At 72.2% G+C, this 55,463-nt stretch carries 54 protein-coding genes and 1 tRNA gene (2 of these 55 cut by a window edge); 28 read left to right on the forward strand and 27 right to left on the reverse strand.

Annotation, left to right across the window (positions count from 1 at the left end):
• The 5 genes from BKD26_RS27540 to BKD26_RS27560 all read left to right on the forward strand — a co-directional run.
• A protein-coding gene (locus tag BKD26_RS27540) for a beta-ketoacyl-[acyl-carrier-protein] synthase family protein (RefSeq protein ID WP_084903485.1) crosses the window boundary here: on the forward strand, positions 1 to 96 show its 3' end. 1,173 nt of this gene lie to the left of the window's left edge; 96 of the gene's 1,269 nt are visible here — the last part of the coding sequence; its start codon lies off the left edge, out of view; the stop codon is at positions 94 to 96.
• Positions 93 to 1,310: a ketosynthase chain-length factor gene (locus BKD26_RS27545; RefSeq protein ID WP_084903488.1), complete on the forward strand. Its 1,218-nt coding sequence runs from the start codon at positions 93 to 95 to the stop codon at positions 1,308 to 1,310. The genes BKD26_RS27540 and BKD26_RS27545 overlap by 4 nt, the downstream gene beginning before the upstream one ends.
• Before the next feature lie 43 nt (positions 1,311 to 1,353).
• Positions 1,354 to 1,617 (forward strand): acyl carrier protein, encoded by a 264-nt coding sequence (locus tag BKD26_RS27550; RefSeq protein WP_084903490.1) that lies wholly within the window; start codon positions 1,354 to 1,356, stop codon positions 1,615 to 1,617.
• A gap of 117 nt (positions 1,618 to 1,734) precedes the next feature.
• Positions 1,735 to 3,525, forward strand: a complete 1,791-nt coding sequence (locus BKD26_RS41635) for an acyltransferase domain-containing protein (RefSeq protein WP_241518876.1) — start codon at positions 1,735 to 1,737, stop codon at positions 3,523 to 3,525.
• Positions 3,522 to 3,779, forward strand: a complete 258-nt coding sequence (locus tag BKD26_RS27560; protein WP_084903491.1) for a DUF6059 family protein — start codon at positions 3,522 to 3,524, stop codon at positions 3,777 to 3,779. The genes BKD26_RS41635 and BKD26_RS27560 overlap by 4 nt, the downstream gene beginning before the upstream one ends.
• A gap of 102 nt (positions 3,780 to 3,881) precedes the next feature.
• Here the strand turns inward: BKD26_RS27560 and BKD26_RS27565 are convergent, their stop codons facing one another.
• Complete coding sequence (locus BKD26_RS27565) at positions 3,882 to 4,721, reverse strand: NAD(P)H-binding protein (protein ID WP_084903493.1); 840 nt, start codon at positions 4,719 to 4,721, stop codon at positions 3,882 to 3,884.
• Between the two features lie 121 nt (positions 4,722 to 4,842).
• On the opposite strand from BKD26_RS27565, the gene BKD26_RS27570 reads away from it, so the two are divergent.
• The 6 genes from BKD26_RS27570 to BKD26_RS27595 all read left to right on the forward strand — a co-directional run bounded on the left by BKD26_RS27570 (position 4,843) and on the right by BKD26_RS27595 (position 9,841).
• Positions 4,843 to 5,799, forward strand: coding sequence for a YafY family protein (locus tag BKD26_RS27570; protein ID WP_084903496.1), 957 nt, complete (start codon positions 4,843 to 4,845; stop codon positions 5,797 to 5,799).
• Between the two features lie 261 nt (positions 5,800 to 6,060).
• On the forward strand, positions 6,061 to 7,848 hold the full coding sequence (locus tag BKD26_RS27575; protein WP_084903498.1) for an ATP-binding protein: 1,788 nt from the start codon (positions 6,061 to 6,063) through the stop codon (positions 7,846 to 7,848).
• A 7-nt stretch (positions 7,849 to 7,855) separates the two neighbouring features.
• Positions 7,856 to 8,290: a roadblock/LC7 domain-containing protein gene (locus BKD26_RS27580; protein WP_084903501.1), complete on the forward strand. Its 435-nt coding sequence runs from the start codon at positions 7,856 to 7,858 to the stop codon at positions 8,288 to 8,290.
• A 3-nt stretch (positions 8,291 to 8,293) separates the two neighbouring features.
• Positions 8,294 to 8,665 carry a DUF742 domain-containing protein gene (locus BKD26_RS27585; protein WP_084903503.1) on the forward strand — a complete coding sequence of 124 codons (372 nt, stop codon included), beginning with the start codon at positions 8,294 to 8,296 and terminating at the stop codon, positions 8,663 to 8,665.
• Positions 8,643 to 9,269 carry an ATP/GTP-binding protein gene (locus BKD26_RS27590; protein WP_084903505.1) on the forward strand — a complete coding sequence of 209 codons (627 nt, stop codon included), beginning with the start codon at positions 8,643 to 8,645 and terminating at the stop codon, positions 9,267 to 9,269. The genes BKD26_RS27585 and BKD26_RS27590 overlap by 23 nt, the downstream gene beginning before the upstream one ends.
• Positions 9,266 to 9,841, forward strand: a complete 576-nt coding sequence (locus BKD26_RS27595; protein WP_084903507.1) for a GAF domain-containing protein — start codon at positions 9,266 to 9,268, stop codon at positions 9,839 to 9,841. The genes BKD26_RS27590 and BKD26_RS27595 overlap by 4 nt, the downstream gene beginning before the upstream one ends.
• Before the next feature lie 59 nt (positions 9,842 to 9,900).
• On the opposite strand, the gene BKD26_RS27600 is transcribed toward BKD26_RS27595, so the two are convergent.
• Positions 9,901 to 11,097: an acyl-CoA dehydrogenase family protein gene (locus BKD26_RS27600; protein WP_084903509.1), complete on the reverse strand. Its 1,197-nt coding sequence runs from the start codon at positions 11,095 to 11,097 to the stop codon at positions 9,901 to 9,903.
• Positions 11,098 to 11,692: 595 nt separating this feature from the next.
• Entirely contained in the window at positions 11,693 to 12,445 is a 753-nt protein-coding gene (locus BKD26_RS27605) for a class I SAM-dependent methyltransferase (RefSeq protein WP_084903511.1), read from the reverse strand.
• A 114-nt stretch (positions 12,446 to 12,559) separates the two neighbouring features.
• Between BKD26_RS27605 and BKD26_RS27610 the strand changes: the two genes are divergently transcribed.
• On the forward strand, positions 12,560 to 13,018 hold the full coding sequence (locus tag BKD26_RS27610) for a carboxymuconolactone decarboxylase family protein (protein WP_084903513.1): 459 nt from the start codon (positions 12,560 to 12,562) through the stop codon (positions 13,016 to 13,018).
• 69 nt (positions 13,019 to 13,087) lie between these two features.
• On the opposite strand, the gene BKD26_RS27615 is transcribed toward BKD26_RS27610, so the two are convergent.
• Together BKD26_RS27615 and BKD26_RS27620 are read right to left on the reverse strand one after the other, a co-directional pair.
• Entirely contained in the window at positions 13,088 to 14,014 is a 927-nt protein-coding gene (locus BKD26_RS27615; RefSeq protein WP_084903516.1) for a transketolase C-terminal domain-containing protein, read from the reverse strand.
• A 15-nt stretch (positions 14,015 to 14,029) separates the two neighbouring features.
• Positions 14,030 to 14,737 carry a hypothetical protein gene (locus BKD26_RS27620; protein WP_084903519.1) on the reverse strand — a complete coding sequence of 236 codons (708 nt, stop codon included), beginning with the start codon at positions 14,735 to 14,737 and terminating at the stop codon, positions 14,030 to 14,032.
• Positions 14,738 to 14,864: 127 nt separating this feature from the next.
• Between BKD26_RS27620 and BKD26_RS27625 the strand changes: the two genes are divergently transcribed.
• A tRNA-Pro gene (locus BKD26_RS27625) sits at positions 14,865 to 14,938 on the forward strand.
• Between the two features lie 75 nt (positions 14,939 to 15,013).
• On the opposite strand, the gene BKD26_RS27630 is transcribed toward BKD26_RS27625, so the two are convergent.
• Positions 15,014 to 15,472, reverse strand: a complete 459-nt coding sequence (locus BKD26_RS27630; protein ID WP_084903521.1) for an Lrp/AsnC family transcriptional regulator — start codon at positions 15,470 to 15,472, stop codon at positions 15,014 to 15,016.
• 63 nt (positions 15,473 to 15,535) lie between these two features.
• Here BKD26_RS27630 and BKD26_RS27635 point away from each other — a divergent pair, with 63 nt between their 5' ends.
• Together BKD26_RS27635 and BKD26_RS27640 are read left to right on the forward strand one after the other, a co-directional pair.
• Complete coding sequence (locus BKD26_RS27635; protein ID WP_084903524.1) at positions 15,536 to 16,285, forward strand: AzlC family ABC transporter permease; 750 nt, start codon at positions 15,536 to 15,538, stop codon at positions 16,283 to 16,285.
• Entirely contained in the window at positions 16,278 to 16,607 is a 330-nt protein-coding gene (locus tag BKD26_RS27640; protein WP_084903526.1) for an AzlD domain-containing protein, read from the forward strand. The genes BKD26_RS27635 and BKD26_RS27640 overlap by 8 nt, the downstream gene beginning before the upstream one ends.
• Before the next feature lie 683 nt (positions 16,608 to 17,290).
• On the opposite strand, the gene BKD26_RS40550 is transcribed toward BKD26_RS27640, so the two are convergent.
• Positions 17,291 to 17,440, reverse strand: a complete 150-nt coding sequence (locus tag BKD26_RS40550; RefSeq protein ID WP_179166724.1) for a hypothetical protein — start codon at positions 17,438 to 17,440, stop codon at positions 17,291 to 17,293.
• Positions 17,441 to 17,892: 452 nt separating this feature from the next.
• On the opposite strand from BKD26_RS40550, the gene BKD26_RS27645 reads away from it, so the two are divergent.
• Complete coding sequence (locus BKD26_RS27645) at positions 17,893 to 18,945, forward strand: BTAD domain-containing putative transcriptional regulator (protein WP_179166725.1); 1,053 nt, start codon at positions 17,893 to 17,895, stop codon at positions 18,943 to 18,945.
• Between the two features lie 251 nt (positions 18,946 to 19,196).
• Here the strand turns inward: BKD26_RS27645 and ilvD are convergent, their stop codons facing one another.
• The 6 genes from ilvD to BKD26_RS27675 form a co-directional block, all read right to left on the reverse strand.
• On the reverse strand, positions 19,197 to 21,053 hold the full coding sequence (ilvD, locus tag BKD26_RS27650) for a dihydroxy-acid dehydratase (protein WP_084903531.1): 1,857 nt from the start codon (positions 21,051 to 21,053) through the stop codon (positions 19,197 to 19,199).
• 68 nt (positions 21,054 to 21,121) lie between these two features.
• A complete protein-coding gene (locus BKD26_RS27655) occupies positions 21,122 to 22,498 on the reverse strand; it encodes a cystathionine beta-synthase (RefSeq protein WP_084903708.1) in 1,377 nt (458 codons plus the stop codon).
• Positions 22,499 to 22,524: 26 nt separating this feature from the next.
• The gene (locus tag BKD26_RS27660) at positions 22,525 to 24,243 is read right to left on the reverse strand and encodes a thiamine pyrophosphate-dependent enzyme (protein WP_084903535.1); all 1,719 of its coding nucleotides are present in this window, start codon (positions 24,241 to 24,243) and stop codon (positions 22,525 to 22,527) included.
• A gap of 41 nt (positions 24,244 to 24,284) precedes the next feature.
• The gene (locus BKD26_RS27665) at positions 24,285 to 25,367 is read right to left on the reverse strand and encodes a Glu/Leu/Phe/Val dehydrogenase dimerization domain-containing protein (RefSeq protein WP_241518877.1); all 1,083 of its coding nucleotides are present in this window, start codon (positions 25,365 to 25,367) and stop codon (positions 24,285 to 24,287) included.
• A gap of 109 nt (positions 25,368 to 25,476) precedes the next feature.
• A complete protein-coding gene (locus tag BKD26_RS27670) occupies positions 25,477 to 26,433 on the reverse strand; it encodes a fatty acid desaturase (protein ID WP_084903541.1) in 957 nt (318 codons plus the stop codon).
• Positions 26,434 to 26,472: 39 nt separating this feature from the next.
• Complete coding sequence (locus tag BKD26_RS27675; protein WP_084903543.1) at positions 26,473 to 27,582, reverse strand: amidinotransferase; 1,110 nt, start codon at positions 27,580 to 27,582, stop codon at positions 26,473 to 26,475.
• A gap of 472 nt (positions 27,583 to 28,054) precedes the next feature.
• On the opposite strand from BKD26_RS27675, the gene BKD26_RS27680 reads away from it, so the two are divergent.
• Both BKD26_RS27680 and BKD26_RS27685 read left to right on the forward strand, forming a co-directional pair.
• Positions 28,055 to 29,203 carry an FAD-binding oxidoreductase gene (locus BKD26_RS27680; protein ID WP_241518878.1) on the forward strand — a complete coding sequence of 383 codons (1,149 nt, stop codon included), beginning with the start codon at positions 28,055 to 28,057 and terminating at the stop codon, positions 29,201 to 29,203.
• A gap of 93 nt (positions 29,204 to 29,296) precedes the next feature.
• Complete coding sequence (locus BKD26_RS27685) at positions 29,297 to 30,226, forward strand: DMT family transporter (RefSeq protein ID WP_084903548.1); 930 nt, start codon at positions 29,297 to 29,299, stop codon at positions 30,224 to 30,226.
• Between the two features lie 109 nt (positions 30,227 to 30,335).
• Here the strand turns inward: BKD26_RS27685 and BKD26_RS27690 are convergent, their stop codons facing one another.
• Entirely contained in the window at positions 30,336 to 31,325 is a 990-nt protein-coding gene (locus BKD26_RS27690; RefSeq protein ID WP_084903711.1) for an aldo/keto reductase, read from the reverse strand.
• Between the two features lie 31 nt (positions 31,326 to 31,356).
• Positions 31,357 to 32,100 carry a 2OG-Fe dioxygenase family protein gene (locus BKD26_RS27695; protein ID WP_084903551.1) on the reverse strand — a complete coding sequence of 248 codons (744 nt, stop codon included), beginning with the start codon at positions 32,098 to 32,100 and terminating at the stop codon, positions 31,357 to 31,359.
• Between the two features lie 397 nt (positions 32,101 to 32,497).
• Between BKD26_RS27695 and BKD26_RS27700 the strand changes: the two genes are divergently transcribed.
• The 5 genes from BKD26_RS27700 to BKD26_RS27720 all read left to right on the forward strand — a co-directional run bounded on the left by BKD26_RS27700 (position 32,498) and on the right by BKD26_RS27720 (position 37,758).
• Positions 32,498 to 33,358 carry a hypothetical protein gene (locus tag BKD26_RS27700; protein WP_206603725.1) on the forward strand — a complete coding sequence of 287 codons (861 nt, stop codon included), beginning with the start codon at positions 32,498 to 32,500 and terminating at the stop codon, positions 33,356 to 33,358.
• 4 nt (positions 33,359 to 33,362) lie between these two features.
• Positions 33,363 to 33,938, forward strand: coding sequence for a nitroreductase family protein (locus tag BKD26_RS27705; protein WP_084903555.1), 576 nt, complete (start codon positions 33,363 to 33,365; stop codon positions 33,936 to 33,938).
• Between the two features lie 142 nt (positions 33,939 to 34,080).
• Complete coding sequence (locus tag BKD26_RS27710; protein WP_084903557.1) at positions 34,081 to 35,352, forward strand: aminotransferase class I/II-fold pyridoxal phosphate-dependent enzyme; 1,272 nt, start codon at positions 34,081 to 34,083, stop codon at positions 35,350 to 35,352.
• 382 nt (positions 35,353 to 35,734) lie between these two features.
• Positions 35,735 to 36,196, forward strand: a complete 462-nt coding sequence (locus BKD26_RS27715) for a nuclear transport factor 2 family protein (protein WP_084903559.1) — start codon at positions 35,735 to 35,737, stop codon at positions 36,194 to 36,196.
• A gap of 200 nt (positions 36,197 to 36,396) precedes the next feature.
• The gene (locus tag BKD26_RS27720) at positions 36,397 to 37,758 is read left to right on the forward strand and encodes a carbohydrate-binding protein (RefSeq protein ID WP_084903561.1); all 1,362 of its coding nucleotides are present in this window, start codon (positions 36,397 to 36,399) and stop codon (positions 37,756 to 37,758) included.
• Positions 37,759 to 37,835: 77 nt separating this feature from the next.
• Here the strand turns inward: BKD26_RS27720 and BKD26_RS27725 are convergent, their stop codons facing one another.
• The 9 genes from BKD26_RS27725 to BKD26_RS27765 all read right to left on the reverse strand — a co-directional run bounded on the left by BKD26_RS27725 (position 37,836) and on the right by BKD26_RS27765 (position 49,847).
• Positions 37,836 to 39,383 (reverse strand): GMC family oxidoreductase N-terminal domain-containing protein, encoded by a 1,548-nt coding sequence (locus BKD26_RS27725; protein ID WP_084903564.1) that lies wholly within the window; start codon positions 39,381 to 39,383, stop codon positions 37,836 to 37,838.
• Entirely contained in the window at positions 39,380 to 40,936 is a 1,557-nt protein-coding gene (locus BKD26_RS27730) for an amino acid permease (RefSeq protein ID WP_084903566.1), read from the reverse strand. The genes BKD26_RS27725 and BKD26_RS27730 overlap by 4 nt, the downstream gene beginning before the upstream one ends.
• Before the next feature lie 32 nt (positions 40,937 to 40,968).
• A complete protein-coding gene (locus BKD26_RS27735) occupies positions 40,969 to 42,441 on the reverse strand; it encodes an aldehyde dehydrogenase family protein (protein WP_084903569.1) in 1,473 nt (490 codons plus the stop codon).
• The gene (locus BKD26_RS27740) at positions 42,434 to 43,567 is read right to left on the reverse strand and encodes an aromatic ring-hydroxylating dioxygenase subunit alpha (RefSeq protein WP_084903572.1); all 1,134 of its coding nucleotides are present in this window, start codon (positions 43,565 to 43,567) and stop codon (positions 42,434 to 42,436) included. Before BKD26_RS27740 ends, BKD26_RS27735 begins: the two co-directional genes overlap by 8 nt.
• Before the next feature lie 10 nt (positions 43,568 to 43,577).
• Entirely contained in the window at positions 43,578 to 44,732 is a 1,155-nt protein-coding gene (gene solA / locus BKD26_RS27745) for an N-methyl-L-tryptophan oxidase (RefSeq protein ID WP_084903574.1), read from the reverse strand.
• 15 nt (positions 44,733 to 44,747) lie between these two features.
• A complete protein-coding gene (locus BKD26_RS27750; RefSeq protein ID WP_084903576.1) occupies positions 44,748 to 47,183 on the reverse strand; it encodes an FAD-dependent oxidoreductase in 2,436 nt (811 codons plus the stop codon).
• Between the two features lie 17 nt (positions 47,184 to 47,200).
• The gene (locus BKD26_RS27755; protein WP_084903579.1) at positions 47,201 to 47,821 is read right to left on the reverse strand and encodes an MBL fold metallo-hydrolase; all 621 of its coding nucleotides are present in this window, start codon (positions 47,819 to 47,821) and stop codon (positions 47,201 to 47,203) included.
• On the reverse strand, positions 47,818 to 48,903 hold the full coding sequence (locus tag BKD26_RS27760) for an S-(hydroxymethyl)mycothiol dehydrogenase (RefSeq protein ID WP_084903582.1): 1,086 nt from the start codon (positions 48,901 to 48,903) through the stop codon (positions 47,818 to 47,820). The genes BKD26_RS27755 and BKD26_RS27760 overlap by 4 nt, the downstream gene beginning before the upstream one ends.
• A 200-nt stretch (positions 48,904 to 49,103) precedes the next feature.
• The gene (locus tag BKD26_RS27765; protein ID WP_084903715.1) at positions 49,104 to 49,847 is read right to left on the reverse strand and encodes an IclR family transcriptional regulator; all 744 of its coding nucleotides are present in this window, start codon (positions 49,845 to 49,847) and stop codon (positions 49,104 to 49,106) included.
• A 253-nt stretch (positions 49,848 to 50,100) separates the two neighbouring features.
• Between BKD26_RS27765 and BKD26_RS27770 the strand changes: the two genes are divergently transcribed.
• From BKD26_RS27770 to BKD26_RS27780, 3 genes are all read left to right on the forward strand, one after another.
• A complete protein-coding gene (locus tag BKD26_RS27770) occupies positions 50,101 to 50,421 on the forward strand; it encodes a bifunctional 3-phenylpropionate/cinnamic acid dioxygenase ferredoxin subunit (RefSeq protein WP_084903717.1) in 321 nt (106 codons plus the stop codon).
• Positions 50,418 to 51,590: an FAD-dependent oxidoreductase gene (locus tag BKD26_RS27775; protein WP_179166727.1), complete on the forward strand. Its 1,173-nt coding sequence runs from the start codon at positions 50,418 to 50,420 to the stop codon at positions 51,588 to 51,590. The genes BKD26_RS27770 and BKD26_RS27775 overlap by 4 nt, the downstream gene beginning before the upstream one ends.
• A gap of 75 nt (positions 51,591 to 51,665) precedes the next feature.
• Positions 51,666 to 52,577 (forward strand): hypothetical protein, encoded by a 912-nt coding sequence (locus tag BKD26_RS27780; protein ID WP_084903585.1) that lies wholly within the window; start codon positions 51,666 to 51,668, stop codon positions 52,575 to 52,577.
• On the opposite strand, the gene BKD26_RS27785 is transcribed toward BKD26_RS27780, so the two are convergent.
• Positions 52,567 to 53,031, reverse strand: coding sequence for a DUF4259 domain-containing protein (locus BKD26_RS27785; protein WP_084903588.1), 465 nt, complete (start codon positions 53,029 to 53,031; stop codon positions 52,567 to 52,569). The genes BKD26_RS27780 and BKD26_RS27785 overlap by 11 nt on opposite strands.
• Positions 53,032 to 53,122: 91 nt before the next feature.
• On the opposite strand from BKD26_RS27785, the gene BKD26_RS27790 reads away from it, so the two are divergent.
• On the forward strand, positions 53,123 to 53,485 hold the full coding sequence (locus tag BKD26_RS27790) for a DUF488 family protein (RefSeq protein ID WP_084903590.1): 363 nt from the start codon (positions 53,123 to 53,125) through the stop codon (positions 53,483 to 53,485).
• Here BKD26_RS27790 and BKD26_RS27795 read toward each other — a convergent pair.
• A complete protein-coding gene (locus BKD26_RS27795; protein ID WP_084903593.1) occupies positions 53,475 to 54,344 on the reverse strand; it encodes a DMT family transporter in 870 nt (289 codons plus the stop codon). The two genes, BKD26_RS27790 and BKD26_RS27795, sit on opposite strands and share 11 nt — an antisense overlap.
• Positions 54,341 to 55,087 (reverse strand): phosphatase PAP2 family protein, encoded by a 747-nt coding sequence (locus tag BKD26_RS27800; protein WP_107418022.1) that lies wholly within the window; start codon positions 55,085 to 55,087, stop codon positions 54,341 to 54,343. The genes BKD26_RS27795 and BKD26_RS27800 overlap by 4 nt, the downstream gene beginning before the upstream one ends.
• A gap of 155 nt (positions 55,088 to 55,242) precedes the next feature.
• Here BKD26_RS27800 and BKD26_RS27805 point away from each other — a divergent pair, with 155 nt between their 5' ends.
• A protein-coding gene (locus BKD26_RS27805) for a TetR/AcrR family transcriptional regulator (RefSeq protein ID WP_084903598.1) crosses the window boundary here: on the forward strand, positions 55,243 to 55,463 show its beginning. The gene runs 391 nt beyond the window's last position; only the first 221 of its 612 coding nucleotides appear in the window; it begins with the start codon at positions 55,243 to 55,245; its stop codon lies off the right edge, out of view.

Below are 55,463 nucleotides of genomic sequence, written 5' to 3' on the forward strand. Positions count from 1 at the left end.
GAGCAGAGGACCGACACCGTACTCAGCGTCGGCAGCGGGTTCGGCGGGTTCCAGACGGCCATGCTGCTGGCCCGCCCGGAGAGGAGCGACGCGTGAGCGCGCGAACGGTCGTGACCGGCCTGGGCGTCGTGGCGCCCAACGGCCTGGGCACCGAGGAGTACTGGAAGGCCACCCTGGCCGGCGAGTCCGGTCTCGGCCGGATCACCCGCTTCGATCCGTCCCAGTACCCTTCCACGGTCGCCGGCGAGGTGCCCGGGTACGTCGCCGAGGAGAACATCCCGAGCCGGCTGCTGCCGCAGACCGACCACATGACGAGGCTCGCCCTCACCGCCGCCGAATGGGCGATCGAGGACGCGGGCGTGGACCTCGGGGCGATCCCCGAGTACGACATGGGCGTCGTCACCGCGGCCTCCGGCGGCGCGGTCGAGTTCGGTCAGCGTGAGCTGCAGAACCTGTGGGACAGGGGCAAGGAGTACGTGAGCGCGTACCACTCCTTCGCCTGGTTCTACGCCGTCAACACCGGCCAGATATCCATCCGGCACAAGATGCGCGGACCGGGCGGCGTCCTCGTCACCGAGCAGGCCGGTGGCATCGACACCATCGGCCACGGCCGCCGGTACGTCCGCAAGGGAACCCCCCTGGTCCTCACCGGCGGAGTCGACGCGGCCCTGTGCCCCTGGGGCTGGGTGCCGCAGATCGCCACCGGCCTGCTGAGCACCGTCACCGACCCGGAACGGGCGTTCCTGCCCTTCTCCGCCGACGCGAGCGGGTACGTCCCCGGAGAGGGCGGCGCGATCCTCATCCTCGAGGACGCCGAAGCCGCCGCCCGGCGCGGGGCCCGCACCGTCTACGGCGAGGTCGCCGGTTACGCGGCCACGCTCGACCCGCCGCCCGGCTCCGGCCGGCCGGGGCTGCTGCGCCGGGCCGCCGAGCAGGCCGTCGCCGACGCCGGGCTCGACCCCACCGACATCGACGTGGTGTTCGCCGACGGCTCCGGCGTGCCCGAGCTGGACCGGGCCGAATCCGAGACGCTGGCCGAACTGTTCGGCCCGCACGCGGTCCCCGTGACCGCGCCGAAGTCGATGACCGGACGGCTCCTGGGCGGCGGGGGAGCGCTGGACGTGGCCTCCGCACTGCTCTCCCTGCGCGACGGAGTGATCCCGCCCACCGCGAAGGTGACCGCGGCCGCTCCCGAACACCCGATCGACCTGGTCACGGAGGCCCGCGAGGCGGATCTGCGCAACGCCCTGGTCCTGGCCCGCGGCTACGGCGGCTTCAACGCCGCCCTCGTCGTCACCCGTGCCGGCTGAACGCCCCCCGCACTCCTCACCATCCCATCTGGAGGACACCACCATGAGCACCACGACCACCACCGTGACCCTCACCGACCTCACCCGCATGCTGCGCGAGAGCGCCGGTGAGGAGGAGGGCATCGACCTGGACGGCGATGTCATCGACACCCCCTTCATCGACCTCGGGTACGACTCGCTGGCGCTGCTCCAGGTCATCGGCCAGATCCAGCGCGAGTACGGGATCGTGATCCCCGACGACGCGGTCGTCGACGCCGAGACCCCGGGTGCGCTGCTCGCGCTCATCAACGCCGGCCAGGCCGCCTGACGCCTGCGCCGCACCAGCCGCGGCCGCTCCGTCCTCCATCCCCCGTCGGCGGGGCGGCCGCACCCCGTCATCCGTGCGCACCCACGCGTACGAACCCCTGACATCAGGAGGGGAACCATGTCACTCACCGCGCACAGCACGGTCATCCGCAGGCTGGTCGTCAGCCCGGGCCCGGCGACGGTCGAGCGTGAGCCCGTCGTGGCGTCGGCAGCCGGGATCTCGGCGGTGCTGCGCGCCTTCGGCCGCCCGCCGGCGCAGCTGCCGGTCCGCACCGTCGTCTACATCGGAGGCACCGCACCCGAACCGGGACTGCCCACCGAACACGAGGGCTTCACCGTCCGCACCGCCGGCTCCCCGGGCCGCGCCCTGAGCCTGGCCCACCAGGAACTCCACGACGGCACCGCCGACTTCGCGCTCGTCGCCGGATTCGGCGAGCCGCACCCGGACACGATCACCGTCTACGCGATACGACGGGCCGCCGAGGCCGTCGCCGACGACGACCACATCGTCGGCGTCCTGGACTTCACCGGAACGACCGACCCCGACGCCACCCCGCCGGTGCGCCCGCTGCGCTACGGCGGCCGGCACACCGACCCGGACACGCACCGGCTGGTGATGTGGTCGGGGAAGGGGGAGCAGGACGAGGCCCGGGTGCGCGGCGAACTCCTTCCGCAGCTCAGCGGGTTGCACGTGGAGGGGTTCCCCGCGCTGCCCGCCGCCCTCCCCAGCGGAGCCGCACCCGGACGGGTGCGGGCGGCCGTGGTCACGGTCGCCCGGCTGTCCGCCATGGCCGTGCACAAGGCCGGCACGGTCACCGTCCGCAGCCCCCGCCCCGTCACCCTGCTCTTCCCCGGACAGGGCTCCCAGCACTCCGCGATGGCGCTCGGCCTGTACCGGCGCGAGCCGGTGTTCACCGCCGCCATGGACGCGGTCCTCTCCCACATGGGCGACGAGGGCCGGCTGATCCGGGAGGACTGGCTCACCACGGGCCGCCCGCTGGTCCCGGTCGACGAGGCGGCACGCGCCCAGCCGCTGCTGTTCGCCGTGGACTACGCGCTCGGCCGGACGGTGCTGAGCTGGGGGGTGCGGCCCGCCGCCCTGCTCGGCCACAGCGCCGGAGAGCTGGTCGCCGCGACCCTGGCGGGTGTGGTCTCGCTCCCCGACGCGGCGGCGATGATGCTGGCCCGGGTACGCGCGGCGGAGCGGATCCCGGCCGGCGGCATGCTGGCCGTCGCCGCCACCGAGGCGCAGCTGCGCCCCTACCTCGGCGCGGACGTGGCGATCGCCGCGGTCAACGCCGAGCAGCAGGTGATGCTGGCCGGTCCGGCCGGACCGCTGGCCGAGACGGAGCGGCGGCTGCGCGCCGACGGCTACACGGCCGTGGCGGTGCCCGCCACCGTCCCCTTCCACTCCCCGGCGATGGCCCCGGCCGCCGACGAGCTGGAGGAGCGGTACAGGAGCATCCGGTTCCGTGAGCCGTTGCTTCCGCTGTACTCCGGCTACACCGGCGAGCTGATGCGGCCGGAGGAGGCGCTGAGCCCCCGCTTCTGGGCCCGCCAGGTCACCGACCCGGTGTACTTCAAGCAGGCCCTGGAGTCCCTGCTCGCCGTCGAGGACACGCTCCTGGTCGAGGCGGGCCCCCGGCAGATCCTGACCGCGTTCGCCCGGCGCCACCGCGCCGTGCGGCTGGGCGCGAGCGCCGCGGTCGCGCTGCTGCCGGCCCGGCCCGGCACCCGGGAGGCGGACCGCCAGTCGGTGCTCAAGGCCGCCGCCCGGCTGTGGACCGAGGGGCACGACCTGGACCCGGTCGCCCTGTCCCGGCTGTGGACCTGGAGCGACGAGGCGGACCAGGCGGGCGGCTCGTACGGCCCCAAGCCGCGGTTGCTGACCCCGGCACTGAGCTCATGAGCGTCGTGCACGGCTTCCTGCGGCAGGTGTACGCGGGTCTGATCGCCGTCGGCTGGTACTGGACCGGCGTGCCCCCGGTGTGGACGCAGCCGCGGTACGCGGTCCCGTACGGCCCGGGGAACGTCTCCGCCGAGCCGGGGCGAGCGCCCCTGCCCGACGGCGAGGGGCCGCCGCCCGATCACCCCGAGCGGCTCCGGCCGGACGTACCGCTGAGCGAGGCGGAGCGCGCCCTGCGCCGTCAGCTGTACGTCTGAGGCCGGCATACGCGTGGTCCCCGGTCCGTGGCGGAACCGGGGGCCACGCGGGCCGTTCCGGGCGGATCAGGCGGATCAGGTGGATCAGGCGGATCAGGCGGATCAGGCGGCGAAATCGGCGGCGTGATCCCTGGCCCACTGCGCGAAGGTCCGGGCCGGACGGCCGGTGATCTCCTCGACCACCGCCGTCACGGCGGCGGCCTTGCCGACCGAGTCGGCCCAGCCCCGCAGGAGGGCGTCGAGCAGGAACGCCGGGACGTACGCGGCCATCTGCTCCCGGGCGACCTCGGGCGGCAGCTCCTCGTAGCGCAGCGGCCGCCCCAGCGCCTCGCCGATCAGAGCCACCTGCTCGGCGGCGGTGAGCGACTGGGGGCCGGTGATCCGGTACGCGCGCCCGGCGTGGTTGTCGCCGGTCAGGGCGCGCACCGCGACGGCGGCGAGGTCGGCCTCGTGGACCGGCGCGGCGGCCGCCCCGGCGTACGGGCCGCGGACCACGTCCCCCGTCCTGATCTGCCTCGCCCAGGACAGCGCGTTGGTCGCCATGTGGGACGAACGCAGCAGCGTCCACTGGAGGTTCGACCCCGTGAGGGCCTGCTCGATCTCGGCATGGTAGGCGGCGATCGGGTTGGGCTGCTCGGCCACCGAGTCCTCGACCGCGTCGGAGGACAGCATCACCACCCGCAGGACGCCCGCCCTCCTGGCCGCCTCGACGAACGAGGGACCGCTGCCTGGGACGGCGAAGAGGAACACCGCCGTGACCCCGTCCAGGGCCGCCGGCAGGGTCCACGGCCGGGTGAGATCACCCTCGACCACGTCCACGGCCTCCAAGTTCCGTGCGCGCCCGGCATCCCGGACCAGCAAGCGGGCTTTCTCCCCCCGCGCGGCCAGCTCCGCCACCACGTGACGGCCGACGTTCCCGGTCGCCCCGGTCACCAGAATCATGGACTGCTCCTTACAGGTCTTCCGGCGAAGGGATCTGTGGGGTTTCCCTTCGCTCCCACGGGCCGACGATCTCAGGTGATGCGGCAAACCAGTTGCCGCGATCGACGGCGAGGAACGATCCGTGCTGGAAACCTCCGCGAGACTGTTGAGGCTGCTGTCCCTGCTGCACAGCCGTACCGAGCTCAGCGGCGCCGAACTCGCCGAGCGGTTACGGGTCAGCGCCCGCACCGTCCGCTACGACATCGGCAAACTGCGCACGCTGGGCTACCCGGTGCACGCCACGCCCGGCCCCCTCGGCGGCTACCGGCTGGGCGCGGGCGCGAAGCTGCCGCCGCTGCTGCTGGACGAGGAGGAGGCCGTCGCGGTCGCGCTGAGCCTGCGTACCGCCGCGGGCGGCACCGTGGCGGGCATCGCGGAGAGCTCGGCCCGCGCGCTGACCAAGCTGGAGCAGGTGCTGCCCGACCGGCTGCGCCGCAGGGTCGCGGCCCTGCACGGCTACACCGTGGTCGTCTCACCGGGCGGCCCGGCGGCTCCCGTCGTCCCGGCCGGGACGCTGTCCACCGTCGCCGGCGCCTGCCGGGACCACCAGCGGCTGCGCTTCGACTACCGCACCCACGGCGGCGCCGCCACCGTGCGGGAGGTGGAGCCGTACCGGCTGGTCAGCACCGGCCGCCGTTGGTACCTGGTGGCCTTCGACCTGGCGCGAGACGACTGGCGCACGTTCCGGCTGGACCGGATCGAGCCGCGCGTCCCGCTCGGACCCCGGTTCTCCCCCCGGCAGGCGCCGCCCGACGACCTGGTGCCGCGCGGGGTGGACGCCGCGCTCCAGCAGTGGCGGGCCGAGGTCACCGTGCATGCCCCGGCCCCGGTGATCATCGCGCGCGTGCCGGCGGCGATCCGGGTCGAGCCGCTGGACGAGGCGCGCTGCGTGGTCCAGGCCGGCGCCGACAGCCCCCACCAGCTGGCTCTCCACATCCTCGCCCTGGACGCCGACTTCGAGGTGGACGGTCCGCCCGAACTCCTCAGTGAGCTGGCGACCATCAGCGCGCGCGCCGCCGGACGCCGTCCGGAGCGGTGAGCCGCGCCGGGGTGGGCCGGCACGGCGTGTCGGCAGGCCGGGTTTTCGGGCGGCCGTGCGAGGCGTCATACCAGAGCGGGACGCTTGGCGGGCAAGTTTGTCAACTGCGCATCGCACATGACGGGTTGACGACTACCGTGTGTTGCCGGTGATCAACGGCGGGCTCATGCGACGCATGGCACGCCCGTCACCGTACCGACTCCGAACATCCGTTTAGTACGCCGAATCCTGTTCCTGGGGCCCCACGTACCAAGGACGCTGATGTCTCAACTTCGCGCACCCGCCGCGCGGCCGGACCGCCGTGAAGGCGGGCGGCACGGCCGGCCAGGCGCCCGTCACCTGTCGTACACGGGGAGGTCGCGCTCCTCGTCCCCCTCACCGGAAGTCCGCATACGCCCCCAACTCCTGCGTGCCGCCGTGCTGCCGGCCGTCGTGGTCGCGCTCGCCGGGGCGGCCGCCGTGCTCTTCACGATCCGCTCCACCGGTGCCCACCCGGCGCCCGCCCTGTGGGCCGCCCTCACCGCCTCGGCGGCGCTCGCCGCGGCCGCCGTCGCCGCGGCCGCGCTGGGCGCGAACCGCGCGGCCACGGCCGTACTGGACCGCTGCGACGCCCTGCGGCGGCGCAGCGCACGCGGCCAGAACGAGCTGCGCGCCCTGGTCGAGCAGCTCCGCCGCGGGGAACGCCCGCCCGTCCGTCAGGTTCCGCCGCCTTCCGTGGGCGGGGACGAGTTCGACCAGCTGACGGACGAGCTGAGCCGGGCCCACGACGTGGCGGTGGCCACCGTCGTCCAGGCGTCCCGGCTGTCCAGCAGCGTCGGCAACGAACAGAAGGTCGAGGTCTTCGTCAACCTCGCCCGTCGCCTGCAGTCCCTGGTCCACCGCGAGATCCAGCTCCTGGACGAGCTGGAGAACGAGGTCGAGGACCCCGAGCTGCTCAAGGGCCTGTTCCACATCGACCACCTGGCCACCCGCATCCGCCGGCACGCCGAGAACCTCGCCGTCCTCGGCGGGGCCATCTCGCGCCGCCAGTGGTCCAACCCGGTCACCATGACCGAGGTGCTGCGTTCCTCCATCGCGGAGGTGGAGCACTACCCGCGGGTCAAGCTGGTGCCGCCCATCGACGGCACCCTGCGCGGCCACGCGGTCGCCGACGTCATCCACCTCCTCGCCGAACTCGTCGAGAACGCCACGCTGTTCTCCGCGCCGCACACCCCGGTGATGCTGCGGGCGCAGTACGTCACGGCCGGCCTCGCCGTCGAGGTCGAGGACCGGGGCCTGGGCATGTCCGTCGCCGAGCAGAACAAGATGAACGCCCTGCTCACCGACCCCGATCAGGTGAATGTGGCGCACCTGCTCCAGGACGGCCGGATCGGGCTGTTCGTCGTCTCGGCGCTCGCCCGCAGGCACGGCATCGCCGTACGCCTCCAGGCCAACATCTACGGCGGCGTCCAAGCCGTGCTGGTCCTGCCCCAGGGCCTGCTCGGCGCCGACCCCGACGGGCTGACCCCGGCCGAACGGCAGGCCGGGCTCCAGGCCGGCCGGCCGACGACCGGACACGAGGCCGTCCACGACGCGGGACACCAGGAGGCACACCCGGAGGAACTCCAGGACGGACACCGGGCAGGCCGCGCGCCGCGCATCCCCGCAGAGGTCACGGTCCCCGAGCCCGTGCACCGCAAGCCGGTCCACGCGGCCACCGACCCGCCGGCGATCCCGCACCAGCACAGCGGCAACGCGCCCCTGCCCGTACGCGGCGAGCGGTCCGACCGGCCGAACCCCGCAGCGGCGGCGCCCGGCACCCCGGGCCGCCCCCAACTGCCCAAACGGCGCGCGCAGGAGCACCTCGTCCCGCAGTTGCGGGACGCGCCCGCCCCGCGCAAGAACGACGACAACGCCCTGCACGACCCGGGCCTGATGGCGGCCTTCCGGCGCGGCATCGGCCTGGCCGAGTCCATGCCCCCGGCCACCCGGGACGTGCACCACCCCGAACACCCGGGACACCCGGAACCCCCGGAACCGCAACGACACGACGAAGCGCACAAGGAGTAGATGCACCATGGCGAGCGATGTGCCGACCGGCCATTCCTCGGATCTCGACTGGCTGCTCAGCGGCCTGGTCCAGCGAGTGCCGTACACCCGCAGCGCGGTTCTGCTCTCCTCGGACGGCCTGGTGAAGGCGGTGCACGGCCTCGACGCCGACAGCGCCGACCACATGGCGGCCCTGGCGTCCGGCCTGTACTCCCTCGGCCGCAGCGCCGGCAGCCGCTTCGGCGACGACGGCGAGGTCCGCCAGGTGGTCGTCGAACTGGACTCCACCCTGCTGTTCGTCTCCACCGCCGGGTCCGGCACCTGTCTGGCCGTACTCGCCGGGCGGGAGACGGACGCGGCGGTCCTCGGGTACGAGATGACGATGCTGGTGAAGAGCGTACGGCCCTACCTGGTCACACCGGCCAGACAAGCGGCGGCCGCGCCAGGCGGCCGGGGACGCTGACCCGTGCCGCGCCGACAGGACGGGCCCTGGCTCGACGACGCGGCCGGCCGGCTCATCCGCCCGTACACGGTGAGCGGGGGCCGCACCCGGCCGACGGCTCCACTGGACCTGCTCTCCTTGGTGATGGCCACCGGGACGGCGCCCCAGGCGCACCTCGGCCCCGAGCACACCATGGCCCTCGGGCTGTGCGACGGGCCGACCTCGGTGGCCGAGATCGCGGCGCACTTACGGCTGCCCGCCGTGGTCACCAAAGTGCTGCTCTCGGACCTCGTGGACTGCGGGGCGCTGACCGCGCGGGCGCCCCGCTTCCACGACACCCCCACCGACCGTTCCTTGCTGGAGGCAGTGCTCGATGGCCTACGACGACGGCTCTGAGGACCGACACCGGAACGACGACGCTTTCCCCACCGCCCTGAAGATCCTCATCGCGGGCGGCTTCGGGGTCGGCAAGACGACCTTCGTCGGGGCGGTCAGCGAGATCGAACCGCTGAGTACGGAGGAACTGCTCACCACGGTGAGCGCCGCGACCGACAGCCTGGAGGGCGTGGAGTCCAAGACGACCACCACGGTCGCCATGGACTTCGGCCGCATCAGCCTCGACGACCGGCATGTGCTCTACCTCTTCGGCACGCCCGGTCAGGAACGCTTCTGGTTCATGTGGGACGAGCTGTCCGAGGGCGCCCTGGGCGCGGTCGTCCTCGCCGACACCCGGCGCCTCCAGGCGTCGTTCTCGGCGGTGGACTTCTTCGAGCGGCGCGGCATCCGGTTCCTGGTCGCCGTGAACGAGTTCGACGGCTCGTACCACTACGAACCTGACGAGGTACGGGCGGCGATCGACCTCAAGCCGGAGGTGCCGGTCGTCCTGTGCGACGCCCGGATCGCCAGCTCCGGGATCCAGACCCTGGTCACCCTTGTCCAGCACCTGCTGGACACCAACCCGGCCCCGGCACCGGCGCCGAGCTACGGAGCACCGACATGACGTATGACTCGACCGGCCATCTGCTGCTCACCCCCGTCGACCGGGAGGCCCCGCTGCGCGTGCGGCGGCTGCGCCAGCTCGGTATCGGGGACCGGCCGGACCCCGACTTCGACGCGTTCGCGGAGCGGCTCGCGAAGGTGACCGGCGCACCGTACTCGATGGTCAACTTCATCGACGAGAACCAGCAGTTCTTCGCCGGCCTGCACACCCCGAACGGCACGCACACGACGGAGCAGCTGAGCGCCACGGCGGCCGCCGGCGGAGGCGGCGTCAGCCGGTACATGGCCCGCGACCACGGCTACTGCCCGCACGTGGTGGTACGGCGCAAGGCGCTGGTGCTGGAGGACGTCTGCGACTACCCCCGGTTCGCCGGGAACCCGGTCGTCGACGAGATCGGCATCCGCTCCTACCTCGGCGCGCCCCTCATCGACCGTACGGGCACGGCCCTCGGAACCATCTGCGTGGTCGACACCGAGCCGCGGCCGTGGGGACGGCCGGGGCTGGAGACCATCAAGTCGCTCGCCGCCGAGCTGGTGGAGCAGATCCACCGCCGTGAGGACGGCCGCCTGTGAGGCGCCGAAGGTGACGTCCCCGGGACCCGTACGTGCCCTCGGGGACGTCACGCGCCTCCCTACAGGGCCGGTTCCATCCGGACGACGTCGGCGAGCCGCTCGGACCACTGCCCCTTGGACGTCCCCAGCGCGACCTCGGCGAGCCGCAGCAACTGGATGTCGGAGGTGCCGGCCGGGGCGAAGATGTGGTGGGCGTCGCGCAGGTAGCGCTCGATGGGCCGGTCGGTGAAGAGCCCGGCCGCGGCGTGGATCTCCATGGCGTCGCGCGCCGAGTCGAGCGCCGATTCGACGTTGACGAGCTTGGCGTTCATCAGCTCCGCGTCACAGGGCAGCCCCGCGTCGAGCAGGTGCACGGCGTGGTACGCGGCGAGCCGGGCGGTCATCAGCCGGGACTGGATCTGGCCCAGCTTGAGCTTCACCGACGGCAGCTCGTGCAGCGGCTTGCCGTACCGGTGCCGTTCCTCGCAGAACCGGGTGGTCTCCTCCAGGACCGCCCGGTGGATGCCGAGGGACACGGCGGTGAGGTTGGCCCGTCCGTAGAGCACGCTGGAGGAGTACGCGACCGCCAGCCCGTCGCCCTCGTCGCCGAGGCGGTTGGCCGCCGGGACGCGGCAGTCGTGGAGGAGGAGCTCGCCGAAGCCGAAGCCGTGCAGGCCCATGGTGGGTTTCTGGTCACCGACCCGGAGGCCCGGCCGGTCGGCCTCCACGAGGAAGGCGGTCAGCCCCTTGGAGCCGGGGCCGGTCCGTACGACGATCCCGTGCAGGTCACCGATGTGGCTGTTGCCGACGTACACCTTTCGGCCGTTCAGGAGGTAGTCGTCCCCGTCACGTACCGCGGTGGCGCTCATGCCCAGCACATGGCCGCCCGACTCGGGTTCGGTGACCGCGATGGTCGGCAGGCACTCGCCCGCCGCGATGGCCGGCAACCACGTCTTCTTCTGCTCGTCGCTGCCGAAGTGGACGATCTTGGCGGCTCCGAGCTGTGACGCCTGCACCATGGCCCCCATGGCGGCGCTGACCCGGGACAGCTCCTCGATGATGATCGTCTTTCCGAGGTGGCCCACGTCCATCCCGCCGTGGTCCCTGCTGATGGTCGCGCCCAGCCAGCCCTGCCGGGCGATGTGCCGGGACAGGTCGCGGTGGACCGACCGGGCCGCCTCCATGGCCGGTATCAGCGGCCGGACCTCACTCTCCGCGAAGTGCCGAACCTGCCCCCGTAGCTGGTGATGCAGTCGACTGGCGAAGTACCCGTCCATGCGAGCCCTCCTCTGCGAAACGCCTGCTCGCGCGGTTGTTCGAGCAGATGGTGCATCGGCAGTGGTCCCGTCCCGAACAGGCCGACCACCTCATGGTGTTGATCATTCCGGAACGGTTCAACTCGGTCCTCAACTCTGGCCGAAATCCAGGAGATTGACGTTTGGTTAGGAGTGTGTGTCACGTGGTAGGGGCCTGTCCGGTCCTATCCGAAGGGCATTCCCCCAGCGCTTCTTCCTGCCACATGCCAAGGGCAAAGGTTTCGTGGGCATATGGCACCGAGGGCCAGGCCCCGACCTCATGGATGCACAGGCGCCCCACCGGTACCCATCTGACGGATCGATTCGGCATGAATGTCGACCGAAACGGTTCCGTACGTGAGCGGGAACTGCGCCCTCCTGCGGACCTTCGCGCGCCGGAGCCCGCCGGTGGCACCGGGCCGGGGCGGCGCGTCGGTGCGCCGACGGGTGCGAGCCGCGCACCGCGGTGCCCCACGGCGCACGCCGGGGAGCGCGCCGCCGCTACGGGCGCCGCGGCGGTCTCCGGTTCCGGGCGGCGCGTCGAAGGTCGCGCCGGGGGCCCGTGCTCCGCGCGCGCTCAGCGGATCGCGACGCTCAGGCCCACCACGTAACGCTCCTCCACCGTGCCGCCGGGGAAGAGCCCGGTCAGCCGCTCCCGTTCCTCGGAGAGGAACGCGCGGCTGCCGTCCTCCCCGAGGACGAGAAAGGCGGAGTGGCTGCCCAGGTTGGCCAGGTGCGTGCCGAGGGACACCCGCCGGCTCCACGGCACCCGGCGCTCGGCGAGGCCGAGACCAGTCGGCAGGCCACGGACGTCGGCCGGGTGGGCGGGGATGGCGTCGGCGCCGAAGAAGCGGCGTATCCGGTCGTCCTGCTCGGCGATCCACGGCACCGACGTGTCGACGTCGTTCCACCACAGGGCGAGGGCACCGCCGGGGCACAGCACGCGGAGGGCCTCGGGAACCGACCGGGCCGGATCCGTCCAGTGCCAGGCCTGGGCGTACAGGAGGAAGTCGAACGCCCCGGAGGCGAGCGGCAGTTCGTTGCCGTCACCGCGCACCAGTGGGACGTCCGGCAGGGCGCGGCGGAACTCGGCGGCCATGCCCTCGCCGGGCTCGACGGCCACCACCCGGGCACCACGGGCCTTCAGCCGCGCTGTCGCCAGGCCCGTACCCGCGCCGACGTCCGCGACCCGCGCGCCGGTCAACGGGCGGCCGGCCAGCTCCTCGACGGCGTCGAACAGGGCAGGGGGGTAGGACGGCCGGCTCGCCGCGTACCGAGCGGCGGCGGTGTCGAAGGAGAGCGCACGCGAGCTGGGGTCCGGAATCTCCATGCCTGACAGTGAAGCGCATCACACCGACAATCCCGCCCCGGCCTCATGTCACATCCGCGCACCCCCGTTCCGTCGATGTGGTGACCGGCGAACACGGAACGAAGGAGAACACCCATGAAGGCCCGGATGACCAACCCCGCCACCGTCCTCCCCGAGACCATGCCCGCCATCCAGGACCTGATCAAGGCGGTGAAGAAGGGCGGTGTGCCGGAGAGCATCCTCGAGCTGGTGCACCTGCGGGCGAGCCAGATCAACGGCTGCGGCTTCTGCGTGGACCTCGGCGCGCGTGAGGCGAAGAAAGGCGGCATGAGCGACGAGCGGCTGCACTCGGTGGCCGCCTGGCGCGAGGCGCCGTACTTCAGCGACGCCGAGCGCGCCGCGCTGGCCCTCGCCGAGGCGGCCACCCGGCTCGCCGACCGGTCCGACCCGGTGCCGGACGACGTCTGGGACGAGGCCGCCGACCACTTCGACGAGCAGCAGCTCGCCTCGATCATCCTCTGGATCGCGACGACGAACTTCTTCAACCGGATCAATGTCACGGTGAAGCAGCCGGCCGGTGTGACGGGCTGGTGACCGACCCGAGCCCCGGCTCCGGAGCGAGCTCTCGGCTCCGGGGCCGGGACCGGGACCCGGCGTTGTCAGTCAGCGCCGGGTCGTACGGCGCCCCGCGCCCTGGTGGTCCAGGAACGCGGTGATGCGGGCGCGCAGTCCGCGCCCGTCCAGGCCATGGGCGGCGAGGTGGTCCTCCATGTGGCCGTAGCGGCGCAGTTCGCGCTTCGCGACCCCCAGGCCGAGCACGCGGTGCGGGATGTCCGCGAGGGCGTCGTTGGCGGCGCTCGTGGACGTACCGGCGAGGTACGGCTCGACGATCACCACGTCCGCCGTGCCGCCACCTGCCGCGCGCCGGATCGTCTCGTCGTCGAAGGGCCGCACCGTCGTGGCGTACAGCACCGTCACATCCAGGCCCTCCGTCGCGGCCAGGACGTCGTCCAGCATCGGCCCGACGGCCACGACCACGCCACCGCGCCCCTCCCGGACGGTGAGGAACCCCTCACCCGTGACGGCCCGCGCCCGCCCGTTCGACTGCAGCGACAGCCGTACGTACACCTTGTCGTCCCCGGCGACCGCGTGCCGCAGCAGCGCCTCCGCCTCGTCCGGGTGCCCCGGCACATGGACCGTCCAGCCGTCGAGCGTGTCCATCAGGGCCACGTCCCCCGGCGACATATGGGTGAAGCCCCCGGCCGGCCAGTCGTAGGACGCCCCGGCGCTCACCAGCACCCCGCCCACGCCCTGGTGCCCGAAGTCCAGCTTGACCTGCTCGAACGGCCGCTCGACGAGGAAGCTCGCGAAGGTGTGCAGCACCGGCCGCATCCCCGTGAGCGCGAGCCCGCCCCCCACGCCGATCAGCAGCTGCTCCCGGATCCCGACGTTGATCACCCGGTCCGGGTGCCGGTCCTCCGCCTGACGGAAGCCGTCGCGGCTGATCTCCGCGAGGACCAGCGCAAGGCGTGGGTCCTCGTCCAGCAGCCGGCTCGTGGTCGAGATGAAACGGTCCCGCATCGTGTCCATGAGTGTTCTCCCCCGCTACGCGTTCTTGGACTCGACCCGGGCGACGACGACCCGCGGCCGCCCCGGGTGGGGCCGGGTGAAGGCGGCGTACAGCGCCTCGTGGTCCCGCCCGTCCACCGTCTCCGCCGACCACCCGGCCACCTCGAACCGGGAGGCGATACCGCCGGGCCGGCCGAAGGTGGCGGACGCGTTGTCGATCACCAGCGTGTGCAGCTGCTCCAGACCGGCCGGCCCGGCGTAGGCGATGGCCTCGTGGTTGCTGCCCTCGTCCAGCTCCGCGTCCCCGATCAGCACCCACACCCGGGGATCGGTCAGCCCCTGCGCCCGCAGCCCGAGCACGCTCCCCACCACCAGCGGCAGCCCGTGCCCCAGGGACCCGCTGCCGATCTCGGCGCCCGGCACCAGCAGCCGGTCCGGGTGGTGACCGAGCGGCGAGTCGTACGACCCGAAGCCCGGCAGCAGCTCCTCGGCGAAGAACCCCTTGGCGGCGAGGACGGCGTAGTACGCCATCGGCCCGTGCCCCTTCGAGAGCAGGAACCTGTCCCGCCCCGGTGCGTCGACGCTCCCGGGCGACACGCGCAGCACCCGGTCGTACAGCACCCACAGCGCGTCCAGCGTCGAGGTGGCGGCGGGCCCGTGCTTCTCGTCGCCGGTCATCAGGGCCATCAGCCGGTTCAGCTCACCGACGTCTGCCCGGGCGGATGTCACAGCCGTGTTCGTCATGCCACTCACGGTGCAACGTCAACCGCGCTTGAGGTCAAGCGCGCACAGTGGTTCGTGATCTCCCGCGGGTGTGCGGTATTGTTCTCGTGCACGCCGGGCCGGGGGAAACCCCAGCTCAGACGGGCAACGGGACGTGGCGCAGCTTGGTAGCGCACTTGACTGGGGGTCAAGGGGTCGCAGGTTCAAATCCTGTCGTCCCGACTTGCTTTCCGCAGGTCACAGGCGGTATCGGAGGAATCCGGTACCGCCTTTCCGTGTTCCTCGGGCGCCGCCGCTTCAGCCATCGGCCTTGATCTTCTTCATGGTGAGGTGGGATTCGAGGCGCAGGACGCAGGGCAGCCCGCTGAGCTTGCCGACCAGGAAGGCTTCGTACGCCGCGTGGTCGGCGACCATGACGCGCACGAAGTAGTCGGGGCGGCCGAACATGCGACGGAACTCCATGACCTCCTCGAAGGACGCCACGGTGTCCTCGAACTCCTCGAAGGTCCTGCGGTCGGTGGCACTGACCTCGACATCGATGAGGACCTCCAGTCCGCGGCCGAGGACCTGGGGATCGATGACGGCCCGGTAGCCGGTGATGACGCCGGCTGCTTCCAGGCGCTTGACGCGGCGGAGGCAGGGCGGCGGGGTCAGTCCGACCCGCTTGGCCAGCTCGACGTTGGACAAGCGCCCGTCCTGGCCCAGGTGAAACAAAATTTCACGGTCCACCCGGTCGATGCTGATTCCGTTGCTCATATGGAGAGGGTAAGGCCAATAATTGGCAACCATATGAGGCGGGATTCTTCCTAGGATGTCGGCATGCGAATACGCCCCGCCGTTGTCGGCGACCGGACTCGGCCCGCCTCCACCCCTCCGCCCAGGGCGGCGTCCGAGATACGGGCCGCCTTCGCGGACTCCGCGTACGTGGGCCTGGGATTCCTCCCGCTCGGTCTCGCCTTCGGGGCACTCGTCACCCAGTCCGGCCTCCACTGGTGGTGGGCAAGCCTGTCCGCCGCGCTCATCTACGGCGGATCGTTCGAGTTCCTGCTCATCGGCCTGGTCACCGCCGCGGCCCCACTGGCCGCAATTGCCATGACGGCCTTCATGGTGAACGTCCGGCATGTCTTCTATGCGCTGTCCTTCCCCCTGCACCGTGTGGCGGGCCGCCTCGGCAAGGCGTACGGCACCTTCGCGCTCAGCGACGAGGCGTACGCCCTGACCGCCGGGGAGCGGGCCCGCTCCTGGTCCAGTCGGCGCATCCTCTGGCTGCAGTTCTTCATGCACCTGTACTGGGCCGGGAGCGCGACCGCCGGAGCCCTGCTCGGCACCCTCATCCCGGACGGCGTCACCGGTCTGGACTTCGCCCTGACCGCCCTGTTCACCGTTCTCGCCATCGACGCCGTACGGGACCGGCGCGGCGACCTGCCCACCCCCGTGCTCGCCGTCCTCAGTGCCCTGGTCGCCCGGCTCCTCTTCCCGAGCCAGCTGCTCCTGGCCGCCTTCGCCCTGTTCACCACCGGGCTCCTGGCCCGCCACTTCATCACCGGCAGGAAGTCCGGCCATGTCTGATGCCCGCTACGCCATCGCCGCGGTCGTCGTCACCGCCGCCGTCACATGGGCCCTGCGCGCCCTGCCCTTCGCCGTCCTCGCACCGTTGCGCGCGAGCCGCACCGTCCACTACCTCAGCACGCGCATGCCCGCCGGCGTCATGGTGATCCTCGTCGTCTACTGCCTCCGGGAGCTCCCGCTCACCGAAGCGCGCGTCCTGGCTCCGTCGGCCGCCCTGGCCGTCACCATCGGACTGCATCTGTGGCGCCGCAACGCGCTCCTGAGCATCCTCGGCGGCACGGCCGTCCATGTGGTGCTGGCCAGTACGGTCTTCGCCCACTGAGGCCGGCCCGGCCGGGTGGCGCAATTCGGATATCCGGAACCGATCGTTGAAATGTCTCGGATGGCGAGACTGCCCATTGCGGCGATGATCGCGGTTAACTAACGTTTCTGTTGCGGGTCCCCCTGGGACGGGTGGGCTCAAAAATCTCATCCGGAATGGTGGGGGAGTGAGTCGATGAGACCTGGACGGTCGCCCGACCGCCTTCCCTTTGCTGCGGTCGATGAATCGGTATCTCCACAGCCAGCGTCCGAGTGGTGCGGGGTATGGGTAGGTGAAGGCTCATATGCGTACCGCCCCCGTCTCTGATTGACTCCGCCCGTCTTCTCCGACTTCTGCCGCCTTTCTTTGCCGACTTTCTGCCGGACTCGATCACGCGCTCACTGCGTCCGCCCGAGGGTGATGGGAAACCCTTTGGGGGGACATTCACCATGCCCCAGGGGCTGGAGCTTCGTCTTCTGAGGAATTGATTCATGGGTCCGGTCGGCGCTGCCCCGGACTTCCCGCCCCGGTCGGCCCGGCCGCTCCTTGCGGATCCGTGCCGCGCGCCGGTGCCGCACGCCGTAGAAGAGGGGGAACCGGTTGTGACATTCGATACGTTCGACGTCTGCGGCGGTGGCACGCCGGTCGTCAGGATGGCCGGGTCCAAGGCCGGGGCGACCGTCTCGCTCGTGGCGGACAGAATGTTACGGGCGGTTCCGGCGGCCGTGCGGGTCCAGTGGCCGGTGCTGCTGTTGGTCCTCCACACGGGGCTGCGCGAACCCGTCGTGCAGCGGGTGACCCTCGGCCTGATGGGCCGGGTCCTCGGCGATCGTCGCCTCCCGCGTGCTCGTCACGCTGATCCGCGCCCCACGCCCCGGGGCTGGAGCCGGATCGACGCGAGGCACGTGCCACCGCGTCCTCCGAGCCGTCGGCCGGGTCCGGTCGCGACTCTCGCGCCACAGCGCATGTGATCCACTGAGCGACACGCTTCCATTTCCAGGACGGCACAGCCGCCTCGTGAGGACTGGTGTTCCCCGGGCCGTTGCCGGTGGGGCGGTGGTCGCCCCAGCAGTCCGGCGGGTTCACGCCGTCATGCCTTTCCACCGGCCCCGTCGGCTGCCTGCTTCCCCTCCCGGGTCGTGGCACCCGCGCCGGCCGCCGTCACTCGACCACCTTGGACCGGAGCGCCGGCCTCCGCATGACCTGCGAGTGTCGGCCCCCGGACATGCCCGCTGCCCGGTCCACACCTACCCGACAGTCGAACGCGTCCCCCTTGGCAATCACTGATCGTGTCCCTGGAGGCTTCATGAATGGTCACCAGACCCAACGAGAACTGGCCTATCTGGTACAGGACTTCCGGCAGCGCGCCGGTCTGACGCAGGACGAGCTGGCAGCGCGGGCGAGGATCAGCCTCGGCGGGCTGCGGGACATCGAGCAACAGCGGGTCGTCCGCCCCCGTGGCGGCACCCTGCGGCGGCTCGCGGCCGCGCTGGACCTGTCGCCCGTGGAGCGGCAGGAGCTGCTCCGTGTCGGGCGGCAAGGGCCGGTGCTCGCCCAGGACTTAAGACTGCAGATACTGGGACCGCTCTCGGTGCTGGTCGACGGAGCCCCCGTGGAGCTGCGCTCGGAGCGACAACGCACGCTGCTCGGACTGCTCGCGCTGTCCCCGGGGGTGCCGGTGCGGGGCGATGCCCTGGTCGACGCCATCTGGGGTGCCCAACCCCCGCGCACCATCGTCGAGTTGGTCCGTACCCAGGTGTCCCGGCTGCGGCAGCGGATCCAGCCGAAGGGCACGGCGTCGAGCGTTCTGATCGCAACGGGCGGCGGGTACGAGCTGCGCGTCAATGACGACCAGCTCGACATCCTGGCCTTCGGCAGGCTGGTGGAGTACGCCCGCCGTGAGTGCGCCGCCGGGAGACTCGAGTCGGCGATCGGTTTCTACCAGCAGGCGCTGGGCCTGTGGCGAGGGGAGCCGCTCGCCGACCTCCCGGGGCTGCACATGCACACGGCGCGGGCGGCGCTGGTGCGCCAGCTGGAGACCGTGCTGCTGGAGTACGCCGACGTCGCGGCCCGGGTCGGCCGGTACGAGCAACTCCTGACGCCGCTGCACCGGTTCGTGGAGGCGAATCCCCTGCACGAGTCGGCGCATGCCCGCCTCATGACGGCACTGGCGGGTGTCGGGCAGCGTGCGGTCGCGCTGGAGCTGTTCGAGACCCTGCGCCGGCGCCTGGCGGACGAACTCGGTGTCGATCCCGGTGCGGAGGTGCAGACCACGCACCAGGGAATCCTGCGGGGCGTCTCCTCGTGGGGTACGCCATGCGTGGGCCCCGTCGCGGCAGTGGGCGCCGGGATGCCCTAGACCGGGGCCTAGGAGCGCATGATGCCGGTCACCCGCCGGTGGACCGGAGCCGGCGAAGGTGGCCGGCAGCAGCCCGGCGCAGGAGAGGCTGCGGCCGCCATGGCCCGGCAGCGGGCCGACGAGGTGCCCGAAACCGACTTCAGGGACAGGAGACACACGACCGGTTTCGACCGGGACGTCACGACGGGACAGCCCGAAGCAGCGGCTGTGGCCGGTGTCGGTCGTCGATGCTCCTGCGAGGGGCTGCCGCATCACGGGGACGATGACCAGGTGGGCAGCCGGGTCACATCGCGCGCGGCCCCGGTCGAGGCGGACGTGGTGAGCGCGGCGTACGCGGCCAGTGCGGCGGTGACGGGACGGTCCTCGCGGCCGCGGGGACGGAAAGCCCCCCGCTCGGCGATCAGACGGTCCTTCCGGGCCGCGAGCTCGGGCGCACCGACCGCGAGGCGGATGGAGCGTGCGGGAATGTCGATCTCGATGAGATCGCCGTTCTCCACCAGTGCCAGAGGACCTCCCTCGGCCGCCTCGGGGGAGAGGTGGCCGACGGACAGGCCCGACGTCGCGCCGGAGAACCGGCCGTCGGTGATCAGGGCGCAGCTACGCCCCAGTCCCTTGCCCTTGAGGAAGCTGGTGGGGTGCAGCATCTCCTGCATGCCGGGGCCGCCCTTGGGGCCCTCGTACCGGATGACCACCGCGTCACCCGGCCGTACGCCCCCGCCCAGGATCGCTTCGACGGCGTCCTCCTGGGACTCGAAGACGGCGGCCGGGCCGCGGAACGTCCACAGGGACGGCTCCACACCCGCGGTCTTGACCACGCAGCCGTCCGGGGCGAGGTTGCCGCGCAGCACGGCCAGGCCGCCGTCGGCGGTGTAGGCGTGCTCGACGTCGCGGACGCAGCCGGAGCCGCGGTCCAGGTCGAGGGAGGGCCAGCGGGCGTCCTGCCCGAACGCCGCCACGGTCCGGGTGCCGCCCGGAGCCGCCCGCCACAGCTCGGGCGCCTGTGGCGTCGCCTCCGGTGACAGGGGGTCCCAGGCCCGGATGACGGTGCCGAGGGACTCGCCGAGCACCGTGCCCGTGTCCGGACGAAGCAGCCCGGCGCGCTCCAGGACGCCCAGGATGCCCGGTACGCCGCCGGCCCGGTGCACGTCCTCGACGTAGTAGGCGTTCGTGGCCGGGGCGACCTTGCAGATCCAGGGAACCCGCCGGGAGATGGCGTCGATGTCGTCCAGCCCGAAGCGCACACCCGCCTCCCGCGCGGCGGCGAGCAGGTGCAGGATCGTGTTGGTGGAGCCGCCCATCGCGATGTCCAGGGTCATCGCGTTGGCGAACGCGTCACGGGTCGCGATGCCACGGGGCAGCACCGACTCGTCCCCGTGCTCGTAGTACCTCCGGGCGAGCGCGACGATCCGCGACCCGGCCCGGACGAAGAGGTCGCGCCGGCCGCGGTGGGTGGCCAGCAGGGTGCCGTTGCCGGGCAGGGCGAGGCCGATGGCCTCGGTGAGGCAGTTCATCGAGTTGGCGGTGAACATGCCCGCGCAGGAACCGCAGGTGGGGCAGGCGCTCTCCTCGATCTGCCGCAGCCGGTCGGCGGAGACGGCCGGGTCGGCGGCGGCGATCATGGGCGCGACGGTGTCCAGGCGGTCACCGCCCGAACGGCCGGCCTCCATCGGGCCGCCGGAGACGAACACGGTGGGGATGTTCAGCCGCAGCGCGGCCAGCAGCATCCCAGGGGTGATCTTGTCGCAGTTGGAGACGCAGACCAGGGCGTCCGCGCAGTGCGCGTTGACCATGTACTCCACCGAGTCCGCGATCATCTCCCGGGACGGCAGCGAGTACAGCATGCCGCTGTGGCCCATCGCGATACCGTCGTCGACCGCGATGGTGTGGAACTCCCGCGCCACACCGCCCGCTTCGTACACGGCGCCCGAGACGATGTCACCGACGTCCCGCAGGTGGGCGTGGCCGGGGACGAACTGGGTGTAGCTGTTGGCCACCGCCACGATCGGCTTGCCGAAGTCCTGCGAGGTCATGCCGGTGGCACGCCACAGTGCTCGGGCGCCTGCCATGGCGCGGCCATGGGTGACGGTACGGGATCGAAGGTGTGGCACGGGCGCTCCAGACGAGGGGTGGCGGGCGGGGCGGGGCGGAGGGCACGGCCCGCCCCGCCCCGCCGCCGTCAACCGCGGGAGGTGTGGGAGAAGTAGGTGAGCATGTCCGCGCGGGTCACCACCGTGCTCGGCCGGCCGTCGGCCAGTACCAGCACGGCGGGGTGCTGCTCCAGGAGCCGTGTGGCGTGCACCGCCAGCTGTCCGACGCCGATGGTCGGCAGCCGCGGACCCATCAGCTCCGCCACCGGCCTGTCCAGCACCGACCGGTCCTGGTGGGCGCCGGCCATCAGCTCCAGCTCGTGCACGGCACCGACCACTTCGGCCGTCGCGAACGGGGGCTCGTTCTTGCAGACGGGCAGCTGGCTCACCGCCTCCCGCTGCATGACCGCGATGGCGTCCCGCGCGGTGTGCGCCGGGTTGACGTACAGCAGCGGGGAGCGGTCCGGGCGGTGGGCCAGCACCTCGGCGAGGGTGGGACCGTCCGACTCGCCGAGGAAGCCGTGCGTGGCCATCCACGTGTCGTTGAACACCCGGGACAGGTAGCCCCGGCCGGAGTCGGGGTTCAGCACCACGATCACGTCGTCGGGGCCGCAGCGCCGGGCCACCTGGAGCGCGGCCGCCACCGCCATGCCGCCGGAGCCGCCGGTCAGGATCCCCTCGGTACGCGATATCCGGCGGGCCATGAGGAAACTGTCCCGGTCGGAGACCTCGATCACCTCGTCGATCAGCGACGGATCCCAGGCCGCGGGGAAGAAGTCCTCGCCCACCCCCTCCACCAGGTACGGGCGGCCCGATCCGCCGCTGTAGACCGAGCCCCGCGGGTCGGCCGCGACGATGCGTACGTCCGGGTTTTGCGCCTTGAGGTAGCGGGCGGTTCCGGTGAGCGTGCCGCAGGTCCCGGCTCCGGCGACGAAGTGGGTCACCCGGCCGTCGGTCTGCCGCCAGATCTCCGGGCCGGTGGTCAGGGTGTGCGCCTGCGGGTTGGCCGGGTTGGCGTACTGGTTGGGACGGTACGCGCCGGGGATCTCCGTCACCAGGCGTTCCGCCGTGGAGTAGTAGCTGTCGGGGTGGTCGGGGGGTACGGCGACGGGGCACACCACGACCTCGGCACCGTAGGCACGCAGCAGGTCGACCTTCTCGGGGGAGACCTTGTCGGTGACGACGAAGACGCACCGGTAGCCGCGCTGGGCCGCCACGATCGCCAGGCCCACGCCGGTGTTGCCCGAGGTCGGTTCGACGATCGTGCCGCCGGGGTGGAGCAGACCGTCCGCCTCCGCCCGCAGCACCATCTCCAGGGCCGGGCGGTCCTTCGCGGAACCTCCCGGATTGGCGGCCTCCAGCTTCATGGTCAGGAGCGAGGTCAGTCCGTACTCCTCGCTCATCCGCTTCAGCCGCACCAGCGGGGTGTCGCCGATCAGGTCGAGCACCGAGTCCGCGATGCCCAGACCGCCGGCCGTGGGGGGCGAGACACTCACGGTGTGGGACACGCCGTGTCCTTCCCGCGCGCCGGAGCCGGACCGGTCGCGCCCGGCATGTCGAAGTTGGCGTGGGCCGCCAGGGGACTGATGGGTACGTGCAGCAGGTAGCCGCGGTCACTGGCCAGCGCCCGCCGAAGCGCGGGAAGCACCTCGGCCTCGGTGGTCACGCACTCCGCCGGGACGCCGAACGCCCGCGCCCAGAGCGTGAAGTCCGGGCTCACGAGTTCGGCGGCGACATCCGTGCCGGGGAAGGCGCGGGCGCCCTGGGTGCGGATGGCGCCGTACCCGGAGTTGTCCGCGACGATCACGACGGGGCCGCGGCCGGCCGGGTGGGGGACGGCGAGCTCGTTGCCGGTCATCAGTACGCCGCCGTCGCCGACGAGGGCGACCACGGTCCGCTCCGGATGGCGCCGTACCGCGGCCACGGCACCCGGAACGCCGAAGCCCATGGCCCCGTCCGCCACCGCGAGGAGGCGCTGTCGGGCGCGCACCTTCAGATAGCGGTGGACCCAGCTGCCGAAGTTGCCCGCGTCCAGGCAGACGAGGGCGTCGTCCGGGAGCAGGGTGTCCAGGGCGGCGACGACATGGGTGAAGTCCAGACCGTCCGCGTACCGCCGCGGAGCCGGTTCGCTCAGCCGGGTCTCCAGGGCGCGCCAGTCCTCGGCCCAGGCCCGCCGCTGCGGTGAGGCGGCCCAGTCCGCGCCGCCCAGCAGGGCGAGGACCCGGCGCGGGTCGGCGGCCAGCCGCTCCCCGGGACCGGCGGGGTCCGGATGAACCGTCATCAGGGGCTGGTCGCTGTACCACCGCATCAGATGGACCTCCCAGGGCAGCTCGCCCAGGAAGACCACCAGATCGGCCTCTTCGAGCCGGGCCCGGGTCTCGGGGTGGGTGCCCTGGTGCACGTCGCCGGCATAGCCGGGCGCGGCATTGTCCATCAGATCCTGCTGCTTGTTGCCGAGCAGCACGGGGACCAGAGCCTGCCGCGCGAAGCGGTCGAGGGCCTCGCCGGGACCGGCCCCGTCCTCGCCCCGCAGGAGTCGCCCCGCCACCACGACCGGGCGTTCGGCGGCCAGCAGGGCCTCGCGGACCCGCTCGGCCACGGCGCGGTCGGCCCCGTCGTCCGTCCGGGGAGCCGGGGACAGGCGACTCGAAGGGACGTCCGAGGGACCGTCCGGTGCGGGGACCTCCTCCTCCCATACGTCCTGCGGAACGGAGAACACCACGGTGGCCGGGAGCGGGGCACGCAGCAGCTCGGCCGCCTCGGCCAGCAGCTTGGGCAGTTGTGGCCCGCCGGTGATGGTGATCACATGGGCGAGGCCGCCCAGCTGTGCCTCGGGGTCGAGGGACTGGTATCCGGTACGCCGGTCCTGATCCCGGCGCGAGGTCCCCACCACGACCAGGACCGGGGTGCGGTCGCAGCGGGTGACGTCCAGCGCGATGCCCAGGTTCGCCGCACCGGGGGAGCGGTTGACGGCGACCACCGCGGGCCGTCCGGTCAGCCAGGAGTCGGCCAGGGCCGCGAAGCCCGCACCCGACTCGTGGCGCATGGGGACCAGGTCCACACCCATTTCTCCGGCGAGGCTGACCAGGGGCAGCACCGCCTCCCCGGGGACGGTGAAGATCCGGTCGCAGTTCAATGTGTCGTGTACGAAGTCGGCCAGGGCCTGCGCGACCGTGCGGCGGGGCGGTGTGCCGTCAGCGGACGGTGTCATGTCATCTCCTTCGACAGGGGGTTCTCGGGGTCGGCGCGGTGTCAGACGGTGGCGGTGCGCCGGGCGGTCAGCAGGGTGGCGACCGGGTCCGGCGCGCCGCCCGCCATGACCTCCAGCACCTCTCGCGTGTTGCGCTCCACTCGCTCCTGGACCCAGTCGAAGACCCAGGCGGCCATCTGGTCGCGGGGCAGGTCGAAGGGGACCGTCCCGGTCAGGGCGCAGCCCCCGGCGGCCGCACCGCCCACGTTCGCCACGACGTCCGGGATGACGACGACGCCCTGGGCCGCCAGTGCGTCCTTCGCCTCCGGTGAGCAGCACAGGTTGCCGCCCTCGACGATGAGCGCGGCACGCACCTGGGCCGCGTTGCCCGCGTGGACAGCGTTCATGTTCGCCGCGAGTACGAGGACGTCGGCGTCGACGTCGAGCCAGGCGTCGGCACCGTTCGCGGTGGTGACGGAGTCGGGCAGGAGAGCGCGGTCGACGGTGCCGGCCGGGTCCGTCGCCTTGATCAACCCGTCGACGGGCAGGCCGTCGGGACAGCTGACCGTTCCCCGGACGTCGGCGACGCCGACGATGCGATGACCGTGCCGTTCGAGGTACTTGGCGACACCCCGGCCCACGGCGCCGAACCCCTGGATCACCACACGCCGGGAGGCGGGACCGGGCATTCCCGCCACCGCGGTCAGGGTGGCGACACCGACGCCGTGGCCCGTGATGTCCACGAGCGGTTCCCAGTACGTGCCCCAGTCCATCGGCAGCCGGGCGCAGCGGGTGAGCCTGCGCACGTCGTAGTCGGCGGCGTCGTAGAAGGCCGCCCGGTCGGCCTGGTTCACCCCGAGGTCGCAGCCGAGGTGGACGCCGCCGTGGAGCAGCGGCGCCACTGTCCGGCCGAAGTGTTCGAGGGCGTGCTCCCGCGGCTTGCCGGTCGCGACGAGACCGGCCTTGGCTCCGCCGATGGGCAGGCCCACCAGGCTCAGCTTGGCGGTCATTCCCTTGGCGAGCGCGCGGACCTCGTCCTCGGTGACGGTGGCCGTCATCCGGGTTCCGCCCATGGCCATGGACTCCACCAGGGAGTCCACGACCACCCAGCCCCGCACGGGGGCGTCCGCACCGTTCAGGGTCACACTGAGGGCAGGCTTCTTGTCGAGCATCACACCATGGCCTTTCGGTCGAAGGGGGGCGCGACCGGACGTACGGCGTCCATGGCCCGGTCGCGTGGGGTGGTGCGGCGGATCAGGAACGCCGGCCGTCGTCGGCGGTCCGGTGCAGCAGAGGCCGGTCCCGGTGCAGGAAGCCGAGCATCGCCGGTACGGGGCTGATGATCCGCGGTCCTGTCTCGGCGGTCACCAGCCGCCGTTGGTACACCGCGGGGAGCTGCGACCAGTGGGTCGCGGGGCTGAGGTGGTGTTCCTGGTGGTAGCCGTCGTTGAAGGTGAGCAGGTTGTACAGGCGGCTGTAGTGGCTCACCGCGTCCGCCGTCCGCCGACTGGGGTCGGCGCCGTAATGCCGGTAGTAGTTCTGCACATTGACCAGCACGAGGGCCGTGAAGAACGCCGGCAGGTAGCAGAACACCGTCCACTGCCACGACAGCACCGCGAATCCGGCCAGAGCCAGGCAGTGCGCGGCGCGGTCGGCCCGCACCTGGCGCAGTTCCACGGTGCGCCGCGGCTCCCTGCGGGCTGCCAGCTCCAGCAGCTTCCGCTCGGCCGCGCCGACGCGCCACAGCCGGGTCACGGCGAACATCTCCTTGCCCCGGTCCAGGAAGCTGTCGCAAGCCCCCGTGAGGATGTAACGCAACAGCGGCGCGTGATCGCCGTCCTGTCCGTCGCGGTAGGTCGAGCTGGTGTCCCGGGTCGTGCCGTCAGGGCCGATGGGATCGTTGTTGAACCGGTGGTGGTTGCGCACATGGCTCAACTCGTAGGCCTGCGCCGACTGTCCGATGCAGATCGAGTTCACGACCGACGCGACGGCGTTGAGCCGGGCCGAGGTGAACCACGGCACGTGAGTGAACAGGTGCGACACCACGATGATGTTGTAGGCGGTCATCACGGTGACGAGGGCCGCCTGGCCCAGCCAGCCGGCGACGGAGAAGCCGGACCACCGGGTGGCGAGCAGGATCATCAGCGTCAGTTGCGCGACGCTGAATCCGAACAGCAGGGCGTCCTTCGGGCTGTGCTTCCACAAGGGCATCGTGCGCCGTCCTCCTTTCCGCAGAGCCTTGGTGGCCGGTCAGATGTAGGACTGGAGGGTGCCCCGACGGCGGACGTCGAGGGTGGCGCAGTGGAAGGAGCCACCGAAGCTGTTGAAGTTGCGGAAGTTGCACGGGATGGGCGTGAGCCCGAACTTCTTCAGGGCGCTGATCATGGGCTCGTCCTGGGCCTCGACGACGACCCGGGTCTCGTCCAGCATCAGCAGGTTCATGTTGATCCACTTGCTGGTCATGTACAGCGGGTGGGCGTCGGGGATGACCGGAGCCGGCGCCTCCAGCACGTCCCAGCCCTTGAACAGGTCCGGGACCTCGGGTACGCGCTCGGGGTTGATCAGCAGCTTGCCCGGGGCGAGCGGCATCAGCGTGGCGTCGATGTGCATCGGGTGGGAGTCGTCGAACTCCAGCACATGGATGCGGTACTCGTCACCGAGGTGCCGGCGCAGCCACTCGATGCCGAACGCGTTGGTCACATTGCTCATCTGGGCGATGATGTCCCTGCCGCAGCGGATGAAGTCGGCGGCGTCGAACGTCGGCTCGAACTCGGTCACCACCAGGTTCGCGGAACCGCCCGTGTGCTCGTCGGTCCAGTCCTGGTCGAACTGCGCGTCGGTGAGTTCGGGCTTGGGCCCGGCGCTCCACCTCGCACCGCCGTGGAAGTACTCCTTGAGCAGCGGACGGTAGGCGAGCGCCTCGTAGTAGCGCGACCGCCAGGCCATCGGGCACTCGATGATGTCCTCGCCGACCACCAGCAGCGTGTCACGCGGCATGGCCGCGTACATGCCGGTGCTGCTCCAGTCGAGCGTGCTGTACGTGGTGCGCTGCGGAATCGGCTCCGGGCGCCGCACGCGCACCCCCTCGGCCTCCAGGATGTGGACGAACTCCTCGAGTTCGCGCCGGGCCGCGTCGACCTGCTCGGCCGGGAACGGCCGGCCCGCCCGCGTACGGAAGGTCTCCACCTGGTCCTCGGGCAGCACCGGCGGCAGCGCCATGTGCCAGGAGGGGAAGCTGGCTCCGTCGACGATGCCGACGATGACCTCCTCCAGCGGATCCCACTCGGTGTAGGAGCACACCGGGCCGGTACGCTGCCCGCTCTCCTTGGAGGCAAGTTCGCTCGTGTGCGCAACAGTCATGAGTCGTCTCCAGACATCGTCGGGGGAGAGGCCCTCGGTACGGGACCGGCGCCCGCCACGCGTCCATCGTGGCAACCCCCCGCGTCACTGCGATGGCACTCGCCGACGCGCGTCACAGTAGTAACAGCGCAGTTCAGAGCCGGTGCACCGGGCCGTCGGCGGGATTGGCACGGGCGTTTGCGCCCGGCCGCACCCCCGCGACGCGCGGGCCGGGCCGGTCGCCGACGCGGCCGTACGCAGGGTGGGTCGGCGGTGCGCGGGCGCGTACGGGAGCGCGTACGGGCGTGGCTTCAACGGCGCGTGGACGCGTACCCGTACCGGGCCCACAGGCGGACCGTTGCCCGGAGCCTGTCCAGCACCTTTCCCGGGGCCGCCGGTGATCCGGCCGACCAGGACCTGTCAGGCCGGACGCCCATCATCGGACATGGCCCCGGACCCGGGCGCACGGCACCAGCGAGAGGGAGAGCACACGGTGACACTTCCAGCGTCCGCGGACGTCGTGATAGTCGGCGGCGGCGTGATCGGTACGAGCATCGCCTTCCACCTGGCCGAAGCCGGCGTCCGGGACGTCGTGCTCCTCGAACGCGCCGAACTAGGCTCGGGCTCCACCTCCAAGGCGGCGGGCGGGGTGCGCGCGCAGTTCTCCGACGCGCTCAACATCCAGCTCGGCGCACGGAGTCTGGAGGCCTACCGGGCCTTCGGCCACCGCCCCGGCCAGGAGATCGACCTGCGGTCGTCGGGATACCTGTTCCTGCTGTCACGCCCCGAGGACGTCGCGTCGTTCGAGGAGGGCGTCGCTCTGCAGAACTCGCTCGGCGTGCCCAGCCGGATGGTCGACACGGCGGAGGCCCGGCGGCTGTCGCCCCTGATCGAGGAGGAAGGGCTCCTGGCCGGGGCGTACTCACCCGACGACGGCCACTGCACACCGGAGTCCGTGGTCCTCGGGTACGCGACGGGCGCCCGCAGGCACGGCGCACACCTGGAGACGCACTGCGAGGTGCTCGGGATCGAGACCCTCGGAGGGGAGATCCGCGCCGTCCGGACGAACCGTGGCGACATCGCCACCTCCACGGTCGTCTGCGCCGCCGGGGCCTGGTCGGCGGCCCTGGGAGACATGGTCGGCACCACGCTGCCGGTGGTGCCCTACCAGAGGCAGATCGTCTTCACCGAGCCGTTCGCCCCCGGTCTGCGGGTGCCCCTGACGATCGACTTCTCCTCCGCCTTCTACTTCCGGCGCGAGGGCCAGGGGTTCCTCCTCGGCATGTCGGACCCCGAAGAGCCGCCCGGTTTCCGGCTGAAGCCCTCCGAGGCCTGGCTGCCGCGGTTGACGGAGGTGATGGCCCGGCGGGTTCCCCCGCTGCTGGACGTCGGCCTCGCCGGGGGCTGGACCGGGTTCTACGAGATCACCCCGGACCACAACGCCCTCATCGGAGAGGCCGGCGAAGTGGGCAGGTTCCTGTACGCCTGCGGCTTCTCGGGGCATGGCTTCCTCCAGGCCCCCGCGGTCGGTGAGGTCGTCCGGGACCTCGTGCTCGACCGGCGGCCCTTCGTCGACGTCACACCCCTGAACGCGGGCCGGTTCACCGGCGAGCGGCCGCGCGTCGAGGCCAACTACGTGTGAACACACGAGCGTTGGCGCCGGGGTACGGTGATCGCGGACCGGGGGGTGCTCACCGTCGGTCCGCACGACGAGCCGTAAGGGGGGAGGATGCGCATGCGGGGCGCTGACGTGGCTCGCTACGGGACCGTCGCGGTGGTCTGGGGCGTGTCGTTCGCGGTGCTGGCACGAGTGGAGCGGACCTTCGGCTGGGTGGGCGCGGTCACCTTCCGGGCACTGATCGCCGGCGCCGTCGTGGCCCTGGTCGCTGTGATGGGCAGACGCCGGCTCGCCTTCACCGCCCGCTGGTGGCCGTTCGCGGTCGTCGGTGCGACCACCGTCGCCGGCCAGCTGATCGGTGTCTCGTACGCCACTCCCCGCATCGGCTCGGCCATGGCCGCCATCTTCGTGGCGACGATTCCCCTGTTCTCCATGGTCATCGGCCATCTGTGGGGCCTGGAGCGGATGACGGTACGGGGCTGGGTAGGCCTGTCGCTGGGCATCGTGGGCATCGTGCTGCTCGTGGGCTTTCCGGACGCCCCGCTTACCGACACCTTCCTCCTCGGCTGCGTCGGCTCGCTCGTCGGGGCGCTCTCGGCCGCCTTCGGAAGCAACTACGCCCGGGCCCGGCTGCACGACGTCGGATCGTGGGAACTGACCGTCGGTTCCTTCTTCTTCGGCGGGGTGCTGACCCTCCCGCTGCTCTTTCTGGTGCCGGTGGCCACCACACCCGGCTTCGCCGACTACGTGTACCTCCTGCTGCTGGGCGGTGTCATGAGCGGCGTGATGTACGTCCTGTACTTCCGGCTCGTCGCCGGCGTCGGAGCCACCCGGGCGCTCAGCGTCGAATTCGCGGTGACGGCCGTCGCGGTGGTCGTCGGCTCGGCCGTCCTGGACGAACGTCTGTCGTGGGCACAGCTGCTGGGCACGGCCGTGGTCGTCGGCAGCTGCTCGCTCGTGCTCGGGGTGCTCCCGGGCCGGACCCCCCGCCGGCCGCCCGCACGGGAGCGGCACCGCGAGCCGCGGCAGCCCTCCGAGGTTCCCTGACCCGGCACCCCGGCACCGGTCACCGGATCCGGTCACCGCGCGGAGGCCACGGCACGGGCGGCGGACGCCGCCGTACACAGTGCCGTGGCCTCCTGCGTGTGCCGAGGACCTACCCGGTGGTTCGCTGGGTGCGCGGTACGGCGAAGGAGTGCCGGTCGCCCGACCAGGCGGACCGCGGGATCGCCGCCTCGATCTCCTGGACGTCCGACGGGGACAGGGACAGCTCGGCGGCCCCGACGTTCTCCATCAGCCGCTGCCCGTTGCGGGTACCCGGAATCGCCACGACGTCGTCGCCCTGGGCGAGCAGCCAGGCCAGCGCCAGCTGCCCAGGCGTCACCCCGCGTGCGTCGGCCAGCTCCTGCAGGCGCTGCACCTGTGCGGCGTTGCGGGCCAGGTGCTCACCGTGGAAGCGCTGGTCGGGAAGCCGGTCGTCGTCCTCGGTCAACGTCTCCAGGTTCAGCGCCCCGGTGAGGAAACCACGGCCGAGCGGACTGAACGCGACCAGCCCGACGCCCAGTTTGCGGGCCAGCGGAACGATGTCGTCCTCGACCTCCCGCCACCAGAGCGACCACTCGTACTGGACCGCGCTGATGGGATGCACGGCGACCGCGCGCGTCAACTCCTCCTCGCTGGTCTCGGACAGCCCGAGGTAGCGCACCTTGCCCTCGCTCACCAGCTCGGCCATCGCCCCGACGCTGTCCTCGATGGGCACCTCGGGATCGACGCGGTGCAGGTAGTACAGGTCGATGTAGTCGGTGCCCAGCCGCTTGAGCGATGCCTCGCAGTACCGGCGGATGTCCGCGGGCCGGGCCCCCAGCCGTGCCGGATCACCGCGCCGCTCCCGTACGATGCCGAACTTCGTCGCCACGGTGACCTCGGCCCGACGGCCCTCGATCGCGCGGCCCACGAGCTGCTCGTTGTGGCCGGCGCCGTAGCTCATGGACGTGTCGAGCAGTGTGACACCGAGGTCCAGGGCACGCCGCAGCACGGCAAGGGACTCGTCGTCGTCGGCGGGGCCGTAGTCCTGGGACATCCCCATGCAGCCGAGGCCTATGGGGGGCACGGTGAGGCCCTGGTCACCCAGTCGGCGTGAGGTCATGAGCACTCCCTTTCCTTGGTCGTCGTGCGGGTCATGCCAGCCGGCCGGGCAGCGCGGAGTAGTTCAGCACCAGGACGTCGCGGTGGGCCGGCTGGTCCTTGTCGACGGCCTCGATCGGGGTCACCGCGTGGTAGGTCCGCTGGTCGTCGTTGAGCAGCAGGTCGCCGGGCTCGGACAGGGTGACGGTTCGCATCCGCTTGCCCGCCTCGTCGTACGTCGAGCTCTCCCCGCCGCTGATGTTGAGCCGGTCGACCAGCAGCGATCCGACGAAGGTCTCGCCGTCACGGTGGCGGCCCTCCGGCGCGGGCTTGCCGATGTCCGCGCCGGCGGTGATGCGCACCGGGTGGAGCTTGATCAGCCACCGCTGGGTGTCGTCGATCGTGGTGAAGACCTGGCCGAGCCAGACGAGCAGGCCCTGCAGCAGCGGATCCTGGGCGAACGCAGGCGTCAGGGGCTCGTAGACCCGGTCGACACCGCCGTTGAGCCGGTTGTAGTAGCGCTCCTGCCGGTACGGCTCGTGGGGCAGCGCGGTGAGTTCGCCGGTGTGCGGGTCCAGCTCGAACCGTCCGTAACGGCGGGAGCGGTAGGTGCCGCCGTCCGCCATGAACGTGTCGAGGCAGAGGTCGTCCCAGTTCCGTGCGAAGCGGGCCCAGTCCTCGGGCCCGACGCCCAGGATGTCGGAGAGCGTGCTTCCGGCCACCAGGTGCTCGCCGACGTCGGTCAGCGTCTGTATGACGTCGCGGGCATCGGCGTTGAGAACGATGTTGCCAGGCATGGCGATCCTTTCGGACGCGGGATGGGCGACGCATCGATGCTGACGGGTCCGGCTGACGGGGCGCGGGCACCTGATGGGCACTCGGACACCGGTGGTCGCCCTGGTAGACGCCGTGGCTGCGGCCGAGCAGTGGGTCCGCTACGGGGAAAGCGAGCCGCGCGGCCGTCTCCCGGGCGCGCGGCGGGTCGGGCGCCGGGAGAGCACCGGCGCGCACAGGCCGCGGCACCGCGCGCAGTTCCGTACCAAGACCGTACCGTCCCCCGTGCCGCCCCGTGGCCGTGCCCCCGACGTGCGGTGACGGGCCGGACGGGCGAGCAGCCGGACGTCGGCTCCCGACCGGGACCGCCGGTCATGATCGGAGGGACCTGGACGCAGCGCAGACCCACAGGGAGGAACCTTGATCGCCGAAACGGTCACCCCGCGGATCACGGGCGAGGCCCTGCCCGCGGACCGGTTCACGGTGTGCGAGACGCCGGGGCGGCTCGACACCGGCAAGGTGCTCGATGTCCTGCACGGCCGACTGGCGGCCTACCGGGTGCCGGACTTCGTCCCCGCCCGCCATTGCGAGGCCATCACCGGAAACTTCCGGCGATCTCCCGGGCGCACACCGCGATACGGCGAGGGCGCGGACGGGGTGGAGGCGTACCTGGTCGGTGCCTCGCACATCGACAAGGACACCGACGCGTACCTGTCGGACGTCCAGAGCACCGCCGACGCCGTGCGGGCGCTCTACCAGGACGCGGACGACCCCATCGAGACGTTGCTCGCCGCACTCGTCGCGGAGGGCGCCGTGGCACGAACGCGCCTCGCCGCCCACGGCGGCCGTTCCGCGGCCGGCTCGAAGGCGGTGTGCTGGAACAACACCGGCGAGTACCTGCTGCTGCCGCACGAGGACCTCGCCCAGCTGAGCGATCCGCTGCAGACCGGGTTCGAGGTCCAGGACGTCCGCCGGGTGATGGCCGTGAACGTCTACCCCCACGTGCCCGGAGACACCGGGCAGCTGCGGATGTGGAACGTCGCTCCCGACGACGCCACACGCGCGGAGCTCGGCCTCACGCACAGCGGCTATCCCTATCCTCCTGAACTCCTCGCGGACCACCCCAGTCTGGAGATCCCGGTGGAGACCGGGGACCTCTGTGTGATCAACGGGAACCTGGTGCACGCCGTCCTCGGCGGCGGGGCGGACACGCCCCGTGGCAGGCTGCTGCTCACCTGCTTCACCGGCCTGATCGGCGCCGACCTCGTCCGATGGACGTGACGCCATGGACGTGATGACGGCCATCCTCACCCGGCGCAGCGTCCACACGCTGCGCGCCCCGGCTCCCTCCGACGCCGAGTTCACCTATCTGCTCAAAGGCGCCGCGGCCGCCCCCGACCACGGCGGACTGCGCCCCTGGCGCTGGATCATGCTGCGTGACACGGCCCTGGAGGAACTCGGCGCCCGCCTGGAAGCGGAGGCGGAGCCCGGCTCCCGGCGCCGGGGTGCCGACGCCACCGTGCCCCTCAAAGCGGTGCTCGTCTTCTCCCCCGCTCCGGAACACAGGGTTCCGGAGTGGGAGCAGCTGGCCGCGGCCAGTTCCGTCGCCTACGGTCTGATGCTGCTGCTCCACGCGCGGGGCTTCGGCAGCATCTGGCGCACCGGACGGCTGTGCGAGAGCCCCGGGGCCCGGGAGCTGCTGGGCGTCGGCCCGGGCGAACGGCTCCTGGGCGCTCTGGACATCGGCACCCCCGAGGCGTCGGTGCGGCCCGCCCGGCGGTCCCGCCCGGACGTGTCCGGCCGGGTGCAGCGCCTGCGTCTGCGCCGCGCGGCCGGGGCGGTGGGCGCGGCGGACGCGTGAGGCGGCCGGGCGGGCTCGCCGGTGGCAGCGCCTGTGGCGGGGGAGCGCGGCACACCCTCACTCCCGGGAGGTGCTCACCGCACCGGTTTGTATCCTCGGCAGGCGCCACCCGATCGATGCGGTACCTGCGAGAGGACACACCATGACCACCGAGCTGAGCCCCGACGCACTGACCGGGCTGCTCGAGCGCGCCCGCCAGGACTACCAGGACCTCGTGGGACGCGGGCTCTCGCTCGACCTCACCCGGGGCAAGCCGGCACCGGAGCAGCTCGACCTCTCCGAGGACCTGCTGGGCCTCCCCGGAGGGCGGTACACCTCCGCCGACGGCACGGACGTCCGGAACTACGGCGGCCTCCAGGGGCTGCCCGAGCTCCGGGAGATCTTCGCCGGGGTCCTCCAGGTGCCGGCCGGGCAACTGCTCGCGGCGGGGAACTCCAGCCTGGAGCTGATGCACGACTGCCTGGTCCACGCCCTGCTGAGCGTGGTCCCCGGCGCCGAGTCGCGCTGGGTGGACCAGGAGCGGATCGCGTTCCTGTGCCCGGTGCCCGGCTACGACCGGCACTTCGCGCTCTGCGAGCGGTTCGGCATCGACATGATCCCGGTGCCGATGACCGCCGACGGCCCGGACATGGACGCCGTGGAGCGGCTCGTCGCCGACGACCCGGCGGTCAAGGGCATCTGGTGCGTGCCGAAGTACAGCAACCCCGACGGCGTCTGCTACAGCGACGCCACCGTGGCGCGGCTCGCCTCGATGAGCACCGCCGCGCCCGACTTCCGGATCTTCTGGGACAACGCGTACGCCGTCCACCACCTCACCGACGAGCCCGTCGAGATCGCCGATCTGCTCGCCGCCTGCGCCGAGGCCGGCAACCCCGACCGGGCGTTCGTGTTCGGCTCCACCTCGAAGATCACCGCGGCGGGCGCGGGCGTCGCCTTCTTCGGCGCGTCCCCCGCGAACGTGAAGTGGCTGCTGGCCAACAACGCCAAGCGGTCGATCGGCCCCGACAAGGTCAACCAGCTCCGGCACGTGATGTTCCTGCGGGACGCCGACGGGGTGGCGGCCCACATGGAGCGCCAGCGCGCCCTGCTGCAGCCCAAGTTCGAGTCGGTGGCGCGGATCCTGGACGCCGAGCTCGGCGGCACCGGCCTCGCCACCTGGACCTCGCCCAAGGGCGGGTACTTCGTGACCCTGCAGGTGCCGGACGGCTGCGCCAAGGAGGTCGTACGCCGTGCCGCCGAGGCGGGCATCGTGCTGACCCCGGCCGGCGCCACACACCCGTACGGCGACGACCCGCGCGACGCGGTCATCCGGATCGCGCCCAGCTACCCGGGGCTCGCGGAACTGGAACAGGCGATCGAGGGGCTCGCCGTCTGCGTCCGGCTGGTGGGGTACGAGCAGCGGGCCGCCCGCTGAGCCGTACGCCACGGGCCGTGCCGGAGCACGCATCCGGCACGGCCCCCGGCCCTGCGTACCGGTGCCTTCACGCGTCCGGCGTACCGTGTCCGCGAACGCGCGGGCGAGTGGTGTGAGGGCGTCCCAACTGGCGTACGGCCCCCCACCGACAGGGGCGGAAGCGCCGGGACGGCCGGCGAAGGCCGTGGCCAGGTGCGCCCGGGACGAGGTGGCCGAGCTGACGGCCGGGTGAGGGCCGCGCCGGGCGGGTTGACGGCCGGGGGACGCCTTGTCCGCGGGGCGGTCCGGGCTTCCGAGCAGGTCTCCAGCGGCGCTGCAGGCGCGGTCGGCAGCCTGGGGGCAGTCGCGCGGCCACGAGGGCGGCGTCTCGAGAGGAGTTGCCATGCCTCAGCCGGTCGGGACACTCCGGCACCAGGTCACCGGAGATGTCTACGCCGAGGTTCAGACGTTCTACGCCCAGCAGATGCGGCGGGTCGACGCCCTCGACATCGAGGGGTTCGCCGACACCTTCACCGACGACGGGGAAGTCGTGCACGCGGGCGGTCGGCGGCAGCATGGCCGGGCGGAGATGATCGCCGGGATGCGGGCCGCCCTGCCGCGCTACCGGGACATCGCCGTACGCCACTGGTTCGACCACCTGCTGATCGACACCGACCCGGCGGACGCGGACACGCTGCGGGTCTCGTACTACACGCTCGTCACGCAGACCGACCGGGACGGGAACGTCACCTTCCAGCCGACGTTCACCGTCGACGACGTCCTGGTCCGGGTCGACGGCCGGCTCCTCACGCGGTCGCGGGTCATCCACCAGGACACGCCGGTCACGCCGCCCGCCGGTTCCTGAGCCCCACCCCGGCACCCCGCGTACGGATCCCGTACGCGGGGTGCTGTGACGTCCGGGTGGCGTTACGCCGCTTGGCGGGCGCCCATGTCTCCCATAAAGCCGAAGAAACGTTAATCCGACATGCTCGGACGTTCTTTCGGAAACACCTACGGTTCGGCACGTCTTCCCCGGAAGAGACCCCCGAACAGAGGTGACACCCGATGCTCCACAGACACGCCACAGCCGCGTGCGCCACCCTGACCGCCGTCGGCGCGCTCGTGCTGGCCGGCTCGCCCGGCGTGGTCGCCGCCGAGGCGCCCGCGCCGCCGTCCACCCCCTCGGTGGCCGGGACCCTCGGAGCCGACAAGCCGTCCCCCGCGCTGCTCGACGCCATGCAGCGCGACCTGGGCCTGACCCGCGAGCAGGCCGAGACCCGGCTGAAGAACGAGGCCGAGGCGGGCGCACGGGCCGGCCGCCTCCAGAACGCCCTCGGCGACCGGTTCGCCGGGGCATGGGTGACCGGACCGGTCTCCGCCACCCTCACCGTCGCCACCACCAGCGCCGCCGACAGCGCCGCCATCAAGGCGGGCGGCGCGGAGGCCAAGGTCGTCCGCCACACCCTCAAGCAGCTGGAGGCCGCCAAGGCCAAGCTGGACCAGGGCTCCGTCCGTACGAAGACCACCGACGCCCCCGTCTGGTACGTCGACCTCCGCACCAACAGCGTGACGCTGGAGGCCGCCAAGGCGTCCGCCGCCGACGTCTTCCTCACCGCCACCGGCGTCGACCGCACCCTCGTACAGGTCAAGGCGACCACCGAACGACCGCGCCCGCTGGCCGCGCACGACATCCGCGGCGGCGACGCCTACTACATCGGCAACAGCCGCTGCTCCGTCGGCTTCGCCGTCACCTCCGGCACCCAGCAGGGCTTCGCCACGGCCGGGCACTGCGGCCAGGCCGGCGCCGCGACCATGGGCCACAACAAGGTCGCCCAGGGCGCCTTCAAGGCGTCCACCTTCCCCGGCAAGGACATGGCCTGGGTGGGCGCCAACGGCGACTGGACGGCGACGGCGTACATCAAGGGGCAGGGCGAGCAGAACGTCGAGGTCGCCGGCTCGGCCGAGGCCCTGGTCGGCGCGTCGATCTGCCGGTCCGGCTCCACCACCGGCTGGCACTGCGGCACGATCGAGCAGCACAACACGAGCGTGTCGTACCTCCAGGGCACCGTGAAGGGCCTGACCCGCACCACGGTCTGCGCCGAGCCGGGCGACTCGGGCGGCCCGTACATCTCCGGCACCCAGGCGCAGGGCGTCACCTCCGGCGGCTCCGGGAACTGCAAGGACGGCGGCACCACCTTCCACCAGCCGGTCAACCCGATGCTCCAGGAGTACGGGCTGACGCTGAAGACCAACGCCACCGACCCGGGCGACTCCGGGAAGGCGGGCGGCACCTGGGCCGTGGGCAAGGTCTACCGCGTCGGTGACCAGGTCACGTACGGCGGAGTCTCCTACCGGTGCCTCCAGTCGCACCAGGCCCAGCCCGGCTGGCGGCCCCCGGGCGCGCAGGGCCTGTGGCAGCGCGTCTGACCGGCGGCGTCTGACCGGCGGCGCGCGAAGGTCCCGGGCCGGCCGCCGCCGACCCGGGACCTCGCCTCACAGGACTCTCAGCGGTCCTCCACCAGCAGGTCGGCGCACTTCTCGCCGATCATCATCGTCGTGATGCACGGATTGACGGTGACGAGGTCCGGCATCACCGAACCGTCCGCCACACGCAGCCCCGCCACGCCCTTGACCCGCAGTCGCGCGTCGAGCGGCGCCAGCGGATCGTCGTCGGCGCCCATCCGCACCGTGCAGGCCGGGTGGTAGACGGTGTTGTGGGTCGTGCGGATGTAGTCCAGCAGCTCGTCGTCGCCGTGGACGCCGGGGCCCGGCGCCAGTTCCGCGCCCGCCCACCCCGCGAGGGCGGGCTGCGCGGCGATCCGGCGCGCCAGCTTCAGGCCGTACGTCATCACCCGCACGTCGTGCTCGTGCGTGAAGTACCGGGGGTCGACCCTCGGCTTGTCCCGGTAGTCCCGGGTCCGCAGCCGCACGGTGCCGCGTGACTTGGCCCGGGTCACGTTGGGCGTGAGGCAGAAGGCGTTCTCGGACGTCGGGTAGCCGTGCCGGGCGGTGTTCATGTCGAACGGCACCGACCCGTAGTGGAACATCAGGTCCGGCCGGTCCAGGCCCGGCTCGGTGTCGTAGAAGATGCCCGCCTCCCACCACTGGCTCGACGTGGTGGTCATCGGCTGCTTCGCCTCCCACATGATCACGCCCTCGGGGTGGTCCTGGAGGTTCTCGCCGACCCCCCGGGAGTCGACGAGCACGTCCACGCCCACCTCGCGCAGATGCTCCGCCGGTCCGATGCCCGACAGCATCAGCAGCTTCGGCGTGTCGATGGAGCCGCACGACACGACGACCTCGCGCCGGGCGCGTACCGCCCTCGTATGGATCAGGTCGGGGTCCAGGTACGCGGCCCCGGTGCAGCGGCGGCCGTCGAAGAGGAGCCGCTTGGCCCGCACTCCCGTACGTATCTCCAGGTTCGGCCGCCTGCCCATGACGGGGTGGAGGTACGCCACCGACGTCGACTGGCGGACGTTGTTCTCGTCCGCGTTGATCTGGAACCAGCCCGCGCCCCGTACCACGGTCGTCCCCGTGTTGAACGGTGTGGTGGGGATGCCCGCCTGGGCGCACGCCTCCAGCAGCGCCGCCCCGCACGGGTCGCCGCCCTTGAGGGTGCGCAGCTTCACCGGGCCGGTGCGGCCGTGGTGGTCGCCCGGAGCGTCGTTGTTCTCCAGCCGCCGGTACAGCGGGAACAGGTCGGCCGCGCCCCAGCCCGTACAGCCCGCCGCCGCCCATTCGTCCAGGTCCTCCGCCGGTGCCCAGAACGCGATGCACGAGTTGTGCGACGAGCAGCCGCCGAGCACCTTGGCGCGGGCGTGCCGCATGAAGCTGTTGCCGTGGGCCTGCGGCTCGACCGGGTAGTCCCAGTCGTAGCCCGACTCCAGCAGGCCCATCCAGCGCTCCAGCCGAAGGATGTTGTCGTCCCCGACGTCGCTGGGCCCCGCTTCCAGGACGCACACCGTGACGGACGGGTCCTCGCTCAGCCGCGCGGCGACCACATTGCCGGCCGTCCCGCCACCCACGACGACGTAGTCGAACTCCTCGGTCATGAGGGGGTGACCTCCTTCACCGCGACGGGCTCGGCGGCGGGCGCGGCCGCGTGTTCGGCCAGCACACCTGTACGGTGCCGCTGCACGAACCAGTAGTAGGCGAAGCCGCCCACCGCGATCGCCCCGACGAACAGGACGGCGCCCCAGCGCAGATACCAGTGGTAGGGCGCAGCGGCGTTGTAGACGGCGGCGCGCGGCCAGATGAGGTTCAGGGTCATGACGCCGCCCCACAGCACGGCGAGGACGTTCACCGGCAGCCCCCACCGCCCCAGCGAGAACTTCCCCTCCGCCGGCTCCCACCTCCCGCGCAGCCGTGCCACCAGCATGGGCGCGGTGACCAGCAGGTACGCCAGGTAGATCATGATGATGCCGATGCTGGTGACCACGGTGAAGATCTGCGGCTGGCGGATGTTGACCACCAGGATCGCCAGCGCCAGCACCCCGATGATCACGGTCGGCAGGACCGGCGTACTGAAGCGGGGGCTCACCTTCGCCAGCCGCGCCGACGCCGGCAGGTTGTTGTCCCGGGCCATCGCGAACGCCAGCCGGATCGCCGCCGTGTGGACGGCCAGCGCGCACACGGTGACCGCGATCAGCACGCACCACAGCATCGCCTTGCCGGCCGTCGGTCCGAGCACGTCCAGGACGACGAACTGGAGCCCCTCCGTCGACAGCCGCTCGCCCCGCAGGCTCGACACGCTCATCAGCGCCAGCAGCAGGATCAGCCCGCCCAGCACGAAGGACGCGACGATCGCCCGGATGATGGCGCGCGGCGCGTTGCGTGACGGGTCCAGGGACTCCTCGCCCAGCGAGGCCGCAGTGTCGAAGCCGTACATGACGTACGCCGAAGCCAGCGAGGCGATCAGGAACGCGCCCAGGTAGCCGAACGTCTGGCCCGAGCCGGTGCCCGCCGTGTCCGTGACGACCTGCGGGCCGCGTACGACGTTGACCGCGAGCAGCACGATCAGGACGACCGTGGCGATCAGTTCGATGAAGACCCCGGCGGTGTTGATCCGGGCCATCAGTTTCACACCGAAGGCGTTGACCAGTGTGGTGAACAGGATCAGCCCGGCCGCCAGCACGACCGCGTTGGTCGCCACGTCGTACGTTCCCGTACCGTCTCCGACAAACTGGAAGGCGGAGGATATCTGAGGCAACGTCAGTTGGTAGGCGAGGGCGACGGCCGCGATCGACACGATCGAGGCGATGAGCATCATCCAGCCCGCCAGCCACCCGACGTGCGGATTGCCCAGCCGCTTCGACCAGTTGTAGATGCTCCCCGCCACCGGATAGCGGGCGGCCAGCTCCGCGAAGCAGAGCGCGACCATGAACTGGCCGGCGAACACCATGGGCCAGGACCACCAGTAGGCGGGGCCGCCGCTGGCGTAACCGAAGTAGAAGAGCTGGAAAGTGCCGGTGAGGATGGAGATGTACGAGATACCGGCGGCGAAGGTGTGGAAGTTGCCGAGCGTGCGCTTGAGCTCGGGGCGGTAGCCGAACTCGGCCAGCTCGGCGTTGTCGTCGGTGTCGTGCCGTGGTGGGGCGGACGTCATGAGCGACTCCTGATGGGGGAGAGGTCGTCGGGTCAGGCGAACCAACCCTGGGGGGCGGGTGCGGTGTTGCGCCAGATGTGTTTCGCCTCGCGGTACTCGGCGAGGCCCGCCGGACCGAGCTCGCGCCCCGTACCGGACTGCTTGAACCCGCCCCACTCGGCCTGCGGCAGATAGGGGTGGTAGTCGTTGATCCACACGGTGCCCAGGCGCAGCCGGGCCGCCACCCGCGCCGCCCGGCCCTCGTCGGAGGTCCACACCGCGCCCGCCAGCCCGTAGACCGTGTCGTTGGCGAGCCGGACGGCACCGTCCTCGTCACCGTCGCGGAAACGTTCCACCGTCAGGACGGGCCCGAACGACTCCTCCCGTACCACCGACATCTCCGCCCGGCACTCGTCCAGCACCGTCGGCAGGTAGTAGAACCCGTCCTCGTACGCCGGGCCTTCGGGCCGCGCCCCGCCGCAGCGCAGCACCGCCCCCTCCGCCAGCCCGGCCGCCACATAAGCCTCGACCTTCGCCCGGTGCGCGGCCGAGATCAGCGGCCCCGTCCGCGCCCGCTCGTCGAACGGCCCGCCCAGCCGGATCTCCCCGGCCCGGCGTACGACCTCGTCCACGAACCGGTCATGGAGCGCGTCCTCGACCAGCAGCCGCGCCCCCGCCGAGCACACCTGCCCCGAGTGCAGGAACACCGCCGTCAGCGCCATGTCCACCGCCGCCTCGAAGTCGGCATCCGCGAACACGATGTCGGGGTTCTTGCCACCCAGCTCCAGCGCGACCTTCTTCACCGTCCCGGCCGCCGCCGCCATCAGCCGACGGCCGGTGGCCAGGCCGCCCGTGAAGGACAGCAGGTCCACGTCCGGATGGTCGGCGAGCGGTGCGCCCGCCTCCGGACCGGCCCCGACGATCAGATTGGCGACGCCGTCCGGCAGCCCTGCCTCCGCCAGCAGCCGCATCAGGTGGATCGCGGTGTGCGGTGTCAGCTCGCTGGGCTTGAGGACGAAGGTGTTGCCGGCCGCCAGCGCCGGGGCGACCTTCCACGCCGTCTGGAGCAGCGGGTAGTTCCACGGCGTGATCAGCCCGCACACCCCGACCGGCTCGTACACCACCCGGCTTTCCGCCGTCGCCGACCCCGTGTCCACGACCCGCCCGGTCTCCGTCGCGGCCAGCCGCCCGAAGTACCGGAAGCACGCCACCACGTCGTCGACGTCGTACCGGCTCTCCACCAGCCGCTTGCCGGTGTCCAGCGACTCGGCGCGCGCCAGCGCCTCCCTGTCCCGTACGAGCAGGTCGGCGACGCGCAGCAGCAGGTCCCCGCGCTCGGCTGCGGGCCTGCGCGGCCACGGGCCCTCGTCGAAGGCGCGCCGCGCCGCCGCGATGGCGTCCGCCGTGTCCTTGCCGCCCGCCTCGTCGACCTCGCCGACGAGCGTGGAATCGGCCGGGCAGCGGATCTCCCTCGTACGCTCGTCGCGGGGTCTCGTCCATGTCCCGCCGATGAAGAGGTCAGGCATGAGAGGCGCCTCCCAGGTGCTCGGTCAGCCAGGTGTGGAAGATCCCGATGTGGTGCTCGGTCGGCACGAGCACGCCACCGGAGCGGTAGGCGCGGGACGCCATCGCCGGCTGGGTGCGCCCGCACGCGTCGAAGTCCTGGACGTTGACCCGGTGGAACAGCTCCACCGACTTGGACACGTCCGCGCCTGAGGCGACGACCTCGGGCGCGTAAAGCCAGTCGCACTCGACGACCGTGCGGTCCTCGGCGAGCGGGAACATCCGGTGCAGGATCACATGGTCGGGGACCAGATTGATGAAGACCGTCGGCTTCACGGTGATCGCGTAGTACCGCCGGTCCTGGTCGGCCGTGACCTCGGGCAGCTTCGCGAATCCTGCGCTGCCGTCGACCGTGAAGCCCTTGATGCCGTCGCCGAACTCGGCGCCGTGACCGACGTAGTACTGGGCCGCGTAGCCCTCCGCGAACTCCGGCAGCACGTCGGTCAGTTCGGGGTGGATGGTCGCGCAGTGGTAGCACTCCATGAAGTTCTCGACGATCAGCTTCCAGTTCGCCTTCACGTCGTACGCGATGCGGCGGCCGAGCGCGAGCTCCTCGACCCGGTAGCGCTCGATGGAGGCCGCGTCGCCGAGCCGCTCCACCGCCGCGCCCATCACCGTCTCCTCGAACGACGGCGGCTCGTCGGCCAGGCACACCCAGGCGTAGCCGAGCCACTCGCGCAGCTCCACCGCGACCAGGCCGTACGCGGTCCGGTCGACGTCCGGCATCTTCGTCAGGTTCGGCGCGGCGACCAGATGGCCGTCCAGGTCGTACGTCCACGCGTGGTACGGGCACTGGAGCGAGCGGCGGACTTCGCCCGACTCCTCCACGCAGAGGCGGGCGCCGCGATGCCGGCAGATGTTGAGGAACGCGCGCAGCTCACCGCCCCGGTTGCGGGTGACGATGACGCTCTCGCGGCCGACCTGGACCGTGCGGAAGGCGCCGGGCTTGTCGAGGTCGGCGCTGCGCACGGCGCAGAACCACATCGACTCGAAGAGCCGCTCCTGCTCCTGCCGGAAGATGTCCGGGTCGGTGTAGTAGTGGCCGGGGAGCGTCGCTATCAGACTGGGGGACTGGGGTGTTGTCGTCACGGCGGGCTCCCTAGGCGGACATCGCGGAGAGGCGTCGGGGGTCGAAGAGCTCGATGGGATGGTCCGTGGTGCCGGTCAGCGCCAGGTCGGCCACGATCTCGCCGACGACCGGCACGAACTTGAAGCCGTGCCCCGAGAACCCGCAGGCGACGGTCACGGACTTCGGGTGCCGGGGGTGGCGGGCGATCACGAAGTGCTCGTCCGGCGTGTTCGAGTACATGCAGGTCGCGGCCTTGAGGAACCGGCCAGGGAGGTCCGGGATCAGCCGGGCGGTCTGCTCCGCCATCGCCGCGACCTCGTGGTCGTGCACGTTCCGCTCGATGGTCTCCGGGGTGCAGACGGTGCCCTTGCGGAAGAAGGCCACCTTCGCGCCCAGCTCGGGTCCGTCGATCGCCGGGAACCCGTAGATCTGGACGTCGTCCGCGTCCTCCCAGATGTAGATGGGGTGGTTCCCGGGCAGGAAGGGCTCGGTGCCGCCCTCCGGCTGGAACCAGTACATGACCTGCCGTTCGATCGTGAACGGCACCCCCAGGTCGGTCAGCAGCTGCGGCGCCCACGCGCCCGGGCAGATCACCAACTGGCCGGCCGTGTAGGAGTTCTCGGCGGTGTGGACGCGTACGCCGTCACGGTACGGCTCCCAGCGCAGCAGCGGCTCCTCGAAGTGCAGGTCGGCGCCTGCTCGCGTGGCGAGCTGGAGGTGGGCGGCGACCGTGTTCTCGGGCCGCAGCAGCCCGGCCCGCGCCTCGTACAGCGCCACCTCGTCGTCGTCCGGTGTCAGGGTGGGGAAGCGGCGGCGGATCTCCTTGGCGTCGAGCATCTCGTGCGGCAGGCCCCACCGCTCGGCCGACAGCCGCGAACCGGCGACGGTACGCGACTCCGGGCGGCCCAGCATCACCCCGCCGCACAGCGTGGCGATGTCCCGTCCCGTGTCCCGCTCCAGCCGCTCGTACAGCTCGTAGGCGCGCAGCAGCAGCGGTACGTACGCCGGGTCCTCGAAGTACGACTGGCGGGTGATGCGCGAACCGCCGTGGCTGGAGCCCCGGTTGTGCACGGGGCCGAACTTCTCCAGGCCCAGCACGCGGGCGCCGCGCGCGGACAGATGGTGGGCGGCGGCACTGCCCATCCCGCCCAGGCCGACCACGATCACGTCATAGGTGGGTGACATGTTTCTCCGGCCTCCTCAGCGGCGGATACGGCTCATCTCCGGGTCGAACAGCGGCTCGTCGGCGACCGTCGCCGACACCTTCTGCCCGACGTACTCCACGTGCACGGCCGTGCCGGTGGGCAGCGGCGGCAGCCAGGCGTACGCGACGCAGCGGCCGAGGGTGTAGCCGTACGCGGCGCTCGTCACGTACCCGGCGGGCACACCGTCCACGTACACCGGCTCCTTGCCGAGCACGACGGCGGTGGGGTCGTCCAGCAGCAGGGCGGTGAGCTTCCGGCGCGGCTCCCCGGCCTTCTCCAGCGCGGCGCGCCCGACGAAGTCCCCCTTGTCCATGCGGACGGCGAAGCCGACACCCGCCTCGTACGGGGTGTGCTCGCCGGTCATGTCGTGGCCCCACGACCGGTAGCCCTTCTCCAGGCGCAGGCTGTTGAAGGCGGACCGCCCGGCGGCGACGACACCGTGCTCCTGCCCGGCCTCCCACAGGGTGTCCCAGAGCCGCAGCCCCAGGTCGGCGCTGGTGTAGAGCTCCCAGCCCAGCTCTCCCACGTAACTCAGCCGCATCGCCGTCACGGGTACGTGCCCGAGGTACGTCTGCTTGGCCCGGAAGTAGCCGAAGCCCTGGTGTGAGAAGTCGTCGCGGGTCAGCGGCTGTACGAGGTCGCGGGCGAGCGGCCCCCACACGCCGATGCAGCAGGTCCCGGAGGTGATGTCCCGGATGTGTACGTCGTCCGGCGCGTGCCGCAGCAGCCAGTCCTCGTCGGCGCGGCTGTTGGCGCCGATCTGGAACCGGTTCTCCGCGAGCCGCGCCACGGTGAGGTCCGAGCGGATGCCGCCGGACTCGTCCAGGAGCAGGGTGTAGGTCACCGCGCCCGGCTTCTTGGCGAGGTTGTTGGTCGTCATGCGCTGGAGGAAGGCGAGGGCGCCGGGGCCGGTGACCTCCAGCCGGCGCAGCGGCGTCATGTCGTACAGCGCCACCTTCTCGCGCGTCGCCTTCGCCTCGGCGGCGGCGATCGGCGACCAGTGGCGGGCCGACCAGGCGTCCCGCTCCGGCAGGTCCAGGCCCTCGGCGAGCGGGGCGTTCGCCTCGTACCAATGGGGCCGCTCCCAGCCGCCGCCCTCCAGGAAGTACGCGCCGAGCTGCTCCTGCCGGGCGTAGAAGGGGCTGACGCGCAGCGGGCGCGGCCGCTCCATGGGCTGGAGGGGGTGGATGACGTCGTACACCTCGACGAACTGCTGTGAGCCGCGTTCACGGACGTACGCCGGAGAGCGCTGGGCGTCCTCGAAGCGCGTGAGGTCGCACTCGTGGACGTCGGTGCGGGGCCGCCCCTCGACCATCCACTCCGCGACCGCCTTCGCGACACCCGCGGAATGCGTCACCCAGACCGCTTCGGCGAGCCAGAAGCCGCGCAGGGAGCGGGACTCGCCGAGGACCGGCATCCCGTCGGGCGTGAAGGAGAAGACCCCGTTGAAGCCCTCCTGGATGTCGGCCTTCCCCAGCGCGGGCAGCAGCCAGGCGCAGTCCTTCCAGCTCGGCGCGAAGTCCTCGGGCGTGAAGGGGTACGAGGAAGGCATCACGGGTGCCTCGTCGTACGCCGGGACGGTGAACGGGTCGACGGGCAGCGGCCGGTGCGCGTAGCTGCCGATGCCGATGTGGTCGGTGTGTTCGCGGAAGTACAGGTCGCGGTCCTGGAAGCGGAGGATGGGCCGGGACGCCTCGGCGGTCGCGCCGGCCAGTTCCGGCAGCGGCCGGGTCCTGGCGTACTGATGGGCGAGGGGGAGGAGCGGGACGTCCACGCCGGCCATACGGCCGACGACCGGGCCCCAGAAACCGGCGGCCGAGACGACGTGGTCGGCGGGGAAGGTGCCCCGGTCGGTGACGACACCGGCCACCCGGCCGTTCTCCCGCTCGATGCCCGTGACGGTGTGCCGCTCCAGGAACCGGGCGCCGCGCGCCTCGGCGCGGGCCATCTGGGCCCGGCAGGCGAGGACGGCGCGGGCGAGCCCGTCGTCGGGGGTGTGGAAGCCGCCGAGGACCTTGGTCTCGTCGAGCAGCGGCCACAGCTCCTTGCAGCGGGACGGCCGGACCACCTCGCCGCGTACGCCCCAGGAGGCCGCGTACCCGGCCCTGCGGTGCAGTTCGGCGAGGCGCGCCTCGGTGGTGGCGAGCTCCAGCCCGCCGACCCGGTGGAAGCAGGACTGCCCGTCGGCCTCCAGGGCGGCGAACTTCCCGACGGTGTAGGCGGCGAACTCGGTGAGCGTCTTGGACGGGTTGGTCTGGAAGACGAGCCCGGGCGCGTGGGACGTGGAGCCGCCCGGGGCGGGGAGCGGGCCCTGTTCGAGGACGGTGACGTCGGTCCAGCCGAGGGCGGTCAGCTCGTCGGCGAGGGAGCAGCCGACGATGCCGGCGCCGATGACCACGACACGGGGGTTGGCTTGGGACGTGCTGGACATGTCCCTCCTTGGGTGGCTCATAGCGCGGCCGGTACGTGCGGCCGCTCGGCGGCGATCGTCGTGTCCTGGCCGTGCCCGGTGTGGACGACGGTGCCGCCCGGCAGGGTCAGCAGCCGGCCGCGCAGCGACGCGAGGATCGTCGGACGGTCGGAGTAGGAGCGGCCGGTCGCGCCCGGGCCGCCGTGGAAGAGTGTGTCGCCCGTGAACACGGCGTCCAGGAACGGCACATGGAGCGCACAGCTGCCCCAGGTGTGCCCGGGTGTGTGCAGCACCCGCGCCCGGACCCCGGCGACGAGCAGCCGCTGCCCGTCACGCAGATCGCCGTCCGGTGCGCGGTCCGGGTGGACGGTGTCCCACAGCTCACGGTCGGCGGGGTGCAGGAGGACGGGCGCCCCGGTGGCCTCGGCGAGGGCGGGCGCCGCACCGATGTGGTCGTCGTGGCCGTGGGTGCACACGACGGCGGTGACCCGGCGGCCCGCGACGGCCGCCACGATGGTCGCCGCGTCATGGGCGGCGTCGAGGATCAGTACCTCGTCGTCGTCCCCCACCAGCCACACGTTGTTGTCGACGTCGAAGGTCTCCCCGTCGAGGCTGAACGTGCCGGAGGTGACGACCCGCTCGGCACGCGCGGTGCTCACAGGACGACCACCGAGCGCAGGACCTCGCCCCGGTGCATCTTCGCGAACGCGCTCTCGACGTCGTCCAGAGCGATCGTCTCCGTGACGAACGCGCCGAGGTCGAGCCGGCCGCTCAGGTACTGGTCGATGAGGACCGGGAAGTCCCGGCTCGGCAGGCAGTCCCCGTACCAGGACGACTTCAGGGCGCCGCCCCGCGAGAACAGGTCGATCAGCGGCAGCTCCAGCCGCATGTCCGGCTCCGGCACCCCCACCTGCACCAGCAGTCCCGCGTGGTCGCGCATGGAGAAGGCCTGCGTGTACGTCTCGGGCCGGCCGACCGCGTCGATCGCCACGTCCACGCCGAAACCGCCGGTCAGCTCGCGCACCGCCTCGACCGGGTCCTTACCACGCGAGTTGACGGTGTGCGTCGCGCCGAACCGGTGGGCGGCGTCCAGCTTCCGGTCGTCGATGTCGACGGCGATCACCTGCCGGGCCCCGGCCAGCGAGGCGCCCGCGATCGCCGCGTTGCCGACGCCGCCGCAGCCGATGACGGCGACGGTGTCGCCCCGGCCGACGTTGCCGGTGTTCACCGCGGCACCGTACCCGGCCATCACCCCGCAGCCGATGAGCCCCGCCGCCTCGGGACGGGCGGCCGGGTCGATCCTGACCGCCTGCCCGGCGGCGACCAGCGTCTTCTGGGCGAACGCGCCGATACCGAGGGCGGGGGAGAGCGGCGTACCGTCCAACAGGGTCATCGGCTGCGCCGCGTTGCGGGAGTCGAAGCAGTACCAGGGGCGGCCACGGCGGCAGGACCGGCACTCCCCGCACGGGGCGCGCCACGCGATGACGACGTAGTCGCCGGGGGTGAGGCCCGTGACACCGTCGCCGACGGCCTCGACGGTGCCGGCCGCCTCGTGGCCGAGGAGGAACGGGAAGTCGTCGTTGATGGCGCCCTCCCGGTAGTGCAGATCCGTATGGCAGACCCCGCAGGCCTGGACGGAGACGAGCACCTCGCCGGGGCCCGGATCGGGCACCACGATCGTCTGCACCTCGACGGGTGCGCCCTTCTTCACGGCGACGACGGCACGAACCTCATGGGGCACGACAGACTCCTCTGCTGTTGCGCACTGCGCTATGGATTGCGCGACGGGGAACATACTGGGAACGCCGACAAGTGGCCGTCAAGAGGCGCGGGTTAACGACGCGCAAAACCACCCCGGGGCAGGGAAACGCGCCCGACACACGACGAAGCGGGGCCAGGCGACTCCCTGACCCCGCTTCCCGTTCCCTCACCGGGGGTACGTCAGATCCCGTACCCCATCCGCCGCGACAGCTCGCCGGCCGCCGTGACCGTGCGCCGCGCCAGCTCCGGCAGCCGGTCCCGCTCCAGCCGGTACGCCGGCCCCGACACGCTCAGCGCGCCGATGACCTTGCCGTCGTGGGCCCGCACCGGCGCGGCGGCCGCGTTCAGCCCCAGCTCCAGCTCCTCCGCCGCCAGGGCGAACCCCTGGGCCACCACCGACTCCAGCTCGCCGCGCAGCATCCCGGCGCTGGTCACCGTGTGCTCGGTGAACCGCGGCAGCGCCCGCGCCAGCAGCCCCTCCCGCAACGTGACCGGCAGGTGCGCGAGCAGCACCTTGCCGCTGGAGGTGGCGTGCAACGGGGTGCGTCTGCCCAGCCAGTTCTGCGCCGTGACGGACGCGGGGCCGCGCGCCTGCATGATGTTGACGGCGGCGTCGTCGTCCAGCACCGCGATGTTGACCGTCTCGCCCAGCTCGTCGGCGAGCTCCCGGCACACCGGCGCGCCCTCCTGCGAGATGTCCAGCCGCACTGCCGCCGCCCCCGCCAGGCGCAGTACGCCCGCCCCCAGGAAGTACTTGCCACGGTCCTGCGCCTGGCTGACCAGGCCCCGGTTCTCCAGCACCCCGAGCAGCCGGAAGGCCGTCGACTTGTGGACGTCGAGCTCGTCGGCGATGTCGGTGACGCCCGCCTCGCCGTGCCGGGCGAGGATCTCCAGCACGCTCACCGCACGGTCCACCGACTGGATCGCTCCCGCCGCGCCCTTGGGTGTCCGCTCCCGCGTCTCCTCGGTCTGATCAGCCACTGTCTGGTTGCGGGTCATAGCTCAACTCTCACCACCTTGCGGCCTCTTCGGGCCGCATCTTCGGGAAGCCCTTGACGCGGCAGGCACCCCGACCGGATTCTGTTGCGCACAGCGCGCCCTTGTGCGCCATACGAAACGTCATGTGGAACGTCATGTTACCCAAGAGTCCTAGAAACCTGGACCAAAAGGGGTGCCCGTGATTCCCGTCTGCCGCCTCGAAGACCTCCCCGCGGGCGAATCCGTCCGCATCGACACCACGCCGCCCATCGCGGTGTTCAACGCCGGCGGAGAGCTGTACGCCATCGACGACACCTGCAGCCACCAGGACGCCTCCCTCTCCGAGGGGTGGCTGGAAGGCTGTCTGGTCGAATGCCCGCTCCACGCCGCCTCATTCGATCTCCGTACCGGGCAGCCGACCTGCCTTCCCGCCCGCCGCCCCGTCCGCACCCACCAGGTGATCGTCACCGACGGCGTCATCCACGTCCGCCCGGCCGCACAGGAGGACACCGCGGCATGAAGACCGTGACCGTGGTCGGCGCGTCCCTCGCGGGCCTGTACGCCGCCCGCGCATTGCGCGCCCAGGGGTTCGACGGACGCCTCGTCATCGTCGGCGAGGAACCGCACCGCCCCTACGACCGTCCGCCCCTGTCCAAGGAGTTTCTCACCGGCGACCGGGCCGACGAGGACCGGCTCGCCCTCACCGACGCCGAGGAGGAGACCGACCTGGCCGCGGAGTGGCTGCTCGGCACCCGGGCCCGTGGCCTGGACCCGCGCGGCCGCACCCTGCTCCTGGACGGCGGGCGGACCGTCTCCACCGACGGAGTCGTCATCGCCACCGGGGCGTCCGCCCGCCCGCTCCCCGGCGGCGGCACCGGCCTGACCGGCGTCCACACCCTCCGTACGCTCGACGACGCCCGCGCCCTGCGGGCGGACCTCACCGGCGGCCCACGCGGGGTCGTCGTCATCGGCGGCGGCTTCATCGGCGCCGAGACGGCCTCCTCGTGCGCCGCGCTCGGCCACGACGTCACCGTCGTCGAGGCCGCCCCGCTCCCGCTCGTCCCCCAGCTCGGCCCCGAGATGGCCGCCGTGTGCGCCGCCCTGCACACGCGCGGCGGCACGCGGCTGATCACCGGAGCGTCCGTGGCCGCCCTGCGCGGCGAGGGCCACGTCCGCGCCGTCGAGCTGAGCGACGGCCGCGTACTCCCGGCCGACGTGGTCGTCGTCGGCATCGGAGCCGTACCCAACACCGCCTGGCTGGCGGGCTCGACTCTCGCCCTCGGCGACGGCGTGCTCTGCGACGACGGCTGCGTCACCGCGCTGCCGCAGGCCGTGGCCGTCGGCGACGTCGCCCGCGTCGGCGGCGTGCGCGCCGAGCACTGGACCGGCGCCACCGAGCAACCCGCCGTCGCCGTACGCAACCTGCTGGCCGGGCGGACCGTCGGCACCGCGCGGTCCCATCCCTACTTCTGGTCCGACCAGTACGGCTCACGCATCCAGTTCGCGGGGCGGCGGCGGGACGGCGACACCGTCCGCATCACCGAGGGCACCATCGACGAGGGAGGCTTCCTCGCCCTGTACGAACGCGACGGCGCCACCACGGCCGTCCTCGCCGTGGACCGCCCCCGCCCCTTCCTGAAGGCCCGCCGCGAACTCGCCCGAGCGGCTCAGCCCACCCCCGCCCTCTGACGGCAGCGGCCGCCGGCCCCCGGCAGCCGGCGCCGGACGCCTCCGGGGGATGATCCCGGTGTGGGGGTGAGGGGAATGAACGGCTGGGAGAACAGTCCGGTTCCGCTGCGGCCGCGAGAGGCCGGCGGGCGGGCGGGCCTGTGGGGGGCGCGGGCCATCATGGTGGCGTCGGTGACGGTGCTGGTGATGATGCCGTCGGCCCTGGCGGCCTGGGGTTTCGTGGAGATGGCACAGGAGTCCCCGATGCGGTCCGACGGTCCCGGTATCGCTCTGCTGATGCTGCCGTTCATCTGCTGCTTCGGCTTCCCCTTCGCTGTGATGGGCGCCATGTTCGCGGTGCTGCCGACGCTTGCGGGCGCCGCATGGGCAGGCCTCCGGGTCACGGGACGGGAGTCCTGGTGGTGGGTGCCGGTGGCGGCCGGCGCATGGGCGGTCGTGGTGGCGCTCGGGGTGACACTGCTGACGGGCAGCGGTCCGGGTACCTGGCTGTGGGTGTGGCTGTCCTGTGCGGTGGGCTTGTCGCTCGTGGCCTTGGTGGCCCGTCGGTCCATGCCCCGTCCCCGCCCGTTCTGGCGGCTCGCCGGGTGTGGACTGCTGGCCATGGCCGCCGTCGTCGCCTTGGGATCCGGGATGTACGCGAGCGGGCTGGCGAAGGAGTACACCCCGGCGAAAACCCACGCCTCCGATCTCGTCGGCACCTGGCACGACGGCCGTGGCGGCACCCTGTCGCTGGACGAACGGGGCCGCGCGGTCGCCACCCGGACCTGGGGCGAACCGCTTGGCAGGGATTCCGCGGGCCGGCGGTGCGAGGGCACAGGCACCTGGACGTACGAACCGGACGACAACCTCTGGAACCAGACCGTCGACATCGATGCCGGTGACTGCTGGCCGGGTGGGTGGACGGTCGGGGGAACGGCCGACCGGCTGAAGCTGAACTACGAGTACGGCGACCCGGACTCGCCCGACTGGTACGTGCTCATCCGCTGAAGCGGCCGGACCCGAGGACCGTCTCGAAGAGAACGTCCTCCTGCGGCGGGACCGGAGGGTCGAGGGCATCGCGGAGGCGGCCGATCACCTCACGCCATTTGGGACCGTCCGGGGCTTCGTCCCAGAGCTCGGCGAGCTCGGACGCCTCGGCGACCACCCGGTCGAGCGCCTCCACGGCAAGCGGCCGGAGGCCGGCGGCGAAGACCGGAAGGGCATCCTCGGGCCCGAAGACCGCGCAGACCGGCTCGCCGCCCGGGCACTGCGCGGCGACGAGAGCGGCGGCGGCGACGGCCTCGTCCCCTTCCGGGCCCTCGAGGTGGTCCTGGCTCCGGACGGCGCGGGTCAGCGTCGCGCGTACGAGACCCTCGCGCTCGTCCTCGGCCGTCTCGTCCAGGGTGTGGGCGAAGTCCGCCGCCGTGTCGTTGTCGAAAGGGCCGATGTCCCAGGTGCCCATGGTGATCTCCTCGCGTCGACGTACGGGGATGATCGCACCAGCCTCTGACAGCGGTGCGGCGGTGACCCCTCTCGCCACATAACCTGGAGGCATGACGCGAGCCGCCCGCCGTCCCACGGTCCGCCGCATCTACGACCCCGCCGAACCCGGCGACGGGGTGCGGGTCCTCGTCGACCGGCTCTGGCCGCGCGGCCTGGCCAAGGCGGACGCCCGCGTCGACGAATGGCCCAAGTCCCTCACCCCGTCGACCGAGCTGCGGCGCTGGTACCACGACACCGGGACGTACGCAGAGTTCCGGCGGCGTTACGAGGCAGAGCTCGCCGAGCCGGAGGCCGCCGAGGCGCTCGACCGGCTGCGCGCACTCGCCCGGAAGGGGCCCCTCACGCTGCTCACCGCCGCCAAGGAGCCGGACCGCAGCCACGCGGCCGTGCTCGCCGAGCTGCTCACGGGGTGACCGGGCTAGGATCGGCTTCCGGCGCCCGGGGCGCGGGCACCGGCGCCGGGTGACCGGCCGTCAGCAGGAGCACCCCGCGCGCCGCCACCGCTCCCGAGACCGCGGCGACCAGCCAGCCGGCCGGGCCCGCCCGGAACGTCTCGCCGAGCAGCGCGACCCCGATGACGGCGGCCGCCGCCGGGTTCGCCAGGTTCACCACCGCGAGCGGCGCGGCGAGCCCGCCCCGGAACGCCGCCTGCGACAGCAGCAGCCCGCCCGTGGCGAACACCGACACCAGCACCGCCAGCAGCACGGTCTGCCACCAGGTCATCGGCCCGCCGGGCAGCTCCCGCGCCAGCGACGCGGTGACCGTCTGGGTCAGGGCCGACGCCACGCCCGACGCGAGCCCCGACGCCGTCGCCAGCCGCAGGCCGCGCCCCCGGCGGCGTACCAGCGCGGCGATCCCCGCCGCCGTCACCGCGGCCACCGCCAGCGCCTCCGGCAGCGACAGCGCGTCCCCGGGCGTCGCCGGGCCCACCACCGCGACCAGGCCGACCAGCCCGCCCAGCGTCCACAGCGCCCCGCGCCACTCCGCCCGCCTCACCCGCCGCCGCTCGTAGTACGCCCCCACCGGCAGCGCGGCGACCAGCGTGAGCGCGCCGAGAGGCTGCACCAGGGTGAGCGGCCCGTAGTGCAGCGCCGCGACATGGGTGAGCGCGCCCGCCGCGTTCAGCCCGACCGACCACCACCACAGCGGCCGGGCGAGCAGGGCCCGCGCGCCCTCGGAGGTCGTGGCCAGCCGCGACTGGGCGACCGCCGCCAGGGCGTACCCGGCGGCCGAGGCCAGCGAGAGCAGCACGGCGAACAGCGTGGCCCTCATCGCGGCGCCGCCCCCGCCCGTACCGGGGGCACCCGCACCAGGACGAGCGCGGTGACCAGCAGCACCGTGGCCACCAGCGCGTCCAGCCAGTAGTGGTTGGCCGTGCCGACCACCACCAGCAGGGTGATGAGCGGGTGGAGCAGCCACAGCACCCGCCACCGGCCGCGCGTGGCGGCGATCAGCCCGATCGCGACCATCAGCGCCCACCCGAAGTGCAGCGAGGGCATCGCCGCGAACTGGTTGGCCATGCCGTCCGTCTCCGGAGTGGCGCCGTACACGGAGGGCCCGTAGACCTGCGCCGTGTCGACGAGCCCCGCCCCGGCCAGCATGCGCGGCGGTGCGAGCGGCACCAGCAGGTGGAGGGCGAGCGCGGCGGCGGTCAGCAGCGCCAGGACGCGCCGCGCCCACAGGTAGTGGGCAGGGCGGCGCCAGTACAGCCAGCCCAGGAAGGCGACCGTGGCCGGGAAGTGGACCCACGCGTAGTAAGCGTTGGCGGCATGGACGACCGTTCCGCTGTCCAGCAGCAGGCCCTGCACCCAGCCCTCGCCCGGCAGGTGGACGGCCCGCTCCAGGTCCCACACCCGGCCGGCGTTGCCGAACGCACGGGCCTCGTGCCCGTTCGCGACCAGCCGGCCGCACTTGTAGACGACGAACAGCGCTACGACCAGCACCAGTTCACGTACCAGGGGCGGCCGTGGCGCACCGGTCGTCTCCGGCTCGGCAGCAGCTATGCCGGCAGCCATTCTCGGCCTCATTCACAGATCACAACGGAAGCAAACGAGTGAAAGCGTAGATCCGTTTTTATCGAGACGCAAGCGTATCGATACGTTTGCGTCTCGATTGAGCGGCGCCTACTCTCGTACGTGCACAGACGCCCCCCGCACCCGTGGAGGAACCGATGTCCACGCAGGCCGCCACGGCCGCCGCGCGCCGCAGCAGGATCAGCCCGGACCGGGAGATGGAGCTGTACGGGGCGGTGCTCGACCTGCTGCGGGAAGGCGGCTACGACGCCGTGACCATGGAGGGCGTCGCCGCCCGCACCAAGTGCGGCAAGGCGACCCTCTACCGCCAGTGGAAGACCAAGTCCCAGCTGGTGACGGCCGCGCTCGACAAGAGCCG

Source organism: Streptomyces sp. CB03238, assembly GCF_002099185.1.
In the GTDB taxonomy this organism is placed as follows: Bacteria; Actinomycetota; Actinomycetes; order Streptomycetales; family Streptomycetaceae; genus Streptomyces.

Excerpts from the sequence above, each read along its gene's own strand:
- BKD26_RS27725 (WP_084903564.1), bottom strand. The coding sequence starts at position 39,383 with ATGACCGAGGAGTTCGACTACGTCGTCGTGGGTGGCGGGACGGCCGGC.
- BKD26_RS27645 (WP_179166725.1), top strand. The coding sequence starts at position 17,893 with ATGAATGGTCACCAGACCCAACGAGAACTGGCCTATCTGGTACAGGAC.
- BKD26_RS27685 (WP_084903548.1), top strand. The coding sequence starts at position 29,297 with ATGCGGGGCGCTGACGTGGCTCGCTACGGGACCGTCGCGGTGGTCTGG.
- solA (WP_084903574.1), bottom strand. The coding sequence starts at position 44,732 with ATGTCACCCACCTATGACGTGATCGTGGTCGGCCTGGGCGGGATGGGC.
- BKD26_RS27660 (WP_084903535.1), bottom strand. The coding sequence starts at position 24,243 with ATGACACCGTCCGCTGACGGCACACCGCCCCGCCGCACGGTCGCGCAG.
- BKD26_RS27800 (WP_107418022.1), bottom strand. The coding sequence starts at position 55,087 with ATGGCTGCCGGCATAGCTGCTGCCGAGCCGGAGACGACCGGTGCGCCA.
- BKD26_RS27750 (WP_084903576.1), bottom strand. The coding sequence starts at position 47,183 with ATGTCCAGCACGTCCCAAGCCAACCCCCGTGTCGTGGTCATCGGCGCC.
- BKD26_RS41635 (WP_241518876.1), top strand. The coding sequence starts at position 1,735 with ATGTCACTCACCGCGCACAGCACGGTCATCCGCAGGCTGGTCGTCAGC.
- BKD26_RS27670 (WP_084903541.1), bottom strand. The coding sequence starts at position 26,433 with ATGCCCTTGTGGAAGCACAGCCCGAAGGACGCCCTGCTGTTCGGATTC.
- BKD26_RS27590 (WP_084903505.1), top strand. The coding sequence starts at position 8,643 with ATGGCCTACGACGACGGCTCTGAGGACCGACACCGGAACGACGACGCT.
- BKD26_RS27635 (WP_084903524.1), top strand. The coding sequence starts at position 15,536 with ATGCGAATACGCCCCGCCGTTGTCGGCGACCGGACTCGGCCCGCCTCC.
- BKD26_RS27630 (WP_084903521.1), bottom strand. The coding sequence starts at position 15,472 with ATGAGCAACGGAATCAGCATCGACCGGGTGGACCGTGAAATTTTGTTT.
- BKD26_RS27565 (WP_084903493.1), bottom strand. The coding sequence starts at position 4,721 with ATGATTCTGGTGACCGGGGCGACCGGGAACGTCGGCCGTCACGTGGTG.
- BKD26_RS27610 (WP_084903513.1), top strand. The coding sequence starts at position 12,560 with ATGAAGGCCCGGATGACCAACCCCGCCACCGTCCTCCCCGAGACCATG.
- BKD26_RS27620 (WP_084903519.1), bottom strand. The coding sequence starts at position 14,737 with ATGACGAACACGGCTGTGACATCCGCCCGGGCAGACGTCGGTGAGCTG.
- BKD26_RS27640 (WP_084903526.1), top strand. The coding sequence starts at position 16,278 with ATGTCTGATGCCCGCTACGCCATCGCCGCGGTCGTCGTCACCGCCGCC.
- BKD26_RS27710 (WP_084903557.1), top strand. The coding sequence starts at position 34,081 with ATGACCACCGAGCTGAGCCCCGACGCACTGACCGGGCTGCTCGAGCGC.
- BKD26_RS27775 (WP_179166727.1), top strand. The coding sequence starts at position 50,418 with ATGAAGACCGTGACCGTGGTCGGCGCGTCCCTCGCGGGCCTGTACGCC.
- BKD26_RS27575 (WP_084903498.1), top strand. The coding sequence starts at position 6,061 with ATGTCTCAACTTCGCGCACCCGCCGCGCGGCCGGACCGCCGTGAAGGC.
- BKD26_RS27600 (WP_084903509.1), bottom strand. The coding sequence starts at position 11,097 with ATGGACGGGTACTTCGCCAGTCGACTGCATCACCAGCTACGGGGGCAG.
- BKD26_RS27595 (WP_084903507.1), top strand. The coding sequence starts at position 9,266 with ATGACGTATGACTCGACCGGCCATCTGCTGCTCACCCCCGTCGACCGG.
- BKD26_RS27690 (WP_084903711.1), bottom strand. The coding sequence starts at position 31,325 with ATGACCTCACGCCGACTGGGTGACCAGGGCCTCACCGTGCCCCCCATA.
- BKD26_RS27780 (WP_084903585.1), top strand. The coding sequence starts at position 51,666 with ATGAACGGCTGGGAGAACAGTCCGGTTCCGCTGCGGCCGCGAGAGGCC.
- BKD26_RS27715 (WP_084903559.1), top strand. The coding sequence starts at position 35,735 with ATGCCTCAGCCGGTCGGGACACTCCGGCACCAGGTCACCGGAGATGTC.
- BKD26_RS27550 (WP_084903490.1), top strand. The coding sequence starts at position 1,354 with ATGAGCACCACGACCACCACCGTGACCCTCACCGACCTCACCCGCATG.
- BKD26_RS27795 (WP_084903593.1), bottom strand. The coding sequence starts at position 54,344 with ATGAGGGCCACGCTGTTCGCCGTGCTGCTCTCGCTGGCCTCGGCCGCC.
- BKD26_RS27560 (WP_084903491.1), top strand. The coding sequence starts at position 3,522 with ATGAGCGTCGTGCACGGCTTCCTGCGGCAGGTGTACGCGGGTCTGATC.
- BKD26_RS27705 (WP_084903555.1), top strand. The coding sequence starts at position 33,363 with ATGGACGTGATGACGGCCATCCTCACCCGGCGCAGCGTCCACACGCTG.
- BKD26_RS27615 (WP_084903516.1), bottom strand. The coding sequence starts at position 14,014 with ATGGACACGATGCGGGACCGTTTCATCTCGACCACGAGCCGGCTGCTG.
- BKD26_RS27730 (WP_084903566.1), bottom strand. The coding sequence starts at position 40,936 with ATGACGTCCGCCCCACCACGGCACGACACCGACGACAACGCCGAGCTG.
- BKD26_RS27605 (WP_084903511.1), bottom strand. The coding sequence starts at position 12,445 with ATGGAGATTCCGGACCCCAGCTCGCGTGCGCTCTCCTTCGACACCGCC.
- BKD26_RS27790 (WP_084903590.1), top strand. The coding sequence starts at position 53,123 with ATGACGCGAGCCGCCCGCCGTCCCACGGTCCGCCGCATCTACGACCCC.
- BKD26_RS27675 (WP_084903543.1), bottom strand. The coding sequence starts at position 27,582 with ATGACTGTTGCGCACACGAGCGAACTTGCCTCCAAGGAGAGCGGGCAG.
- BKD26_RS27785 (WP_084903588.1), bottom strand. The coding sequence starts at position 53,031 with ATGGGCACCTGGGACATCGGCCCTTTCGACAACGACACGGCGGCGGAC.
- BKD26_RS27580 (WP_084903501.1), top strand. The coding sequence starts at position 7,856 with ATGGCGAGCGATGTGCCGACCGGCCATTCCTCGGATCTCGACTGGCTG.
- BKD26_RS27695 (WP_084903551.1), bottom strand. The coding sequence starts at position 32,100 with ATGCCTGGCAACATCGTTCTCAACGCCGATGCCCGCGACGTCATACAG.
- BKD26_RS27735 (WP_084903569.1), bottom strand. The coding sequence starts at position 42,441 with ATGCCTGACCTCTTCATCGGCGGGACATGGACGAGACCCCGCGACGAG.
- BKD26_RS27720 (WP_084903561.1), top strand. The coding sequence starts at position 36,397 with ATGCTCCACAGACACGCCACAGCCGCGTGCGCCACCCTGACCGCCGTC.